The sequence below is a fragment of the Stenotrophomonas sp. genome, assembly GCF_059505245.1.
Window position 1 is genome coordinate 54,471 of the sequence record NZ_JCACKF010000018.1, and the last position, 55,632, is coordinate 110,102.

Genomic DNA, 55,632 nt, shown 5'->3' on the forward strand with positions numbered 1-55,632 from the left:
CAACGGGCTGCGCCGAGGTTTGCCGGCCAGCGGCCGGCACTACCCGACCAAAGCCGCATCGAACCCGGGCCGCCTGCGCGCCTACCATGGGCGTCTGTTCCCGATCCTGCCAGGTGCGTGCCGATGACCGCCGACCCCAGCATCCACACCATCGATACCGGCTTCCAGCGCCCGGACTTCGACGCGGCTTACCTGATCGTTGAAAACGGCCGCGCCGCGTTTGTCGACTGCGGCACCGGCCTGTCGGTGCCGGCGATGCTGCAGGCGCTGGCGGATGCCGGCCTGGGCGTGGAAGCGGTGGACTGGTTGCTGCTCACGCACGTGCACCTGGACCACGCCGGCGGCGCCGGCCTGCTGATGCAGCAGCTGCCCAACGCAAAGGCGGTGCTGCACCCGCGCGGTGCGCCGCACATGATCGACCCGACCCGGCTGATCGCCGGTGCCACGGCGGTGTATGGCGCCGACGAGATCGCGCGCAGCTATGGCCGCATCGAGGCGATTCCGGAGTCGCGCGTGGTGGTGGCCGAAGACGGCCACCGCATCCATCTGGCCGGCCGCGAGCTGGTGCTGCTGCACACGCCGGGTCACGCGCTGCACCATTATTGCGTGTGGGATGCGCGCAGCCGCAGCTGGTTCACCGGCGATACCTTCGGTATCTCCTACCGCGAGCTGGACAGCGCGCAGGGCGCTTTCATCTTCCCGACCTCCTCGCCGGTGCAGTTCGACCCGGAGGCGATGAAGGCCTCGATCCAGCGCATGCTGGGCTACGGCCCGCAGGCGATGTACCTGACCCACTACGGTCGTGTGGAACAGGTGGAGAAACTGGCCGGCGACCTGTTCGAGCAGATCGATGCGATGGCTGCCATTGGCCGCCAGTGCGACGGTCGACCGGACCGCCATCGTTGCCTGTTGGCCGCGTTGCAGGCGCTGTATCTGGAACGTGCACAGCTGCATGGCTGTGCGCTGGACGATGCGGCAGTGACCACCGTGCTGGCGATGGATATCGAGCTCAATGCACAGGGCCTGGCCTGCTGGCTGGATCGCATCAGCAGGTAGATCCACGCCCTGCGTGGATGACGCGGGCCCAAGCCGCGCCGTGATGTCACGACCACGTTACACTCTGGTGACTTCCAAGCTAGCCGTGGTACTGCCGTGAATCCGATGCGCGTGTTGCTGCTGTCGTCCTGCCTGTTCGTCGGTGGCCTTGCCCATGCGGCCAACGACCTGCCGGGTGGCGGCATCGATCCGCAGGCGCTGTCGCGCCATGTGCGCGTTCTGGCGTCGGATGAATTCGAGGGCCGCGCGCCGGCCACCGAGGGTGAAGAGCGCACGGTGCAGTACCTGATCGAGCAGTTCCGCAGCTACGGCCTGCAGCCCGGCGGCGTGGATGGCAGCTGGGTGCAGCCGGTCCCGTTGGTGCGCGCGCAGCTGGACGGCCCGGCCAAGGCCAGCCTGTCGCTGAAGCAGGGCAAGCGTGCGCTGGCCAATGGCGTGGACGTGACCCTGCAGAGCCTGCAGCCGCGCAAGCGCGTGCAGATCAGGAATGCGCCGCTGGTGTTCGTCGGCTATGGCATCGATGCGCCGGAACGCCAGTGGAACGACTACAAGGACGTGGACCTGCACGGCAAGATCGCCGTGGTGCTGATCAACGATGCTGATTTCGAGGCCGATGCGCCGGGCGCATTCGACGGCAAGGCGGTGACCTACTACGGCCGCTGGACCTACAAGTTCGAGGAAGCCGCACGCCGTGGCGCCGAAGGCGTGCTGATCGTGCACGAGACCGCGCCGGCCGCCTACGGCTGGGCCACGGTGAAGAGCTCGGGCACATCGCCGCTGTTCGACATCGAGCGCGGCCAGGACGAGGCGATGGCGCAGCACACGCCGCTGCGTGGCTGGATGCAGCGCGAGCTGGCCGAGGCGATCTTCGCCGACGCCGGCCTGGACTTTGATGCGGAGAAGCGCAAGGCGATGCGCGCCGACTTCCGCCCGGTGGCACTGGACAACGCCAAGCTGAGCGTGGACTTCGCGCTGAAGCGCGAGCAGGTGGTGACCCGCAACGTGGTGGCCAAGCTGCCCGGTGGCGAGCATGGCGACGAGGCGGTGATCTTCTCTGCGCACTGGGATGCCTTCGGTATCGGCCAGCCCGACGCCAAGGGCGACCGCATCCGCCGCGGTGCGATCGACAACGCCACCGGCGTGGCCACGGTGCTGGAACTGGGCCGGGTGTTCGCCGCCGGCCCGCAGCCGCAGCGCACGCTGTACTTCGTGGCGCTGACCGCCGAAGAGAAGGGCCTGCTGGGCGCCAGCTACTACGCCGCGCACCCGCTGGCGCCGCTGGACAAGACCGCCGCGGTGCTGAACATCGAGATGTTCAGCCCGGATGGCCCGACCCGCGACATCGCGTCGTGGGGCAAAGGCCGGGTCTCGCTGGAAGGCGACCTGGAACGCGTGGCCAAGGCCCGTGGCCGCAGCTACAGCCCGGACCCGAACCTGGAAGCGGGCTTCTTCTACCGCGCTGACCACTTCGCCTTCGCCCGCCTGGGCGTGCCGGCAATCACCATCGGCCCGGGCCTGGACAAGCTGGACGGTGGGGTTGAAGCCGGCCGCGCGCTGCGCGAGAAGTACTTCGCCGATTGCTACCACCAGGCCTGCGATGCCTGGACGCCGCGCTGGGACCCGAGCGGCCACGCTGCCGATACCCTGCTGGTCTACGATCTGGGCGCGGAGCTGGCCAACAGCCGCCGCTGGCCGACGTGGGAAAAGGAATCGGAGTTCCGCGGCGCGCGCGACAAGAGCGAAGCGGCCCGCCGCTGAGGTAGTGCCGGCCGCTGGCCGGCAACTGCCTGCTCTTTCAGGAGGTTCATGAGGTTGCCGGCCAGCGGCCGGCACTACCGAAAGAAGGTGGCGTTGCCGGCCAGCGGCCGGCATTACCGAAAGAAGGTGGCGTTGCCGGCCAGCGGCCGGCACGACCGAAAGAATGTGGAGGTGTCGGCCAGCGGGCGGCACGACCGGGTGTTCGTCAGCGCCGGCGCAGCAGCTTCCAGGCGCCCCAGCCGCTGGCGGCTAGCGCTGCCAGATAGCACGCCACCATCGTGCGCAGGCCGACCAGCGATCCGCCGTTGACGCCGCGATGCAGGCGCAGTTGCAGCGAGCTGTGGCCGCTGCCCAGGTCCACTGCCAGCTGCAGCGCCAGTGCGGCGCAGAACAGCAGCAGGGCGATCCCGAAGCCGATGCGTGGCCATGCGGCCTGTGCGCTGGGGCGGCGCAGCAGCCAGGCCAGTGCCGTGGCTGCGGCCAGCGTCACCGCGATCCACATCAGTGGAGGAGCGGGAGACGCAGCGGCCACCGGCATTGCACCGGTGGCCGCGATCAGGGCAACGCGCTTACTTGCGGGTGCCGTCGAGCCAGTTCGGGCCCTTGTTGGTGAGGAAGAACACATAGACCACCAACGATACCGCGATCGTGGCAGTCACGTAGAGGGCGAACCAATCGACGTGGCCGGTCTTCAGCGCGCCCTGGTACAGCAGCGGGGCGGTGCCGCCGAACAGCGAGTTGGCCAGCGCATAGCCCAGGCCCACGCCCAGTGCACGCACATGGGTGGGGAACAGTTCGGCCTTTACCACCGCATTGATGGAGGTGTAGCCGGTGAGGATGACGAAGGCCAGTGCCAGGGTCAGGAAGGCCAGAGTGGCGTCGTGCTGGTGCGGCAGCTGGGTGATCAGGTACCAGCTGTACAGCACGCCGCCGACGCCGAAGAACACCAGCAGGGTCTTGCGGCCGATGATGTCCGACAGCCAGCCACCGACCGGCTGCAGCACCATCAGGAAGGCCAGCACGCCCAGGTTGATCAGGGTGCCGGTCATCGGGTCGTTGCCGGCGAAGGCGCTCTGGATCATCTTCGGGCCGTTCACCGAGTAGGTGTAGAAGGCCACGGTGCCGCCGGCGGTGATCAGGAAGCACAGCAGCAGCGGTCGCCACTGGTGCACGAACAGCTCGTACATCGAACCGGACTTCTGCGCCTTGCCCTCGCGCGCGGCCTCGATGGACGACTCCGACAGCGACTCGTCCATGCCACGGCGCAGCCAGAACACCACCACCGCGGCGATGCCGCCGATGCCGAAGGCGATGCGCCAGCCCCACTCGGAGATTTCCGGCTTGCCCCAGAAGGTCAGCATCAGCAGCAGGGTCAGCTGGGCCAGCACGTGGCCGCCAACCAGGGTGACGTAGTGGAAGGACGACAGGAAGCCGCGGCGGCCGGGAATGGCGGCTTCGGACATGTAGGTGGCGCTGGCGCCGTACTCGCCACCGGTGGCGAAGCCCTGCAGCAGCCGTGCGAACAGCAGGATGACCGCGGCCCAGATGCCGATGCTGGCGGCGGTGGGGGTGATGGCGATCAGGAACGAGCACAGCGCCATCAACGTGACCGAGACGGTCAGCGCCAGGCGGCGGCCATGGCGGTCGGCGAAGCGGCCGAAGAACCAGGCGCCGATCGGGCGCATCAGGAAGGTCGCGGCGAAGATCGCCCACACGTACATCGTGGAGTTCTTGTCGTCGGGCGAGAAGAACTGCGATTCGAAGTACACGGCGAACACCGAGTACACGTAGACGTCGTACCACTCCACCAGGTTGCCGGCGGAGCCTTTGAGGGTGTTGGAGATCGACCGCCGCAGGGCGGCGCGGTCGTTCGCGGGGACAGCAGGTTGGGGCGTGGTGCTCATCTGGGTGGGAATCCTCGATGCGGCGCGTCCGTGCGCAGGGAAAACGGCGCCCGGCCTTGGGGCGGCGCGGCCGGGCAGCCCTCTTGGTACTGCATCGACCGTCAACACGGGGTAGCAGACCAGAGCAGGGTGCATGGATGGATGACAGCGTGCCACCGCATGGGGTCCCGGACCATACTCAAAACGTCCTAGAATCCGCCTTCCCCCGGCTCCCTGGTGTGTCATGTCGGCTCCCCCCTCTTCGTCTGCGGCTGCCCCCCGGGGTGGCCTTGTCGCGCTGGCACTGCTGCTGGTCTATGTGGTCTGGGGCTCGACCTACCTGGGCATCGCCAAGGCCCTGCACGGCGGCGCACTGCCGCTGACGATGGTCTCCGGCAGCCGCTTCATCATTGCCGGCGGCCTGATGTTCCTGGCGCTGCGCCTGTTCTGGAAGCTGCCGAACCCAACCCTGCGGCAATGGCGCAACCTGGTCATCATGGGCGTGACCATGCTGGTGCTGGGCAACGGCATGGTGGTGCTGGCCGAGCGCGAGGTCTCCTCGGGCCTGGCCGCCACCGCGGTGGCCTCGGTGCCGCTGTGGATGGCGCTGTTCTCGGCGCTGCGCGGGCAGCATGCCAGCCGCGGTGAGTGGCTGGGCATCGCCATCGGCTTCCTCGGTGTGGTCTGGCTCAATGCCGGCAGCAGCCTGACCGCCTCGCCGACCGGGCTGGTGCTGCTGCTGATCGCGCCGATCGGCTGGGCCTTCGGTTCGGTGTGGGCACGCGGGCTGGACCTGCCGGGCCCGTTCATGACCGCGGCCGGGCAGATGATCTGCGGTGGCGTGCTGCTGGTGCTGATCGGCCTGGCGGTCGGCGAGCGCCCGAGCACGCTGCCCGATACCGGTGGCCTGCTGGCGATGGCGTACCTGTGCGTGTTCGGCTCCATCGTCGCGTTCACTGCCTACGTGTGGCTGCTGCAGAACGTGCGTCCGGCGCTGGCCGGCAGCTATGCGTACGTCAACCCGGTGATCGCGGTGCTGCTCGGCGCGCTGCTCAACGGTGAACGCTTCGGCTGGCGCGACCTGCTGGCGATGGCGGTGATTCTCCTGGGTGTGGTGGTACTGACGATGGCAAGGACGCGAAAGAGATGAGCATGGACGAGAAAGAACAGCGCCGGGGCCTGCTGGTCACCGCGTCCACCTTCGTGATCTGGGGCCTGGTGCCGGTGTACTGGCACCTGCTCAACGAGGTGCCTTCGTTCCAGATCATCGCCCACCGCATCATCTGGAGCACCGTGCTGGTGCTGGGCTGGCTGCTGATCAGCTCGCGCCTGGGCTGGTGGCAGAAGATCGCCGCGCAGCCGCGCGCGCTGCCGATCCTGCTGGTGTCGAGCCTGACCATCGCCTTCAACTGGGGCCTGTACATCTGGGCGGTCAACGCCGGCCATGTCATCGAGACCAGCCTGGGCTACTTCATCAACCCGCTGGTGAACGTGCTGCTGGGCGTGCTGGTGCTGAAGGAACGCCTGCGCCGCCTGCAATGGGTGGCGGTGGCGATGGCGGCGGTGGGCGTGGCCTGGCTGACCATCGACGCCGGCACACCGCCGTGGATCGCGCTCGGCCTGGCTTGTTCGTTCGGCCTGTATGGGCTGTTGCGCAAGCTGGTCTCGGTCGACCCGGTGGCCGGCCTGGGCGTGGAAAGCATGTACCTGTTCCTGCCGGCGCTGGCCTTCGCGATCTGGGCGGAAAACGGCCATGGCGGTGCGTTCTTCCATGGCTGGGGCTGGCGCAACGACCTGCTGCTGATCTTCGGTGGCGCAGTCACCGCCGTACCGCTGATCGGCTTTGCCTACGGAGTGAAGCGCATTCCGCTGTCGCTGGTCGGCATCCTGCAGTACATCGCACCGAGCCTGCAGCTGCTGCTGGGCGTGTTCTTCTTCCACGAAGCGTTCGATACCGCCAAGGCGATCGGCTTTGCCGCGATCTGGGCCGGCCTGATCCTGTTCGTCGGCGACAACATCCGCACGATGCGCGCCAAGCGCTAGCGCCGGCGGGGCTGCGGGGTCGGATCCCTCCGCAACGCGGAGGGCTCTGACCCTGTTCTATCCGTCGCGGGGGGGGGGCAGAGCCCTTCGCAGGGCGAAGGGATCCGACCCGCTTCCACCCAAAAAAGAACGGCGCCCCGAGGGGCGCCGTTCTGCTTCCGTCCACGGCCAGGAGAGAGGGATGGCCGTGGCGGGAAGGCGGTTGCAGGCTTAGAAGCGCTGCTGGTACTTCATGTACATGAAGCGGCCGATGTCGAAGCCACCGTAGTAGGTGAAGCTGCTGTTCGGCTGGCTGTACATGATCGGACCCTGGTGGTTGAACACGTTGTTCACGCCCAGCGACACGGTGCCATCCCACGGCAGGCTGTAACGCACCTGCAGGTCGTGGAAGGTGTTGGAGCCCACCTTGTTGGTCGGCGACGCGCTGGTGTACGACGAGTTGAAGCCCGGCAGGTTGCACTCATCCATGTACGAGCACTTCTCCTTCATGCTGGAGTAGTAGCGCGCGGTCCAGCCGATGCCGAGGTCGCCATACTGCCAATCCAGGTTGAAGGTGGAGCGCACGCGGAAGTCGCCGGCCCAACCGGTACGCTGTTCCACCGGGGTGGTCGCGGCGCTGTCGTTGCGCTGCTCCAGGTAGTCGGTGTACGTGGTGTTCCAGTTGACGGCGAACTTGCCGAACGCGGTTTCCGGCAGGCGGTAGCGCACGTTGATGTCATAGCCGGCGGTTTCGCGGTAGCCCGCGTTGACCAGCGAGCGGTCCAGCGAGTTGACCTGGCCGTTGCTGCCACGGGTGAAGCGGCCGCAGGCGGCATCCGAACCCTGCACGTAGCACTGTTCCAGGATGTTGGTGGCCGACTCACCGACGATGGCGTTGTCGATGCGGATCTTCCACCAGTCCAGGCTGACGTCCAGGCCCTGCACGAAGTCCGGGCTGTAGACCAGGCCGACGGTCCAGGTCTTGGCGGTTTCCGGCTTCAGGCCTGGGTTGGAACCCGAACTGAAATCGGTGGTGGCCTGCTGGCCGGGCTTGGTGGCCACGCTGCCATCGCTGTTGAGCTGGCGGAAGTTGGCCGGCACCTTCAGCGCCTGGCAGCGGGCAGCGACGGTCGGGCTGGTGGCGGCGGTACCGAAGGAGGTATCGCACGGATCGGTGAACGAGTCGCGGCTGCTGACGGTGCCGCCGTACAGGTCATCCACGGTCGGCGCACGGAAGCCGGTGCCGTAGGTGGCGCGCACCAGCAGGCTGTCGATCGGCTTCCACTTCAGGCCGAACTTGCTGTTGGTGGTCGAACCGAAGTTGTTGTAGTCCGAGTAGCGGCCGGCCATGTCCAGCGACAGTTCGCGGGCGAACGGCAGGTCGGCCAGCAGCGGCACCTGCAGCTCCAGGTAGACCTCGTTGAGCGAGTAGTTGCCGCGGGTCGGCTGGCCGCTGGTGCCGGCGATCTCGCCCTTCTGCACCATCGTGTCTGGAGTGTAGCTGGCTTCTTCGCTGCGGTGCTCGAAGCCCATCGCGGCCAGGATGTCGCCGGCCGGCAGGGTGAACAGCGAGCCGGAGATGTTGCCGCTGGCGACCTTGGTGGTGCTCTGCATCTTGTCGACGAAGCGGGTGAACAGGTAGTCCTGCACGTCCTGGTTGCTCAGCGAGCCGGGGCCGGTGTAACCCATCGGGGCGGCCGGGTTCCACGGCACGCAGCCGGCGATCACCGCGCCCGGCGCACCGCAGCGGGCCACGTTGCCGTCCATGAAGGACGGGCCGACGGCCAGGTTGACGTGCGGCTGGTACATGCTGCCGGTACCGATGCGCTCGCCTTCGTTGCGGTTGTACATGTAGTTGACGTTCCAGTCCCAGTACCGCGAACCGGTTTCGAAGCTGCCTTCCAGACCAATGCTGGCGCGCTTGGTTTCCAGGTTGTTCTCGGTGCCGCGCGGCAGTTCCTCGGTACGGTGCGCGAACAGCGCATCCTGGCCCCACAGGTTGAACGCGCTGTCCTTGGACAGGGCGGCACGGCTGCCATTGCGGGCCTGCGCGGCGCTGACCGAGTACGGGTAACCGGCCAGGTGCTTGGTCGACTCGCGCTTGCTGTACAACGCGTCGGCGACGATGCGCAGGTTGTCGGTGATCGAGAAGCCACCGTTGGCGAACACCGAGGTGCGTTCCAGGCCTGTCAGCAGGCTCATGTTCGACTTGGTGTTGGCACCATCAGCCGGGTCCGGCGCATGGAAGTTGCCGGCCTTGCCCGGGTCGCCGCCCGGGCCCACCGTCAGGTTCTTGCCACCGACGGTGACGTAGCCCCACGGGGTGTTGCCATTGAGGCCATCGTTGGGGTGGCGCGGGCCGTTGGTGTAACGGCTGAACTCGCGGTCCTTGCCCAGCACCTCATCTTCCTTGGTGCGCTCGGCACCCACGCTGAACCAGCCGCGCTCGAAGGTCTTGCCGAAGGTCGCGCTGTAGGCGCGCTTCTGGCCGTCACCCTGGCCGTACTGGCCGACATAGACGCTGGCTTCGCCACCATCGAAATTCTTGCGGGTGATGATGTTGACCACGCCGGCGATGGCATCGGAGCCGTACAGCGCGGAGGCGCCGTCGGTCAGCACTTCCACGCGCTCGACGATGGACGACGGGATCGAGGCCAGGTCGGAGTAACCGCCGGCGCTGACGCCCATGCGGCGGCCGTCGATCAGCACCAGGCTGCGTTCCGGGCCCAGGTTGCGCAGGCTGACGTACATGCCGCCGAAGTCGCGCGAGGAGGTCAGCGACGAGGCGCGGCTCATGCTCGGCGCACCGGCGGCAGGAATGTCCTGCAGGATGTCAGCGACGTTGACGTAGCCCTTCTTCTCGATCTCGGCGCGGTTGAGCGCGACCACCGGCTGTGCGGTTTCGACACTGGCCTGGCGGATGCGCGAGCCGGTGATTTCGATGCGGTCGAGGTTGGTCGGGATATCGCCGGCGCTCTGTGCGAAGGCGGGGGTGGTGCAGCTGGCGGCCAGTGCGATGACGATCGCGTTGCGCAGCGGATTGGTTTTCAGGGACATCCGTGAAATCTCGTGTTTCAGTAAAAACAAGCGCCCGTTCTATGGGCGCGTGGGGTGCTGCAAACCAACGTGGGGGGCGCGATTCTAGAATGTTTCCATTCGTAACTGTTTGTCTCGGCGCCGCTGGACGTGCGCGAAAATGAATCGCAACCAACAATCCACAGATGCGCTGTGCGCAGCGTCACGCGCGCTGCGTTTGCGATAGGCAGAGGCATCGATAGCGGCACGAAGCTGGCACGCTTGAGTGGTTGCGACAACGCGTCGCAGTACGCGCTTGTATGCAGGCGCGCAGCCGTTGTGATGCACCTGCCCGCATGAAATGCTCTTCGCCTTGTCATCGAAGGCAGGAGACGAAGGAATGATCCAGCTTGAAGAAGCACGCCGTCGCGTGGAGGCTGCACTTGCCAGCGACGATGAGCCGGTTGCCATCACGCATGAGCACGAAGTGGTCGAAGGCTGGCTGTTCTGCTTCCAGTCGCTGCGCTACCTGCAATCCGGCGAAATCTCGGATGCATTGGCCGGCAATGGGCCGATCTTCGTCGACCGGCACACAGGCGAGCAGCACGCGCTGGGCACGGCGTATCCGCCCGAGGAGGTCCTTCGCCAGCATCTGGCCGCGCGCGGCCCCGCCGTCTGATGCTGCGGCGGCGGATTTCTGAGTTCGGCAACGTGAAAGGGACGGAGCCTTCGCTCCGTCCCCTTGCGTGATGCGCAGTCCACCGCTGCGCGATGCTCAGGTTTCGCGCAGCGCCGTGGTGATCGGCAAACGTGCCGCGCGCAGTGCCGGGAACAGGCCGCCGACCAGGCCGATGCCCAGTGCCCATTTCAGGCCGGTCCACAGCAGCTCCGGCGACACATGGAACTTGAACACCACTGCGCTGAAGTTGCTGCCGATGGTGGACACGCTGTAGCCATTGAACAGCAGCCACGCCACCGCACAGCCGAGCAGGCCACCGAGCAGCGCCAGCAGCATCGTCTCCAGCATCACCGCCGTCACCACCGGCAGGCCGCGGAAGCCGATCGCACGCATGGTGGCGATTTCGCGGGCGCGCGTGGCGACGGCCGCATACATGGTGTTGAGCGCGCCAAACACCGCACCGACCGCCATGATCGTGCCGATCACCTTGCCAAGGATGTCGATCAACTTGGTCAGCCCGCCGCCCTGCTTGCTGTAGTACACGCGGGTGGTTTCCACGTCCAGTTTCAGGCGCGGGTCGGCGGCGACGGCGGCCTTGAACTGATCGAAGCCTGCCTTGCCCTCGGTGCGCACGCTGATCGACTGCCAGGCGCTGCGCTGGTAGGTGGTGGCCAGCGTATCGGCGTCGGTCCACAGTTCCGAATCATGCGCATCGCCGGTGGCGAACACACCCACCACGGTCCAGGTCTGGTTGCCCAGGGTCAGTGTCCTGCCCACCTCCATGTCGCGGAACTGGCCCTTGGCGCCCTGGCCGACCACGATCTCGCGCAGGCCAGTGGCGAACTTGCGCCCCTCGACGATCCTGACCTTGTCATGCACCGCCCATGCCTGCGGGCCCACGCCGCGGAACTGCGCGTTGACGTCGGTGCCATCGGACTTCGACACCAGGTTGACCACCTGCGACAGCTCCGGCGACAGCAGCGGCCGGCCCTGCGCATCGCGGCTGATGCCGGGCAGGGTGGACAGCATCGGTACCTGCTCGCGGGTGATCACCGAGTTGGTCTCGGCCTGCGAGCCACCGCGCAGCACGATGGCAGTGGTGTCATCGCCGGTGTTGTTGAGCGTGGCCTGGAAGCCTTCGCCCATCGCCAGCATTGCCACCAGCACGCCGACCACGCCGGCGATGCCGACCACGATCACCGAGGACGCGCCCCAGCGCTGCGGCAGGCTGGCCACGCCGATACGGGTGGCGGCCAGCGCCAGTCGCCCCCCGCGGGTCAGCAGAAGCCACAGGGCCACCAGCACGGTCACGGCCAGCACGCCGGTCCACGGCAGGCTGATCCACAGCACCAGGCCGACCGCCAGCAGCAGCACCGTCACGCCGTTGCCCAGCCACTTCTTGAGTTTGCTCTTGAACATGTCTGTGTTCTCCTCAGCGACCGGCCAGTGCGTCGACGATCTTCAGGCGCTTGGCACGCAGCGCCGGCAACAGGCCGACGATGATGCCGATCACCACGATCAGGCCCAGCCCCATCAGCCAGGTTGGCGTCGGCACGTGCGGCGGCAGCATGCCCATGCTCTTCGGGCCGATGGCCGGCAGGATCAGGGCGGCCAGGCCCATGCCGATCAGGCCGCCCAGGCCGATCAGCAGCACCGATTCCACCATCACCAGGGTCAGCACGGTGCTGTCCTTGAAGCCCAGCGTCTTCAGCGTGGCCAGCTCCGGCACGCGCTCGCGCACGGCCTGCGCCATGGTGTTGCCGGTCAACAGCAGCAGGGTGAAGAACACCGCGCCCATGATCGAGGTGACGATCATGCCGATATCCGCGAACTGCTTGACGAAGGCCTGCTGGAACGCCGATTCGGTCTGGGTCTTGGTCTCGTGGTCGGAGTTGGCCGAGATCGCGTCGATCGCCTGCGCCACCCGCGAAGAGTGGTCCGGGTTGTCCAGCGTTACCGTGTACCAGCTCACCTGGTTCTTGATGTAGTCGTTGGATTCATCGAAGTACTTCCAGTTCATCATCAACTGGCGTTCTTCGTTGGCGGCCAGCGCACGGTCCTTGGAACGGTAGATGCCCTTGAGCACCAGCGGCCAGTCGTTGCTGCCGCCACGCGGGAAGATCGTGGCCTGCAGCGGGATGGTGTCGCCGATCTTCCAGCCGAACTGCTTGGCCAGGGTTTCGCCGACGATGGCGCCGGTACGGGTCTGCTTCCAGTCTTCCAGCTGTGCCGGGTCGATCTGCAGCTCGCGGTAGACATCGAAGTAGTTGGGGGACACCGAGAAGTTCGGGAAGAAGTTCTTCGGGTCCTGGTAGATGCCGCCGAACCACATGCCATAGGCCACGTCGCGCACGCCGGCCACCTGCCGCACCTGGGCTTCCAGGCGGATCGGCAGCGACTGGGTGATCGACAGCCGCGATGCGACCACCAGGCGGTTGGCGCCTTCCACGCTGCCGCCGGAGGTGAATGCCACGCGCACCGAATCGAGCATGCCGAACAGCAGGAACGCGGCCACCACGGAGAGCAGGGTCAGCAACGTGCGGGTACGGCTGCGGAACAGCTGCGCCCACACCAACGAGAAGTATTTCATCGCCGTGGCCTCCGTCAGTGGGCCAGCGGCGCGTCGGCCAGCTCGCCCTTGTCCAGGTGCACCGTGTGCGTGGCGTACTCGGCGGCCTTCGGGTCATGGGTGACCATGATGATGGTCTTGCCATGCTCCCGGTTGAGCTGCTGCAGCAGGCCGAGGATCTCCTCGGCGGACTGGCGGTCGAGGTCGCCGGTCGGTTCGTCGCAGATCAGGAAGGTCGGGTCGGAGACGATCGCCCGGGCGATTGCCACGCGCTGCTGCTGGCCGCCGGACAGTTCATTCGGGCGGTGGCTGCGGCGGTCGGCCAGGCCGACCAGGGTCAGCGCGATCTCGGCGTTGCGGCGGCGCTGCGCCGCATTGAGGTGGGTCAGCAGCAGCGGCAGTTCCACGTTCTTCTGCGCGGTCAGCATCGGCATCAGGTTGTAGAACTGGAACACGAAGCCGACGTGGTGGCTGCGCCAGGTCGACAGCTGGCCGCCGCTCATCTGGTCGATGCGCTCGCCCTCGATGCTGATCTCGCCGCCGCTGGGGTTGTCCAGGCCGCCGATCAGGTTGAGCAGGGTGGTCTTGCCCGAGCCGGACGGGCCCATCAGCGCGACGAAGTCGCCGCTGGCGATGTCCAGGTCGATGCCGTGCAGCACCTGCACTTTCTCGGGGCCACGCTGGTAGGTCTTGGTGATGTTGCGCAGTGAAACCAGGGTCGACATGGGTGGTTCTCCACGGAAGGCGGGAAACGGGGAAGCGCCACGGCAGGGGCCGCAGGCGTGCGTCGAGCGGTGCTGCCGGCGGCGCCCGTGGGCGCCAGGCCGCTACTGCGCTTGTTTCTGTTGCACCTTGGCGCCATCGCGCAGGCTGTCCGGCGGGTTCAGCACCACCGATTCACCTGCGCTCACGCCCTTGAGGATCTGGCGGTCCTTGCCCATCGCCTGGCCGGCCTCGACCGTGCGCTGCTGCACGCGGCTTTCGTCACCCAGCACGAAGGCAACCGAGGCGCCCTCGCGCTGGACCACGGCGCCCGCCGGCACGCGCACGCCCTGCGGTTTGGCGGCCGCCTGCGGCTGCGCCTGCTCCAGGAAGCTGACGCGCACGCCCATCTCCGGCACGATGCGCGGGTCCTTCACCTTCAGCGCCACGCGCACCTTCACCGTGGCCTTGCCGCGGTCGGCGGTGGGGATGATGGCGATCACCTCGCCCGGAATCTTCCACTCCGGATAGGCGTTGAGCGTGGCTTCGACCGGCATCTTCGGCTGCACGCGGCCGATGAAGGCCTCGCCGACCTCGACTTCGATCTCCAGCGAGTCCATGTCGACGATGGTGCCGATGCCGGTACGGGTGAACCCACCGCCCGCCGACAGCGGCGAGACGATTTCGCCGGGCTGCGCGGCCTTGGCAGTGACCACGCCGGAGAACGGCGCGCGCACGATGTTGTTGTCCACGCCCAGATCGGCGATGGCCAGCTGGTCGTTGGCCACCTTGACGTTGCGCTGTGCGGTGTCCAGCTGTGCACGCAGGCTGTCACGCTGGGCCACCGCCTGGTCGTACTGCGAGCGCGACACCAGCTGCTGGCCGACCAGTGCCTGCAGGCGGCTGGCTTCAGCGGCCGCCTGCCTCTGCTGCGCTTCCAGCCCGGCCACCTGGCTGCGTGCGGCCTGCAGCTGCGAGGCATACAGGCTGCGCTGCGCGTCGGCATCGATCGGGTCCAGCGTGGCCATGATCTGGCCCTGTTCCACGCGCATGCCTTCCTCGATCATCACCTCGCGCACCTTGCCGGTGATCTTGGCCGATACCGTGGCCATGCGCCGGGCGACCACGTAGCCACTGGCATCGAGCACCGAACTGCTGGCGCTGCCCTGCTGGATGGCCACGGCGGGGGCGGTTTCCACGTCCACTGCCGGCGTACGCCCGAACAGGGCGAAGCCGACAGCGGCCAGCAACAACACGACCACGATGATCGCGATCCACAGCCAGCGGCGGCCACCGCCACTGCCGCCGGAGGCGGGCGGCGGCGATTTGCGGTCGATACGGAGTTCCTTCAACAGCTCGGCAGAAGCGTTCATTCGTTCCATCACAGGCGTTTGGGCGGGTGTGGCCGGAAGGGCGGACGGCGGCGGTTCCGGCGGTGGAGCGTGCGGCACAGCATGCAGGCAGGCACAGCGATGACGGCAGTGACAGCTGTCACCCGATGACACTGACGGCGGCAACTGCGAAACGTGACCACGGCGGCACAGGATGGCAACGTCCCCGCTACCGGTACCGCCCATGGATCCGATCACCCCGTCGCTGGCCCGCCACAGCCGCGCCGCCAAGCGTACCGTGATCCGCGCTCGGTTGCGCCGGTGCCGCCCGGCCGGTGGTGGCGCCTGCGCGCAGGCGGCTGAACTGGCATGATCGGCGGCGATCGTCCCCGCCTGGAACCGCCCGTGCCGTCGACATGGCTTGCCTCGCTGCTGCGCCCCGCGCCGGACTCGGCGGTGGCCGATACGCTGCGCCGGGGAAAATCGCCCTGGAGCGAGGCAGTCCACCTGCTGTGGTCGGTGTGGATCTTCCTGACGCCCTTGCTTGGCCACGGCTTCACCCTGCGCTGGCTGCTGCTGACGCTGGCCAGCTATCCGGTGTTCCTGCTGCTGTACGCCAAGGTGATGGTGGCGCCGCGCCATCACGCTCCGCGCTATGCGCTGGGCCTGATCGCGATGTCGCTGGTGCTGCTGCCCTGGTATCCGTCCGGGCTGACCTACTTCGTGTTCGGCTGCGTGCTGCTGCGGGTGAGCGGACGCGGTGGCTGGTGGCAGTATCTGCTGCAGCTCACTGGCCTGAACCTTCTGTTCTGCAGCCTCGCGCTGCTGTTCCAGTACCCGTGGCAGAGCCTGGTCTGGATCCCGGCCGTGTCCTACATCGTGGGGCTGGTCGTGAACGTGGAAGCGCTCAACCAGCAGAAGGATGCGGCACTGCAGCTGTCGCAGGACGAGGTGCGGCGGCTGGCGGCCACTGCCGAGCGCGAACGCATCGGCCGCGACCTGCATGATCTGCTCGGCCACACCCTGTCGCTGATCACATTGAAGCTGGAGCTGGCGCGCAAGCTGCACGACCGCGGCGACGCGCGCGCGCGGCTGGAGATCGGCGAGGCCGAGGCCATCGCCCGCGAAGCGCTGGCACAGGTGCGCAGCGCGGTTACCGGCATCCGCGCCAGCGACCTGGCCGGTGAGCTGGCATCGGCGCGGCTGCTGCTGGAATGCCAGCAGGTCCACCTTCAATACGCACCACCACCGGCGATGCCGGTGGATGTCGAACGCGGGCTGGCGCTGGTGCTGCGCGAGGCCGCAACCAATATCGTGCGCCATGCACAGGCGACACAGGCACGGGTGGAGTTCATGCTGGAGGGACGCATGCTGGCGATGCAGATCCGCGACGATGGCCGTGGCGGCGTGCAGGCCGAGGGCAACGGGCTGAGCGGCATGCGCGAACGCGTGGCCGCCCTGGGGGGCAGCCTGCAGGTACAGTCCGCAAAGGGCGAGGGCACGCGACTGACCGTGCGCGTGCCACTGGCTGCCGCGACCACACCGTTGCCGCCGGGAGCGCCGCCGTCGCTGGCACAGGACGGTGCCGCATGATCCGCATCCTGCTGGCCGAGGATCAGGCGATGGTGCGCGGTGCACTGTCGGCGTTGCTGGGCCTGGAGCCGGATATCGAGGTGCTGGGCAGCGCCGCCGATGGCGAAACCGCGTGGCGGATGCTGCAGCAGCTGCAACCGGACATCCTGGTCACCGACATCGAGATGCCCGGCCTGTCCGGGCTCGAGCTTGCCCAGCGCATCGCGCGCCACGAGCTGCCGATCAAGGTGGTGATCGTGACCACCTTCGCCCGCGCCGGTTTCCTGCGCCGCGCGCTGGAAGCCGGCGTGCTGGGCTACCTGCTGAAGGATGCACCGGCCGAGAACCTGGCCGATGCCCTGCGCAAGGTGAAACAGGGCATCCGCGCGATCGACCCGCAGCTGGCACTGGATGCGTGGTCGCAGGCCGATCCGCTGACCGACCGCGAGCGCCGCGTACTGCGGCTGGCGGGCGAGGGCCGCACCGCCAGCGAGATCGCCGAGCAGCTGGGGTTGTCGCATGGTACGGTGCGCAATTACCTGTCCGAGTGCATCGGCAAGCTGGGCGTGGCCAACCGGATCGAGGCGTACCGGCTGGCGCGGCAGAAGGGGTGGTTGTAGCGGATCATTTCCGCGCCTGCGGAGAGGTGTCACTTTCTTTGCTCGTGCAAAGAAAGTAACCAAAGAAACACGCCGCCAGAGCGCGAGCCGTCGCTACGCGACGGTTCCCTGCGCTTCTCGGCGAATCAGGGGACGGCGCCGAACTCGCTGCGCTCAGACACCGGCGCCTCTGCGCCCCTGATTCCCCTGCGATGCTCGGCTCGCTCAAGGCGGACCCAAGGTCAAGAACCACAGCTGCACGACGATATTTGGTAGCGCCGGGCCGTGTCCGACGAGTGAAGCGGCCGCTTTCGCCTTTGATCTTGAGTCCGCCTTCAAGCGAGCCGAGCACCGGAGGTCCGGCGAGGGCGAAGAGGTGCGGGTGTCTGAGCGCAGCGAGTTCCCGCGCCGTCCCTCGACGGACCGAGGAGCGCAGGGCACCGGCGTGCGAAGCACGCCGGCTCGCGGCCGGCGGAGCGTTTCTTTGGTTACTTTCTTTGCGCGCAAAGAAAGTGACACCCCCCGCGGTCGCGGAAACAATCCGCCGGGAACGCCCGGCGAATCCTTTCAATTCTTCCCGCGCGCCATCGCCTGGAACACCCCGTCACGCCGCACCCACAGGTGGAACAGCGCCGCACCCACATGCATCAGCACCGTGGCAAACAACACATAGGCCAGCAGGCTGTGCGCATTGCGCAACGCGGCATACAGCGCCGGGGTATGCGGCACGATCGGCGGCAGGTGCAGGCCGCCCCACAGCACGATCGGGTAACCGCCGGCCGACAGCATCGCCCAGCCGATCAGCGGCATCGCCAGCATCAGCGCGTACAGCATCCAGTGCGAGGCCTTGGCCGCCATCACCTGCCACACAGGAAGATCCGCCGGCAGCGGCGGTGGGCGATGACGCAGCCGGTTGTACAGGCGCAGCAGCACCAGTACGCCGATAGTGATGCCCAATGGGCGGTGCAGGTCGATCAGCATCGGCCGCAGGTGCAGCGAGGCGACCATGGTCACGCCAATGAACAGCATGGCGACGATCATCAGCGCCATGGACCAGTGCAGCACCCGCGCGAGCAGGTTGAAGTGGCCGTTGCCGGTGCTCATCGTGCGGCCTCCTTCCGTTGCTCGACGTTGCCGGTGGCGCGCTCGCGTTCGCGGCGGTTGAAGGACTGCGAATACACGGCCGAGCGGGCCGCCAGGATCGGATCGTCACTGCCACGCACGCCGCTGGGCAGGATCAGCGGATCGAAATTGATCTGCCCACAGGCGCCCTGTTCCTGCGACTGCATGCGGTCCAGGCTGAGTACGCCGGCCACTACCTGGTCACGCGATTCGGGCCACGGTACCGACGGATCATCGATGGCATCGCCAGGCTCGGCGGTGGTCACGACCAGGTTCCAGCGCACCGGGCCGCTGGCCAGGCGCTGCTGCAGTTCCTGGCTGAGGAAATCGACGCTGGCCTGCTTGCGGGTTTCCGCATCCATCTCCACCACCGGCGCCTGCGGCTGCCAGCGCCAGCGCACCGCGCGCTTCTGGCCCTGCGCATTGGTGAACCAGAAGCTGTTGACGCTGTTGAAGGTGGTGTCGGCCCAGCTGCTGGTCCACGGCGCGGTCTTGGCCCACTGCTGGAAAGCCTGCGCACTGGGGTATTTGGCCAGCACCGCGGCCATCTTCTGCGGATCGGGCTTGCCGGTGGCCGGGTCGGGAATGGAGGCGCGGGTCTGCTCGTAGAACGCCTCGGCGCTGGGCACGGCGAAGAACGGGAAGCTGTTCATCGCCATGCGCCATTCCTGGCCATCATCGCTGACCATCTGCACCGCGAGGCTGCGCACGCGTGCAGTGTTGTCGGCACCGTAGGGGTCGCCGCCGCCGATCGACAACCGGCCCATCACCGGCACGCGGCGCTGCGAGAACACCCGTGCGCTGGACAGGGTGGGGGCCTGCGCGCTTGGTTCGAACCAGCCGCTCACGCAGATGCCCTTGCTGTGCGCGCGGCGGAAGCCCGGGTGGGCCGGGCCGGTGGCCTCGATGGTGTCGGTGAAGCGCTGCGCGGTCAGGCGGTTTCCAATCCAGCCGGCCAACCAGGCGAAGGCCAGCGCGACCGCACCCAGAATGAGTGCGATCAGTGCGATCCAGAGCAGGGGTGAATGCTTGCGTGGCGCGCCCGGCGTCTGGCCAGCGCGGGTGTAGCGGAAGAGCGACATGGTCGGAGTCCTGCCTTCACGGAGCGTGTGGGTGGTCGACCCACACATCCTCGCAGAACCCGGCCGGGGCCGAAATTCAATTTTTCGTCAGATTTTCCGGGGACGGGGTGCCGACCAACGGTCGGCACCCACCCGATCAGCTGTAGCGCTGCTTCAGCATCGCCCACGCCGAGCGCAGCGCCAGCGCTTCGCCACCGGCCGGACGGCCCGGGCGCTCGCCGTCGTTCCAGGCATACACATCCAGGTGCGCCCAGCGCTGGCCGTCTTCCAGGAAGCGTTCCAGGTACAGCGCGGCGGTCACCGAGCCGGCCATGCGCGAACCGGCGTTGGCCAGGTCGGCGATGCCGCTGCTCAGGTAGCGCAGGTAGGGGCGCCACAGCGGCATGCGCCAGACCGGGTCGCGGGTCGCGTCGCCGGCCTGCAGCCACTGCTGGGCCACGCTGTCGTCGTTGCTAAAGAGCGCCGGTAGATCCGGGCCCAGTGCGATACGTGCGGCACCGGTAAGGGTGGCGAAGTCCAGCACCAGGTCCGGCTTCTGCTCACCGGCGAAGGTCAGCGCATCGCACAGGATCACGCGGCCTTCGGCATCGGTGTTGTCGATCTCCACGCTCAGGCCCTTGCGGGTGGCGATCACTTCGCCCGGGCGGAAGGCATCCGGACCGATCGCGTTTTCCACCGCCGGCACCAGCAGGGTCAGCCGCACCGGCAGCCCGCGCGCCATCACCAAGCCGGCCAGGGCCAGTGCGTGCGCGGCGCCGCCCATGTCCTTCTTCATGTTGCGCATGCCGTCGGCTGGCTTGATGTCCAGCCCGCCGGTATCGAAGCACACGCCCTTGCCCACCAGCACCAATGCCGGATCGGTGTCCTTGCCCCAGCGCAGCACGACCAGGCGCGGCGCACGATGCGAAGCGCGGCCCACGGCGTGGATGGCCGGGAAATTCTGCTTCAGCAGTTCGTCGCCGGTAATCGCCTCGACCTGCGCACCATGTGCATCGGCCAGCGCGCGCGCGGCGTCTTCCAGCTGCTGCGGGCCCATGTCTTCGGTCGGGGTGTTGACCCAGTCGCGCACGCGCAGGCTGGCGGCGATCAGGTCGGCCACTTCGCCGGTCGGCGAGGCCACCAGCTGCGCCGGTGCGCGATTGCGCTTGCGATAGCGGTCAAAGCGGTAGCTGCCCAGGCCCCAGCCCAGCTGCAGCAGCGCCAGTTCGGCGGCCGGCAGTTCATTGGCCAGCTGCCAGACGCTGCCTTCCGGCAGCGCGTGCGGCGCATGCGCATAGCTGTAGGCATCGGCACGATCACCCACGCCCATCACGGCACCGGCCAGGCCATCGGCGCCCGGCAGCAGTGCCACGCTGTGGGCGCCGGCGTTGAAGCCCTGCGATGCCAGCCACGCCTGCGTGGCAGCCGGCTGGCTGTCCTTCCAGGCGGCGAACTGCTCGCGGTCCAGCACGTACAACGGCAGCGCCGCAGCGGTGTCGGCGGTGAAACCAGTGATCTCGCTCATGCGTCAGGTACTCCGGGGTGCGGCGGCGTCGAGGTTGGCATCCAACCAGTCGGCCAGGCCGGTAAGGGTGCCGAACTGCAGGTCCGGCTGCAGCTGCGGATGGGTCCAGGTGGCTGCGTCGCGGTTGATCCAGCAGCCGCGCAGGCCGGCGGCAATCGCCCCGGCCACGTCCATGTCGGCATGGTCGCCGACGTGCAGCACCTGTGCCGGTGCCACACCCAGGCGGGTGCACGCGGCATGGAAGATGCTGGCTTCGGGCTTGGCCGCGCCGTGTTCGCGCGAACCCAGCTGGAAGGCGAAATGATGGGCCAGGCCGATCCGCTCCAGGTCGGCGTTGCCGTTGCTCAGCGCCGCCACCGGTACCCGTGCGGCAATGCGCGCCAGCGCGTCGATCGCATCGGGATAGCACTCCACCTGGTTGCGCGCGGCGTAGAACACTTCATACGCAGGCTCCAGCAGATCGAGGCTGGCACCGCTGGTGTGCAGTGCTTCGTGCAGGGTCAGCCGGCGCAGCGCACTCAGGTCGTGGTGGAGGTGCGGATGGGCGTGGTACAGCCGCTCGCGCAGTTCGCGCATCGCCTCCACCGGATACATCGCGGCGGTAGCGGGGCTGTGTTCGCACATCCAGGCGTGCAGGACCTGTTCGATGCGGGCGCCGATCGGAGCGAACGGCCACAGCGTGTCGTCAAGGTCGAGGGTGATGGCTTGGACGGGGAAATTCACCTCGCCATTCTACCCCTGCCCGCGCGGGCTTTCATGCGGCGCGGCGGGCGGGTGGGCACTGTGGCTGGGCCGGGTCAGCGCAGGTTGTACGAGCAGGCGATGGTGGTCTGGCCGTCGAACTGCTGCACGTCCAGGTTGTGCCGCCCAACTTCCTTCGTGTAGGTGCCTGCCACCGGGTCGGACATCTTCGCCAGTGCCGCGACCTGTTCCACACTGGCCGAACTGAAGTACGCGGTGAAACTGTCGATGCCATCCTCGCCGCTGTCGCCGTCATAGGACTGCAGCCGGTTCACGGGCTGGCCCAGCACCATCAAGGGCGTGGTCAGCCGGAACTCGCCGCTGGATTCGCCGTCCTGCGCCCTTGCCGGGGCCGGTGCCAGCATCCGGCCCATGGCGTCGAACTGCATGGGCGTGAGGTGCCGCTTGCAGGTAACCGCCTCAGCAAGCTGGGTGCGCGCCTGATCGGCAGTCGGCGGTGTCGCGGCGAACGCGGGAGCGGCAATGCAGGCCAAGGCAAGGCAACGCGTGGCGAGAGAGTTCATACGAGCGGATCCATCCGGGTAGGGCGCCATAGTCTGCCACTTCGTCCCTGTTTCTGGTTCCGCCACCTGCGTCCATCCGTTGTTGATGCCGTCACTCCAGCAGGCGTGCCCAGCCCTGCATGCCATCCAGGCGTGCCAGCACCAGCTTGATGCACACCAGCAGCGGCACTGCCAGCAGCAGCCCGATCATGCCCCAGGCCCAGCCGAACACCATCAGCGCCAGGATCAGCACCAGCGGCGACAGCTTCATCCGACGGCCCAGCACGATCGGGGTCACCATCTGCCCTTCCAGGGTGTGCAGGCCCAGGTAGGCGGCGGCCGGCAGCAGGGCCTGCAGCGGGTCGCGGAACTCGACGAAGCCCATCAACAGCATCAGCGCCACGCCGATCAGCGGACCCACATACGGGGCGAAGTTCAGTAGTGCAGCCACCGTGCCCCACAGCAGTGCTTCCTGCAGGCCGATGCCGAGCAGCATCAGCACGCCGGCGAACACCAGCCCGACCAGGGTGTTGATGACGCTGATGGTCAGCACGTAACGCGAGACCTCCCGTTCGATCGAACGCAGGATGTCGGTGGTGAACCGCTGCTGCTGGCGGTTCGGGAACAGGGCGATCGCTGCGCGCTGCAGGCTCTGCCCGTAGATCATGAAGAACAGGGTCAGCAGCACCACCGCCAGCACCGACGCGGCCAGGCGCGGTGCACGGGTCAGCATGCGGTATGGATCGTCCAGCTGGGTGCGGATCACCTGCACCTTGTGGTTGCTGTCACCGCCGGCCACGCGGGCGAAGTTTTCCGCCGCCTGGTTGGCCTGCTGCACCGGCTTGGTCAGGTCCTGCACCTGCCGGGCCACCTTGCGCAGCTGCTGCGGTGCTTCCTGCGCCCATTCCATCGCCGGACCGATCAACTGCACCGCCAGCGAACCGGTCACGCCCAGCCCGGCGCCGAGGATCAGCAGTGCGCCCAGCGCGCGCGGAATCCACAGCTTCTGCAGCAGGCGCAGGATCGGGTTGCCGACCAGTGCGAAGAACATCGCCAGCAGCACCGGCAGGATGATGTCCTGCGCGGCCCACAGCGTGTAGCCCACCGCCAGGGTGGCCAGGACCACCAGCGACATCGGCCCGCGTGGACGCGACGGGGGCGGCAGCGGCGCCTCCGCACCCTGCGGATCGGCTGGTGACGGGGACAGGAGGGACTCGCTCATCGACGCACCAACCGGGAAGGGGAGCGCATTATCCGCCGGCCGCGATCGGCGCGGCGGAGTGCGTGGATCAACGTTCGGACAGCTCGGTGGCGGCTTCGGCCGGGCGCGGTTCGCGCGGTTCCGGTTCGGGTTCCGGGCGGCGGGCAGGTGCCGGCCGTGCGTTGGCGGCGGAGGCCGCCGCCTGTGCCTGTTCGCTGGCATCGTCGGCTTCTTCGGCCGCGTCATCGGCGGTCGCTGCAGCCTGTGCCGCCATCGCCGTGGCGAACGCCGCCTGGGCACTGGCGAACAGGTTCGAGACCGAACCGACCATCTGCAGCCAGCGCGCACCGTTGACCTTGCCGGGCACTTCCAGCTTGCCGGCGATGAAGCCACCGGCCAGGCCGACCACCACGATGCGCAACGGCGACCAGCCCTTTCGCCAGACGTCGCTGAGCGTGGACCAGTGGTCCTGGGTCTCGCCCAGGCGCACGGTCACCACCTGTTCGCAGCGTTTCACCCGCCGCTGCAGCGCGCCGAACTTCATGGCTTGCCCTCGGGCAGCTGCACGCCGGCATCGGGGTCGTCTTCGCTGGGCTCGTCGAACAGGCCCAGGCGTGACAGCTGGCGCCGGGTGGCATGCATGCCGGTGTGGTGGAAGAAGTAGGACACCCGCCAGATCGCGTAGCCGGTGACGGCCAGGCTCAGCAGCGAGGTGATCAGCAGCGCCTGCAGCCAGCTAAGGCCCCAGCTCTGCAGCAGGGCGATGAGGGTGGCCGCCATCAGCAGCCAGGCCGAGGCACCAAATACGATCGCCACGCCGGCCCAGGCCAGCGCACGGCCGAAGGCGCTGCGGGCCAGGGCGAAGTCGGCCGAGGCCAGCCGGCGCAGCGAGCGCACGGTGTGCTTGGCCGAATCGGCGGCGGCACGACCGGCCGCGCCGACCTGGCGGATGCTCTCATCCAGCGGCGGGGTGGCCGCCGGATCAGGGGCTTGCGCGTTGTCTTCGCTCACGCCGCGGCTTACTTGTCGCTGCTGCCGCGGGCCAGCTTGGCGATGATCCAGCCGGCAGCGAAGGCGACGCCGAACGACGCCAGCGGACGCTCACGGATCAACTCGGCGGCGCTGTCGATCAGGTCCTTGCCTTTGTCCATCAACGCGTCAACCTGTTCCTTGGCAGCGGCACCACCGAATTCGGCGGCGGCCAGACCAGACAGTGCGCTGTCGGACAGTTCGGCCTTGACGTTGGCCTTGCCGATGCGCAGCTCGTCGGTCGCGGCACCGGTTGCGCCCTTGATCGCACCGCCGGCGGCCGTGGCGGCCTGCTTCAGGTGGGAACCGGCTTCACCCAGGTGTTCCTTCAGGTTCTCGGTATTGGTGGGGCTCATCGAATCACTCCTGTTGCGATGGGGGAACGGGTGTCGGCGGTGCCGACCTGGACTGACAGCAATAGCATTGCCGGGGTATAGGGGGTGTTACGGCAGGGCGATCAGCGCATCACGAGCTGGCCCTGCTGCTGGCCATTGTTGCGCAGCACGCGCACCACCAGGGTCGGCGGGCGCTGCTGGAAGTTGGCGCGCCAGCTGGCCAGGTCGGCGAATTCACCCACGGTGGCGTCGGTGATGATGTCGCCCTGCTGCAGGCCGTTGCTGGCCGCGCGGCTGCCACGCTTGACCTCGCTGACCAGCACGCCGCCGACACCCGACTGTCGCAGCGACTCGGGCAGGTCGACGAAGGTGGCACCGGTCAACCGCGGGTCCAGGCTCTCGCCGGTGACCGCACGCGCCTGTTCCTTCAGCGTGGCCTTGATCTGCACGGGCTTGCCTTCGCGGCGTACGTCCAGCGTCATCGGGCTGCCGACCGCAGCCAGGCCTTCCACGTTGTGCAGGGCTTCGGCGCTGTCCACGCGTTGGCCGTTGGCCGAGACCACCACGTCGCCCGGCTTCAACCCGGCCGCGGCGGCCGCCGAACCGGCCAGCACGCGGGTGATCAGCGCACCGCGCGTTTCGCCCAGGCCCAGCCCCTGCGCGATCTGCGCGGTCAGGTTCTGGCTCTCCACGCCCAGCGTGCCGCGTACCACCACGCCGTGCTTGACCAGCTGGTCGACCACGCTGCGCGCCAGGTTGGACGGAATCGCCAGGCCCAGGCCGATGTTGCCGGCCATGCTGCCCTGCGGGTTGAAGCTGGCGGTATTGATGCCGACCAGCTGGCCCTGCAGGTCGACCAGGGCGCCACCGGAATTGCCGGGGTTGATCGACGCATCGGTCTGGATGAAGTTCTGGTAGCCCAGGCCACGGATGCCGCTGCGGCCCACCGCCGAGACGATGCCCGAGGTGACCGTCTGGCTGAAGCCGAACGGGTTGCCGATGGCCACCACGAAGTCACCGACCCGCAGCTGGTCGCTGTTGCCGAGCTTGATGTCGGTCAGGTTCTGCGCCGGGATGCGGATCAGCGCGATGTCGGTATCGCGGTCCGAACCGAGGAACTCGGCCTTCACCGTGCGCCCGTCGGCCAGTGTCACCTGCACGTCATCGGCGTTGTCGATGACATGGTGGTTGGTCAGCACCAGGCCTTCCTTGGCGTCGATGATCACGCCCGAGCCCAGCGATTCGTTGATGCGCTCCTGCGGGATATCCGGGAACAGGCGGCGGAAGAACGGGTCGTTGAAGAACGGGTTGCGCACGCGCACCACCTGCTTGGTGTTGACGCTGACCACGGCCGGCATCGCCTTTTCCAGCATCGGCGCCAGCGAAGGCACCGCCTGTCCGGCCACCGCGGCCGGCAACGCGGCGGTGGTCGGCAGCACCGCTGGCAGCGGTGCTGCATCGGCACGGTTGTCCAGGTGGGCATTGATGCCGGTGGCAACGAAGCCACCGAAGGCGGCGGCGATTGCGAGCGTAAGCAGGGTGGGAAGCGGTCGCATGGTTGTCGGTTCGCTGGCGTGGGTGGGGGCGGTTCGGCCCTACGGTAAAACAAGCTGAATGAGTGTGTCGCGATCTGGATAAATGCGCCATGAAAACCGCAGGCCGCGAAAGGCGAGTGAGGAGGCTGACAGCATGGCTGTGGCGACACCGCACAGGCGACGCCTGCACCACCGAAGACGATCGCCGGGGGCGCCGACACAGACCGATACCTGCGCAGTTCCGCGCAACCGGGTGCCGCAATGCGCCACAGCACGCATCGGATGCCGCGTCCGTGCAACGGCACGCAACGGCCATCTTCGACCACGCGCTTGCTGTGGCGTAGTCCTTAAAAAAAGGGGTTTCCTGTCAACCCGCCGCTTCTGCGGCAGTGGTGGGCTACACCATGGCCGTCGCATCAGATGCGATTGCGGGCGCGTGCCCCGTTCCACGATCGTCAATGTCGGTATAGCATCGCCCCGTTTTGATACTTAAGGCCCCCAGGAGGGCAACATGAGCAACGGTAATGGTGTGTCGGTCGTGACCGACGCCGTCGAGAACGTCAAAGAAGCCGCCACCAACGTTGGCGAGACCATCGCCCACGCCGCCGAAGACGCCGTGAAGTCGGTCAAGAAGACCGTCAAGCGCGCCACCAAGGCGGCCGGTACCCGCGTTGCCAAGGCCAAGAAGGCCGTGGCCAAGGTCGAGAAGACCGTTGCCAAGAAGGCCGACAAGGCCGCCAAGTCGGTCGGCAAGACCGTTGCCAATGCCAAGAAGAAGCTGGAAGCGGCCAAGAAGAACGCCAAGGCCGAAGCCGCTGCCCTGAAGAAGGAAGTGGCCAAGAAGAAGGCCGCTGCAGGCAAGGCTGTGACCAAGAAGGCCGCTGCCGCCAAGAAGGCCACCAAGGCTGCCGGCAAGAAGGTCGCCACCGTGAAGAAGGCCGCCACCAAGAAGGCCGCCGTCGCGAAGAAGACCGTTGCCAAGAAGACCGCGGCCGCCAAGAAGGTGGTCGGCAAGAAGGTCGCCACCGCCAAGAAGGCTGTGGCCAAGAAGACCGTCGCCGCCAAGAAGGCCGTGGCTGCGAAGAAGGTTGTCGGCAAGAAGGTTGCCGCCACCAAGAAGGTCGCCACCAAGAAGACCGCGGCCGCCAAGAAGGTTGTCGGCAAGAAGGCTGCCGTCGCCAAGAAGGCTGTTGGCAAGAAGGCCGCCGTCGCCAAGAAGGCTGTTGGCAAGAAGGCCGCCGTCGCCAAGAAGGCTGTCGGCAAGAAGACCGCCGTCGCCAAGAAGGCGGTGGGCAAGAAGGTTGCCGCCACCCGCAAGACGGTCGCCAGGAAGGCTGCGCCGCTGAAGAAGGTCGCCGCCAAGAAGGCTCCGGCCAAGAAGGCCGTGCGCAAGGTCGCCAAGCGCAAGTAATCGCGCCGTGACCTAAGGCCCTGCCACCCACCGGGTGGTAGGGCCTTTCGCGTTTCTGGGGCGCTACCTGGGGCAAGATGCAGGTTCTTCCCGCCGGAGCCCCGACCATGCGCGGTATCGACTTCAGTTCCTGGCAGGGCGTGCTGTCCACGTTGGCCGGCCTGGTCCTGATCACCCTGCTCGGCGTCGGCATCCGCCTGCTGGTGATGCAGACCCTGCAGCAGCGCCGCGAGCGCGAGAACCGGCAGATCAACGAACGGCTGCGCACGCTGATGGCCGCCTACAAGACCCTGGGCGGTTCGTTCACCGGCGAGCTGGGCGTGGATCCCAGCCATCGTCGCGACCTGCGCCAGCGCGAAGATGCCGACGGCATCGCCGAGCCGCGCTCGGACCGTGCGCGGCGCATCCGCGATGCGGTCGAGGCCGCGCTGTCGGACATCCTGCTGCTGGGCACCGACGAACAGGTGCGGCTGGCCACGCGTGCCGCCAACGAACTGGCACAGGGGCGGCCGGTGCATACCCACGAACTGGTGGTCTCGCTGCGCGACTTCGTGCGCGAAGCGCTGGATCTGGCCCCGATTCCGGCCGATCTGCAGATTCCACCGCAGGGGCCGACCCGGCCCGTTGCCAGTGGTGGCGGCAAGGGCCGTAACGACGGCGATGCCAAGGGCGGCCGTGCAGGCGGTGGCGGTGGTGGTGGAATGGGCGCCGGCATGGGCGGCATGGGCCTCGGTGCCGGCGCCGCACTGGGCGCCGGCCATGCTGCTGCCAGCGATGAAACGGACGCGCGCTGAGCACGTCCGCCGGGTTCAGCGCGTCAGCTCGTAGAGCGGCACGAAGCCGCCGTAGATCATCCGCGCGCCGTCGAACGGCATCGGATTCTTCGTTGGATCAAACCGCGGGTCCTCCATCATCTTCTTCATGCCGGCGTCGCGGGTCGGCTTGTCCGGCCATTCGATCCAGGAAAACACCACCGTCTCATCCGGCGTGGCTTTCACCGCGCCGAAGAAGTCGGTGGTCTTGCCGTGCGGCACGTCATCGCCCCAGCACTCGACCACGCGCAGCGCGCCGTACTCGATGAAAACGGGATCCCCTGTGCGTGCATGGGCGAGGAACTTCTCCTTGTTGGCGGTGGGCACCGCCAGGACGAAACCGTCGATGTAGCTCATTGCCTGCCTCCGGATGGACCGTGCCACATGCACGGCCTTCAGGTACACGACGAACCAGCGCGTAGGGAATCGACATCCCGCGTGCGCCTGTTCAGCCCGGGGCACCCGGGAGCGGGGCCAGCACCGTATCCGGTGGCTGCTGGCCGGCCAGGTGGCGCACGAAGTAGTCCCACATGCGGTGCGTGTAGGTGGCGTCGTTGCGGAACAGTTCGTGGTCCTGCCGGGCCAGGTACAGCAGGTCGTAACTACGCTGGGCCTTGTTCAGGGCCGCGGCCAGCTGCAGGGTCAGCGCCGGTGGCGCGTTCTCGTCCAGTTCGCCATAGACCAGCAGCAGATGCCCGCGCAGGTTGCCGGCCAGTGCCGCATTGTCGAGCCCGGCAAAGGGGGCCGGCACGCCATCGGCCATGGCTGTAGCTGGCACCACGCCACCGAACAGCCGGTCCATGCCGTGCAGGGCGCCGCCGTACATGCCCTGGAAATTGTGGCTGCCGGCCGAGGCCACAGCCACCTTGTAGAACGCCGGGTGGCGCAGCAGTGCACGCGCCGCGCTGTAACCACCGAACGAATGCCCGTAGATGCCGACCCGCTGCAGGTCGATGCCCCGGTAGCGTTCGCCCAGCTGGCGCAGCGCGGCCACATGGTCATCGAGCTGCACATCGGCGCCGTGCAGGAAGCTGCTGTCATGGAATGCCTTGTCGCGGCCGCCGGTGCCGCGGGCATCGATGCTGACCACCACGAAGCCGAGCTCGGCCAGGCTGGCGCGCGATACCGGGTTCTGCGCCGAAACCGCTTCGGCATAGGTCACCGGCGCATTGCTGATGAAGGCACCGCCGTACATCGCGTCGATCACCGGGAAGCTGCCGTCATCGCGATAGTCGCGGGGCAGGTAGACGGTGGCGAAGATCGGCGTGCGCCCGTCGGCGGCCAGCAGCCGTTCGCGCCGCGGCGGCCGCCAGCCAGCAGCGATGATCGCCTGCGCATCCGCAGCCTCCAGCACCATCACTTCGCTGCCATCGTCGCTGGCGCGCAGCACCGTGCGCGGCGGCTGCGCGAGGCTGGACACGGTATCCACCAGATAGCTGCCGCCGGGCGACAGCGCCTGCGGCGCGCGTCCGCCGAACAGCATGCCGGTGCCCGCATCGGCCAGGTGGTCGCTGCCCTCGGCGGCCAGGCGCTGCACCGGCCCACCGTGCAGTGCTACCCGGTACAGGCCACGTACGTAGGGATCGCCGCCCTCGACACCGCCAGCACTGAAGTATGCCCAAGCGCCTGCGCTGTCCACCCCGAGCAGGTCACGCACCGCCCACCGGCCGCGGGTGAGCTGGCGCATCACCTTGCCGTCGGACAGGCGCACCCGGTACAGATGGCCCCAGCCATCACGCTGCGAGAACCACACGGCGGTGTCCTGGCCGGGCAGGATCGCAACCGAGGCACGGTTGTAGGAATACAGGCTGAGCTGCAGGCGCGCGTCGCCGGCTTCTTCCAGCACGGCGCGCAGCGCACCGCTGCCGGCATCGATCTCCACCAGGCGCAGTCGTCGCGGCGCGCCGAAGTGCGCGATCGCGGCATACAGCCGGTGGCCGTCCCAGCCCAGCACGCCGGCCTCGCTGAGGGTGTTCCAGCCCTCGGGCAGGGTGATGTCCTGCTGCCGGCCGCTGCGCACATCGACGATGTACAGGCTGTCACGCACCTGCTGTGCATCGCCCAGCAATCCCAGTTTCACCGTGTGCACGCGGGGCCGCGCGCCGCCGGCCGGGGTGCTTTCCAGATAGGGGTAGTCCCGCAGCGCACGTTCGTCGTAGCGGACGCCGGCAACATAGCGTCCATCGGGCGACCAGCCGACGGCGAACGGCCGCGCCGGCATCCGGCCCTGGCTGCGTGGAATACCGCGCAGGGTGAAATCGGGCAATACACCATAGCCATGGCCGGCGACACCGCCGGTGGTCAGCGCCCGCGGTGCCTGTCGGCGTTGCTGCAGCCATAGATTGTGGTCGCGCACCTGCAGCGAGGCCTCGCCGTCGGGTGCGGGCAGTGCATCGGCAGCAGGCATGGCGCCCTGCGTCCGCAGGCACTGCCAACGTGGCCACTGGCAGTCGATGCCGGCTTCACCGCTGAAGCGCAGGCGCAGGCCATCGGCCAGCACCTGCACATTGACCAACCGCAACCGTTGCCCGTTCACCCCCAGGGCCCCCGCAGCGCTGTCCAGCGCAGCGCGATCGAACAGGATCTGCCGGGAGGCCTGCGCCGGATCGACCAGCACGCCCTCGCGCCGGCCCTGGCCGTCTTCGCGTTCGTACCAGAAGCGGCCATCGGCCAGCCAGTTCGGCAGGAGCGAGGCATTGCGCAGCGCACCGCGCAGGTGGCTGTCGTGCACGCGCTCGGCGCGCTGGTAATCGGAGGGCTGCAACGGCCGAGCCGATGCTGTGGAAAGCACGCCGATGAAGGCGAGGACGGCGGCGCAGAACCGGAACCGCAGCGGGGCAGGTACGTGCAAGGCAACCTCCTGTTGCAAGGGTCAGCGGAATTCGAATGCACGCGCGCCGCGCGCGTATGCCAGACGCAGCCTGAATCAAGCCAAAAAATTCAGCAATGCGAAGACCGCTGTTTTCAGGGAGCGTTGTGGCGAATAACGGAGAATTTACATTCCCGATGCGATGGCGCCCTGGCGCTGCTGCACACCATAAGAAAGTAAAGGTGTACCCCCATGAAGAATTCGCTGATTGCTCTGGCCCTGGCCGCTGCCCTGCCGTTCACCGCTTCGGCTGCTGAGAACCTGTCCTACAACTACGCCGAAGCCGACTACGCCAAGACCGACGTTGAAGGCATCAAGGCCGACGGCTGGGGCGTGAAGGGTTCCTACGGCTTCCTGCCGAACTTCCACGCCTTCGGCGAATACAGCCGCCAGGAAATCGACCACACCAACCTGAAGGTTGACCAGTGGAAGGTCGGTGCCGGCTACAACGTTGAAATCGCTCCGAGCACCGACTTCGTTGCCCGCGTTGCCTACCAGAAGTTCGACCGCAAGCACGGTCTGGACTTCAACGGCTACAGCGCTGAAGCCGGTATCCGCACTGCCTTCGGCGCCCACGCCGAGGTCTACGGCATGGTCGGTTACGAAGACTACGCCAAGAAGCACGGCGTCAATCCGGATGGCCAGTGGTACGGCCGCCTGGGTGGTCAGGTCAAGCTGAACCAGAATTGGGGCCTGAACGGCGAGCTGAAGATGAACCGCCACGGCGACAAGGAATACACCGTCGGCCCGCGCTTCAGCTGGTAATTGCTGCCTCGGCGCGATTGCGCGCTGGAGACGCCCCAACAGGCCCGGCATTTGCCGGGCCTGTTGCGTTTGCGCCGTGGCAAACCGGAATGCTGTCTGACTGGCGGAATGCGCGGGCCAGCCATTGCAAGGAATTGGATTCCGCCGCTGCGGGCACCGACCTACGTTGGATGTCCCATGTTGCCTGGACATGCCGCAATGCCGCTGACCCTTCCGCCTCTGCTGCCTGATCGGCCACGACGCCTGGCGCTGCTGGACCCGCACCCGGTACTGCGGTTGGGCGTGGAAGTGCTGCTGCGCCAGCACGCGGGTGTGCAGGTACGGGTGAGCCTGTCCAGCGAGGCGCACCTGCTGCACCTGCTGGAGCGCAGCCCGACGTGTGTCGACCTGCTGCTGATCGATGCGTTGCCCATGGGCGACCTGGGCGATGGGTTGGCCCTGTTGCACGTGCTGTCGCAGCGCTGGCCGGCACTGCCGGTGCTGGTGCTCTCGGCACACTGCAATGCCAGCACGGTGGCCACCGCGATGCGTGCCGGTGCGCGCGGCTTCCTGTCCAAGTCGACGCCACCGGACGTGCTGCTGCGTGCCATTGATGTGGTCGCCCGGGGAGGGCGCTTCGTGCCACCGGAGCTGCGCGCGGAACTGAACCTGCCGGGCACGCGTGCACGCAGAATGCCGGCCCCGGCACTGGTGCCGTTGAGCCAGCGCGAACGGGAAGTGCTCGGGCTGGTGCTGAAAGGGGTCAGCACCAGCGAAATGGCCCTGCGATCGGGGCGTTCAGCCAGCACGATCAGCTCGCAGAAAACCTCGGCCTACCGCAAGCTCGGCATCCGCGGGGACGGTGACCTGTTCCGCTTCCGCCACCTGCTGGAATGCGGATGAGCGGCGTTACTCGCCCTGGTACTGCTTCTCTTCCACCAGTGCCGAACCGGCCACGCGGTTGATCTCGTTCTTCACCTGCACGCGCTCGCCATTGGTGCCATAGACGCCGCGTGCCAGCTGGATGAATGCATCATCGAACACCTGGGCCGCTTCCTTGTCGCGCAGCTGGTCCTGGATGTCCCACATACGCTCGTTGATCGCCTTCAACTGCTGCTGCAGCGCGGCCAGGGCCGGCTGTGCCTGCAGCTGCTGCTGCAACAGGGGCAGCAGGCCGTCCAGCTCGGTGCGCACGTTGGCCAGCTTGGCGGCATCGTCGATGCGCTCGGCCTTGATCTGGAGAATGGTGATCTTGTCGATCAGCTCGCCGATCGATACCGGGGTCAGGATGGCGTCCACGCGGTTGGTTCCTGGAAACAGGGCGCCATGATACCGCGCCGCTGGCGCATGGCCCCGATCCACGGGATTTACGCCGAATTTGCGCCGCGGGCCGGGCCGCACCCTCGATCCGTTACGGCCACGCGCTGGACACTGCCGTCCCGGCGGCGTGACCGCCTTCGACGAGGAACACAGTGCAGTGAACAGCAAGGGGATGATGGCGGCGGTGGTGGCCGCCCTGGCAGGGCTGCTTGGCATGGGCAGCGCGCAGGCACAGGTGCAGGTCAGTGGCAGTGCGGCCTTGACCAGTGACTACGTGTGGCGCGGCAGCTCGCAGAGCGATGGTGACCCGGCGGTGCAGGCCGGCGCGAAGATCTCGATCCCATCGGGCTGGTACGCCAGCGTGTGGGGGTCCAACGTCTCGTTCAAGCCGGACAATGGCGCGCGCAGCGAGTTCGACCTGGTGGCGGGCTGGTCCGGCGCGCTGGCACCGGGCTGGACGCTGGATGCGAACTTGACCCGCTATGTGTATCCGGGTACCGCTCGTGCGCTGGACTGGACCGAACTCAACACGACCGTGACCTGGAAGCAGCGCGCCTGGCTGCAGGTCGCGCATTCCAACGATGCGTTGGCCGGTGGCCATCGCGGAACCTATGCCCAGCTGGGCGTGCGTGTGCCGCTGCACGAACGCGTCCGCCTGGAAGCAGCGGTGGGCCAGTACTGGCTGGCCACCGCGCAGGGCCCGGATTACCTGCATGGCCAGCTCAGTGCCATTGCCACGCTGACTCCGGCATGGGAGCTGCGCGCCACCGTGCATGACACCGACAGCGCGGCCAAGCGACTGTTCCCGGGCAATGCCGGTGGACGCTGGGAGCTGGCGCTGCAGGGCAGCTTCTAGTTCGACGATGCCGCCTGGCGCGCGCGCAGCGCGCCGGGCAGCCACAGCAGCAGGGCCAGCACGGCCACGGCGGCACCGGCCACGCAGACGCCGGTCCAACCGTAGCGCTGGTAGACCTGCGCCGACAGCAGCGAACCCAGCGAGCCGCCGATGAAGTAGCCGGTCATGTAGCCGGCATTGAGGCGGTTGCGCGCCGCGGGCTGCAGCGCATAGATCAGGTTCTGGTTGCTGACGTGCAGCAGCTGTGCGGCCAGGTCCAGCACCACCACGCCGATCAGCAGCGCCAGCAGCGAGTGGGCCGACAGCCCCAGTGGCAGCCACGACAGCAGCAACAGCACCAGCGCGATGGCAGTGGCGCGTCCGGTCTGGCCGCGGTCGGACATGCGCCCGGCCAGGCCGGCCGCCAGCGTGCCGGCTGCACCGACCAGCCCGAACAGGCCGATGGTGGCATCGCTGTAGGCGTAAGGTGGCCGTGCCAGCAGGAACGCGAGCGGGGTCCAGAAAATCGCGAACATGGCAAAGCTGCAGGCACCCAGCAGGGTGCGCTGGCGCAGCACCGGCTCCTGCACGAACAGCACGCCGATCGAGCGCAGCAAGGCGAAATAGCCCAGGCCGGCGCTGTGGTGGAATCGCGGCAGGCCGCGCTGCAATGCCAGTGCGGTCAGCACCAGGGTGCCGGCAGCGATGGCATACACCAGGCGCCAGTCACCCAGGCTGGAAAGCAGGCCGGCCACGGTACGCGCCAGCAGGATGCCCAGCAGCAGGCCACTCATCAGCGTGCCGACCACGCGGCCACGATGTTCCGGCGCGGCCAGCGTGGCCGCGAACGGCACCAGCACCTGTGCCACCACCGAAAACAGTCCGGTGATCGCGGTCCCGACCAGCAGCCAGGCCAGCGACGGCGCGCAGGCACTGATCACCAGGCCACCGGCCGACAGCAGGCTCATCACCACGATCAAGCGGCGGCGCTCGAACAGGTCACCCAGTGGCACCAGCAGGATCAGTCCGGCGGCATAGCTCAGCTGTGCTGCGGTAACCACCATGCCGACCTGGCCGAACGGCACGCCGAAGGCATCTGCGATGGTGTGCAGCAGCGGTTGCGCATAGTAGTTGCTGGCCACGGCCACGCCGGTGGCGACCGACATCAGCAGCACCTGCCAGCGGTGCAGAGGGGGAAGGGACGGGCTCACGCGGTGTTCCAGGAAGCGGGGTGCACAGTGTCCGCCTGCTGCGGTCATGATGGAAATGAATCATCATCATCCTTGTCATCTGAAAACAAGATAGCTGGATGAACCTCAAGCAGCTCGAGTTTGCCGTCGCCCTGGCCGAGGAGGGCAATTTCACCCGTGCCGCCGAGCGCTGCCACGTGGTGCAGTCCGCGCTCAGCCACCAGATCGCCCACCTGGAACAGGAACTGGGTGCCACGCTGTTCGAGCGCCTGCCACGCCAGGTGCGGGCTACCGCCGCCGGCGAGGCGTTGCTGGTGCACGCACGCCAGGTGCTGGCCAGCCTGCGCCACCTGCGCGCCGACGTGGCTGCCGTCAGTGGCGAAGTGCGTGGCCTGCTGGCCATCGGGCAGATTTCTTCGCTGACCGACATCGACGTCGTGGCGATGCTGGCGGCCTTCCAGCGGGTGCACCCACAGGTGGAGTTCCAGCTGCGCGTGGACAAGAGCGAAGACCTGATCGCACAGGTGCAGTCGCGCGCGCTGGATGTGGCACTGGTCGGCCTGGCGCCGTCGGCAGCGCTGGACGGCGTCTGCCACCAGGTGCTGCAGGAGGAGGATCTGGTAGCGGTACTGGCGCCGTCGCACCGGCTCGCCGGGCGCACGCGGTTGCCATTGACCGCACTGCAGGATGAAGCGCTGGTCGACTTCCCGCGCGGTACCGGTGCGCGCCGGCAGACCGACGATGCCTTCGCCGCCGCTGGCCTGCCGCACACGGTGCGTTTCGAGGTCAACCTGATGGAACTGGTCGAGCGCTTCGTCCGCCACGGATTGGCGGTCGGCATCGTGCCGGCGTTGATCGCCGAAGGTTTCCAGGGCGTGGTTCAGATTCCACTGCAGCCGACCCCGACCCGGCGCGTACACCTGGTCTGGCAGCGGCTGCCGACGCCAGCCGCGCGCGCCTTCGTCGAGGCCGTGCTCAGCCGCGCAGGCGCAGGCTCAGGCCCTTGAGGAAGTTGCGCAGCATCTGGTCCAGGCAGCGCCGGTAGTTGGTGTGCCCGGGCTGGCGGAACAACGCACCGACTTCCGACTTGGACACGTTGAAGCCGGCGCTGGCGAAGATCTCCATCAGGTCCACGTCGCGCAGCTGGAAGGCCACGCGCAGCTTCTTCAGCACCAGGTTGTTGTCGATGCGGGTTTCCACCGCACGCTGCGGCTGGCTCTCGTCGCGACCGCGCAGGTGCACGATCAGGCCATCGAGGAAGTGCGCCAGTGCGCTGTCGTTCATCGCCTCGAAACCGGCTTCGTCCTCGCGGCGCAGCCAAGCCTTCACCTGCTCGGTATCCACGGCGAAGGCCGGGTCGGCCATCTGGCACAGGGTGACCACGTGCTGGTCACCCAGGTCCAGGGAGTAGCGCACGCTGCGCAGGACATCATTGTTGATCATGGCGCAATTGTACCGGTCACCCCGACAAGTGGGGTCGCCGCCGGGGTCAGACCCCTTTGCTCCGCAAAGGGATCTGACCCCGGATCCGGCCGATCCGGCAACACGGCTGCTGCCGGACGGTGCCAGAATGGGGATCTGGTTTTCCCCCTGGAGTTGCCTGATGACCCGCACTGTCCTGATTACCGGCGCCACATCCGGCTTCGGCGCCGCCGCCGTCCACCGCTTCGCCCAGGCCGGCTGGAAAGTGATCGCCACCGGCCGCCGCGGCGAACGCCTGCAACCGCTGGTCGAGCGCTATGGCAAGGACGTGGTGCACGCCGCCGCCTTCGACATCCGCGATCCGGTGGCGATGGAGGCGGCCCTGCTGGCGCTGCCGCCGGCCTTCGGCGAGATCGACCTGCTGGTCAACAACGCCGGTCTGGCGCAGGGCACCGCACCGGCACAGAGCGCCAGGCTGTCGGACTGGACCACGATGATCGACACCAACATCACCGCGCTGGTGACCCTGACCCACCGCCTGCTGCCGCAGCTGGTGGAGCGCAAGGGCGCGATCATCAACATCTCGTCGGTGGCCGGCGTCTACCCGTACCCGGGTGGCAACGCCTACGGTGGCACCAAGGCCTTCGTCAGCCAGTTCTCGCTGGGCCTGCGTTCGGACCTGCACGGCACCGGCGTGCGCGTGACCACGATCGAGCCGGGCATGGCCGAGACCGAGTTCACCGTGGTCCGCACCCATGGCGACCAGAATGCATCGGACAAGCTGTACAGCGGTGCCAATCCGATGACCGCCGAAGACATCGCCGAACAGATCTTCTGGGTGGCCACGCTGCCACCGCACCTGAACATCAATCGCCTGGAGCTGATGCCGGTCAGCCAGTCCTTCGCCGGGTTCCAGGTCGCCCGCGAGGGCTGACGCCGTGTGTAGAGTCGAGCCATGCTCGACTCGGCAGAAACAAAAAAAGCCGGGCAATGCCCGGCTTTCTTCATGCAGTCCCGCAGAACGTCACTGCGCCTTGATGGCCATCGCCTGCAGGCCGGTGCCATCCAGCTTCTGCTTCGCTTCAGACAGTTCGCCGGCGCTGCCGTACGGCCCCATGCGCACGCGATACACGGTCTTGCCGTTGATCTGCGCCGACTCCACGCGTGCCGCCAGGCCCATCATGGCCAGCTTGGCCTTGGTGGCTTCGGCGTCGCCGGACGCACCGAAGGCACCTGCCTGCAGGATGTAGCGCGCGTTGTCGGCGGGCGCCGGTGCGGCAGTGGTCGCCGGCGCGGTGGGCGCGGCTTCCGCGCGCGGCGCGGGGGCGGCGGCCGTGCTGGTCGACGCCGGTGCGGTGCTGGCCGGCGGCGTTGCCGCGGCCGGGCGCTCGCTCAGCGGTGCCGGCAGCGGACGGTTGCTCGCGGTCACCGGTGCGGTGCTGACGACGCTGGCCGTTGCGGTCGGTGCCGGCGTGGCCGTGCTCGCCGGCGGCACCGGCTTGCCCTCCAGCGCGGCCTGCGCGCGCGACGCTTCGGCCTTGGCCCGGCGCTGGTCCTCGGCACGCGCGCTGGCGGCCAGTTCGGCGTCGGACATTTCCACTTCCTTGCCCGGCAGCAGGGTGTAGAAGTCGTACTGTGTCGCCGCGGGCTTCTCCGGTTCGGCCGGCTTCGGCGTGGCCGGCTGCGCGGCTGGCTGGCTGCCGACATCGCTGTCTGCATCAGCAACCGGGGCCGGCTGCGCGTTCGGGTTCGGCTGCGGACCGGCGCGCAGGAAGCCGTCGCCTTCGCCCTTGAACAGGTTCGGCGCCGCCAGGAACACCACGGCGGCGATCGCCACACCGGCCACCAGCCACACCCATCCGGGTGTGCCCTGGCTGCTGCTGTTGCGTCGTGCCTGGGTTTTGCCGCGTCGTGCTGCCATGTGTACTGCGTCTCCTGATGCTTACATTTTTTCCGGGGCGCTCACGCCCAGGAGTTCGAGGCCGTTGGCCAGCACCTGGCGCGCCGCGCAGGCCAGGGTCAGCTTGGCGTTGCGATCGGCGGCGTCTTCCACCAGCACCGGCGTCCCGTGATACCACGTGTGGAAGGCATGCGCCAATTCACGCAGGTACTGCGCCACCAGGTGCGGCTCCAGCGCCACGCCGGCCGCTTCCACCACTTCCGGATAGCGCGAGATCTCGTTCATCAACAGCAGCGAGGCATCGTCGGCCAGGTGGCCAAGGTTGGCCAGGCCATTGCCCTGCTCGTACACCAGGCCCTTTTCCTGCGCCTGGCGCAGCAGGCTGCAGACACGGGCGTGCGCGTACTGCACGTAGAACACCGGATTGTCGTTGCTCTGCTGGCGCGCCAGGTCGATGTCGAAGGTCAGCTGCGAATCGGGCTTGCGCGCGATCAGGAACCAGCGGGTCGCATCGCGGCCGGCTTCTTCGATCAGGTCGCGCAGGGTGAAGTAGCTGCCGGCACGCTTGGACAGCTTCACTTCCTCGCCGCCGCGCATGACCGTGACCATCTGGTGCAGCACGTATTCCGGCCAGCCCTGCGGGATGCCCACTTCCATCGCCTGCAGGCCGGCGCGCACGCGCGCCAGCGAGCCGTGATGGTCGGCGCCCAGTTCGGTGATCGCGCGCTCGTAGCCGCGCTGCCACTTGGACAGGTGGTAGGCCACGTCCGGCACGAAGTAGGTGAAGGTGCCGTCGGACTTGCGCATCACGCGGTCCTTGTCGTCACCGAAGTCGGTGCTGCGCAGCCACAGCGCGCCGCCTTCCTCATAGGTGTGGCCGGACGCCTGCAGCTTGGCCACCGCTTCGGCAACCTTGCCGTCGGCGTACAGCGAGCTTTCCAGGAAGTAGATGTCGAAGTCGACACCGAACGCGGCCAGGTCCAGGTTCTGCTCGTTGCGCAGGTAGGCCACGGCGAAGCGGCGGATTGCCTGCATGTCGTCCGGATCCTTGGCGCCGACCACGGTGCTGCCTTCCAGGTCGACGCTGGCACCGGCCATGTAGGCGCGGGCGACATCGGCGATGTACTCACCGCGGTAGCCGCCTTCCGGCCAGCCGTCCTGATCGGGTGCGATGCCCTTGATCCGCGCCTGGGTGGACAGCGCCAGGTTCTCGATCTGCACGCCAGCGTCGTTGTAGTAGAACTCGCGCTTGGCGTTCCAGCCGTTGGCATCGAGCACGCGGGCCACGCAGTCGCCGATCGCCGCTGCGCGGCCATGGCCGACATGCAGCGGGCCGGTCGGGTTGGCCGACACATACTCCACGCCCACCGTGCGGCCATTGCCGGACAGGTTGCGGCCGTAGTCGTGGGCTTCCTTGATGACCGAGGCGGTTTCGCGCTGGTACGCGGCCGGGGCCAGATGGAAGTTGATGAAGCCGGGGCCGGCGATCTCGACCTTGCTGACGTCCTCGCTGCGCGGCAGCGCCTCGACCAGCGCCTGTGCCAGTGCGCGCGGATTGCTGCGCGCGGCCTTGGCCAGCAGCATCGCGGCGTTGGTGGCGAAGTCGCCGTGGTCACGGGTCTTCGGGCGCTCGACCACGAAGTCCGGCGGCAGGGAGTCGGCGGGCAGGGTGCCATTGGCGCGCAAGGCTTCGATGCCTTGGCTGATCAGGGCGCGGAGGAGATTTTTCACGAGGCCTGCTGTGAGAATGAGCGGCGGAATCGCCCATTTTAGCGCAGATGCCCGCGCCCACGCTGACCAGGACATGCCTGCGGGGCGCCCGCCCGGCCCTGACCAGGGCCGTTCAGCCGAACAGGCGCGGCTGGGGCGGGGACAGCAGGCCCCGTTCAGCAAATGAAACGGGGCGGCCCTCGCCGACGACGAAGTGGTCGAGCAGGCGCACGTCCACCAGTGCCAGCGCCTGCTGCAGTTCATCGGTGATGCGGGTGTCGGCGCCGGAGGGCTCGGGGTCGCCGGAAGGATGATTGTGGCTGAGGATCACCGCTGCCGCATTGTGCAGCAGGGCTCGACGCACCACCTCGCGGGGATAGACCGGGGCGGCATTGATGGTGCCCTGGAACAGTTCTTCGCAGGCGATCAGGCGGTGGCGGTTGTCCAGGAACAGCGCCATGAAGATCTCGCGGGCCTGGCCGCGCAGGCGGTGCTGCAGATAGCGGCCGACCGCAGCCGGGTTGTTGCCGACGGCCTCGCCCTGCTGAAGTTCGGCCGCCAGATAGCGGTGGGCCAGTTCCAGCCCGGCGGCCAGTGCACAGCTTCGAGCAGGGCCCAGCCCCGGCAACCGGGCCAGCTCGCGGGCCGGGCGGTCCAGCAGCACACGCAGGGGACCGTGCGCCTGCAGCAGGTCGCGCGCGGTCTGCACCGCATCGCGTCCACCGAAGCCGGAGCCGAGGAACAGTGCCAGCAGTTCTGCGTCGGACAGCGTGGCGGGGCCGCGTGCGATCAGCTTCTCGCGGGGACGTTCCTGTTCGGGCCAGTCGTGGATGGGCATGCCTGCATCATCGCCAGTGGGGGCGATGCGGCCCATCAGGGCAGGACGCATGCCCGGGTCGGCCGTTGCCTCAGTCGCGTCGCGACTGCAGGTAGGCGAACAGCTCCTGGTTGTTCTGCAGCCCCAGCTTGCGCTTGGCCTCGGCCTTCTGCCGGCTGATCGTCTTGGGGCTGCGGCCGCAGTGGACGGCGATGGCGTTCACTTTCAGCCCGGCGGCCAACAGGTCCAGCACTTCCTGTTCGCGGGCGGACAGCGCCGCCGGTTCGCGCGCGAACATCAGGTCGCGCGCCTGCAGGTGGTGGCGCAGCTGCTGCGAGACGAACACCTGCCCTGCCATGGCCGCGTTCAGGGCCTGCGGCAACTCGCCGAAATCGGCGCACTTGTCGACCAGGCCGCTGACACCCTCACGCAGCAGGCCATCGAGCAGGCCGGGGTGGCGGGCGCCGGTAAGCACCACCACGGGCATGTGCGGGTGGCGTGCGCGCAGTTCAGCGATCAGTTCCGGGCCATCCGGGCCGGTGCCCGGCATGGAGAGGTCGGTCAGCACCGCGTCGCAGCCGTGGTGCTCGACCAGCTGCAGCAGCTCGGCGCCGTCACGCGCGCTGCCGACGACCTCCATCAGGTGGGTCTGCAGCACGATGCGGATGCCGTGCAGGACGACGGGATGGTCGTCGGCGATGATGATGCGCGGGTGCACGCGGAATCCTCGAAAAGCGAAGCGGCACACCTGCGGCGGCCACTGACGATTCTGCAAACGTGGCCGGCCTACAGGTATAGGAAAGTTCCGAATCGCAGTGTCTTGAACCCCGGAAGCGCTGTGGTGCAAGTCCCATCTGCTGATAGCTGCCCGCTATGTGCGCTGTGCACCGGGACATTACCGACCATCGGGTAAGCTAATGCCCTCGTTTGCACAGGAATTCCAGGTGGCTGACTCCCCCAACGCTTCCCCCGCGCCCGGCCGCGCGCTGGAAGGCCAGAAACTGCTGTTGTGCGTCGGAGGCGGGATCGCGGCCTACAAGGCCCTGGAACTGGTGCGACGCCTGCGTGATGCGGGCGCCCAGGTGCAGGTGGCGATGACCGCCGGCGCCCAGCAGTTCGTCACCCCCCTCAGTTTCCAGGCCCTGTCCGGGCAGCCGACCCGCACCACGCTGTGGGACAGCGCCGCCGAACAGGCCATGGGCCACATCGAGCTGGCCCGCTGGGCGGACCGCATCGTGGTCGCGCCGGGAACCGCCGATCTGCTGGCCCGGCTGGCCCAGGGCCATGCCGATGACCTGGTCAGCACCCTGTGCCTGGCCAGCACCGCACCGCTGACGATCTGCCCGGCGATGAACCATCGCATGTGGCTGCATCCGGCCACCCAGGCCAACATCGCCCTGCTGCGCCAGCGTGGTGCGCAGGTGATCGGCCCGGTCGATGGCCCGCTGGCCGAAGGTGAATCCGGTCCCGGCCGGCTGGCCGAACCCGGCGACATCGTGGCCGCGCTGGCCGCCAATGGCGGCGCCGCTGCGACGGTTGCCGCGCCGGAAACCCGTGCCCTGCAGGGGCTGCGCCTGCTGATCAGTGCCGGCCCGACCTACGAAGACATCGATCCGGTGCGTTACGTCGGCAACCGCAGCAGCGGCAAGATGGGCTTTGCCCTGGCCGCCGCTGCTGCCGCGCTGGGCGCGCAGGTGGTGCTGGTCAGCGGTCCGGTACAGCTGCCGACGCCGCCGGGCGTGCAGCGTATCGACGTGCGCTCGGCCGCGCAGATGCGCGATGCCGTACTGAAGTCGCTGCCCGCCGACATCTATATCGGTGCCGCCGCGGTGTCCGACTACACGCCGCGCCAGGTCGCCGCGCAGAAGCTGAAGAAGACCGCCGACAGCCAGTCGCTGGTGATCGAACTGGTGCGTACGCCGGACATCCTCGCCGAAGTCGCTGCACAGACGCAGTCGCTGAAGCTGGTGGTCGGCTTCGCCGCCGAGACCCACGACGTGGAGAAATACGCGCGCGGCAAACTGGTCGACAAGCGCCTGGACCTGGTGATCGCCAACCAGGTCGGCATCAGTGGCGGCGGTTTCGAGAGCGACAACAATGCCGCCACGGCCTTCTGGCAGGACGGCGAACAGGTATTCCCGGCCACTTCCAAGCGCGAGCTGGCCGAACAACTGCTGGCGCTGATCGCGCGGAGACTCCAGGCATGACCCAGGCATCCACTTCCCACCCGCTGCAGGTCAAGCTGCTCGATCCGCGCTTCGGCGACAGCTGGCCGCTGCCGGCCTATGCCACCGAGGCCAGTGCCGGCATGGACCTGCGCGCGGCGCTGGATACCGCGCTGACCCTGCAGCCGGGCGACACCGCGCTGGTGCCCAGCGGCCTGGCCATCCATATTGCCGACCCGAACCTGTGCGCGGTGATCCTGCCGCGTTCCGGGCTGGGCCATCGGCATGGCATCGTGCTGGGCAACGGCACCGGCCTGATCGATGCCGACTACCAGGGGCCGCTGCTGATCAGCGTCTGGAACCGTGGCCGCGAGGCCTTCACCATCGAGCCGGGCGATCGCATCGCGCAGCTGGTGGTGGTTCCGATCGCCCGCGTCAGCCTGCAGGTAGTGGATACTTTCACCGACAGCGTGCGGGGCGCGGGTGGATTCGGCCATACCGGGGTGCGTTGACAGGGGACATCGATGAGCGGCATCGGGGAAGGACAGCGGGGACGGTCGTTGGGTCGCAGTGCACCTCTACTGGGGGTGCTGTTGATCCTGTTGGCCGGCTGGTTCGGATGGAGCGCGGTGCAGCAATGGCGGCAGGAGGCCAACGGGCAGGCGCTGGAAGAGGCGCGTGACCAGGCCGTGCAGGGCCTGCAGCAGGCTGCTGCAGGCCAGTTGCAGCAGCTGCAGCAGCAGTTGAAGAACGATCGCGTGCAGCAGGCGCTGCAGGCCGGCGACGCCGCTGCGGCGGCGCTGGCCGTTCGCGAGAGCTGGACCGGAGTCGAGCAGGTCGAGGTGCTGGCGGCCGATCTGGCCAACGCCTATGCCGATCCGACCACCTTCGGGTATTCCCGCCTGGCGCTGCTGGAAGCGGCGCTGGCCGAGGCCAGGCCAAGCCTGCGCGTGGTCCGCGACGGCGGCGGCAACCGCCTGGGCCTGGCCGCGCCGGTGCAGCTGGGCAGCCTGGGGCCGGCCGTCATCTATGTCCGCCAACCGCTGCTGCGGCTGACGTCGCCGCTCGACCAGGTCAGCGCGCCGTCCGCCGGCTTCCTCGGCCTGCGCCAGGGAGCATTCGATCTGGTCACCCAGGGCGACCCGAGCCTGGCCGAAAGCGCGGAAGCGCTGGCGCGCCCGGTTGCAGGCACGCCGTTGCGGCTGGTCGCGTCGGTGCCAAATGTCGAGGCCGGTCCGCTCGGCCTGGGCGCGCTGGCCAGCGCCATTGTGGCGTTGCTGCTGGCGTTCATTGCCGTGTTGCTGGTGGTGGGGCGCGACCGGCTGCCGAAGTCGCTGCCGTTGCCGCGCCGCGCCGCCGCGTCCGAGGCCGACCATGGCCCGACCCTGAGCGAGAGCCTGCAGCAGGCGCCGCCACCGGTGGCCGCCGCGACCGGCAGTGGCGATGCCACGCCACCGCCGCCACCGCCGGTGCCTGCCGAAGAGCTGGCCGCCGGCATCTTCCGCGCCTATGACATCCGCGGCGTGGTGGGCAGCGAACTGACACCCAAGACCGCGGCGCTGATCGGCCAGGCCATCGGCACCGTGGCACTGGAGCAGGGCCTGCGCGAGGTGGTGATCGGGCGCGATGGCCGCCTGTCCGGACCCGAGCTGACGGCCGGGCTGGCCGAGGGCCTGCGCCGTGCCGGCTGCGCGGTGATCGATATCGGCCTGGCGCCGACCCCGCTCGTGTACTACGCCGCCTTCCATCTGCGTACCGGCACCTGCGTGGCGGTCACCGGCAGCCACAACCCGCCCGAGTACAACGGCTTCAAGGTGGTGATCGGCGGCGAGACGCTGTCCGGCGATGCGATCACCGACCTCTACCAGCGCATCGTCGAGGGCCGCCTGGTGCAGGCCGCCGAGCCGGGTGACTACCAGCAGCGCGATGTCAGTGCCGACTACATCCAGCGCATCGCCGATGACGTGCAGCTGGACCGTCCGCTGAAGGTCGTGGCCGATGCCGGCAATGGCGTGGCCGGCGCACTGGCCCCGCAGCTGCTGGAAGCAATCGGCGCCGACGTCATTCCGCTGTACTGCGATGTCGATGGCACCTTCCCCAACCATCATCCCGACCCGAGCGAGCCGGCCAACCTGGAAGACCTGGTGCAGACGGTCAAGCGCTTCGGCGCCGACCTCGGCGTAGCCTTCGATGGCGACGGCGACCGGTTGGGCGTGGTCACCGGCGAAGGCAGGATCATCTATGCCGACCGCCTGCTGATGCTGTTCGCTGCCGACGTGCTGATGCGCAATCCGGGCGCGATGGTGATCTACGACGTCAAGTGCACCGGCAAGCTGTCCGACCATGTGCTGCGCAACGGTGGCAGCCCGCTGATGTGGAAGACCGGGCATTCGCTGATGAAGGCGAAGATGCGCGAGACCGATGCCGAGCTGGCCGGTGAGATGAGCGGCCACTTCTTCTTCAAGGAACGCTGGTTCGGCTTCGACGACGGCCTGTACGCCGCTGCGCGCCTGCTGGAGATCCTGGCCCAGCGCGAGGAAACCCCGGACGAAGTACTGGGCGAACTGCCGGAGATGGTCGCCACGCCGGAGCTGAAGGTAGCGGTGGCCGACGGGACGCCGCATGCGCTGGTGGCGATGCTGGTGGCGGCGGCGCAGTCGCCGGACAACCCGTATGTGGGGGGCCGCCTGTCGACCATCGATGGCCTGCGCGTGGACTTCGCCGATGGCTGGGGCCTGGTGCGCGCCTCCAACACCACGCCGGTGCTGGTGCTGCGCTTCGAAGGCAACGACGAGGCCGCACTGGAGCGCATCAAGGCCTTGTTCCGCAGCCAGCTGCAGCCGGTGCTGGGCGACACCCCGCTGGGGTTCTGAGGTGGGGCCGGGCGGCGCCCGGCACCCGCCGAATCAACGTCAACGTCAAAGGCCGGCTATCCGTAGGATGCGGGGTGGGTCCGGTTGCGCGGGACGCTGCAAGTCCCCCTCCGGGGCCCGGCCCAGCCGCTGGCAGCTGGGCGTTCGGGCGCTTGCGAAGCAGTGCTTCGCAAGCAAAGCGCCCTCACCCATGTGAGCTCGGTCGCCGCATCCATGCGGCTCACGCCCCCGCAACCGGACCCACCCCGCCTTCGACAGATTTCCGCGATCTGTCCGAACCGCATGAACTGCTCTTGGTAGGTGTCGACCTTGGTCGACACAGCAGAGATCCACGCCATGCGTGGATGCTCTTCCGAATTTGCTTTGGTGGGTGCCGACCGTTGTTCGGCACACCCTCACCCCTTGAATCGCAAGCCCACGCCCGGTTCGGTGAACAGGTAGCGTGAATCCAGCGCCGAATCGCCCAGCTTGTGCCGCAGCTTGCCGACCAGGATGCGCAGGTAATGGGTATCGTGCTGGTGGGTCGGCCCCCAGATCTCCTGCAGGATCTGCGGCTGTGTCACTACCCGCCCGGCATTGCGCAGCAGCAGCGACAGCAACGCGTATTCCTTGCGGGTCAACGCCACCGGTTCACCCTGCAGGGCGACTTCGCGGCGCACCAGGTCCACGCGCAGGTGGCCGTCGTCGAATACCGGCGGCGTGCCATCACTGGGTACGCTGCGCGTGCGCAGCAGCGCCCGCACCCGCGCCATCAGTTCCTGCGTGCCGAACGGCTTGGTCACGTAGTCGTTGGCGCCGGTATCCAGTGCGCGCACCTTCTCGGCTTCGCCGGCGCGCACGGTCAGCATGATCACCGGCACTTGGCTCCACTGCCGCAGCTGTTCAAGTACCTCGTGGCCTTCCATGTCCGGCAGGCCGATATCCAGGATCACCAGGTCCATGTCCTCGCTGGCGGCCAGCTGCAGGCCTTCCTGGCCGGTGGCGGCCTGCCGCACCTGGTAGCCCTGCGCGCGCAGGCTGATGTCCAGGAACCGGCGGATCTGGGTTTCATCATCGATCACCAGCACGCGCGCGGCCGGCACGCTGGCATCAATCGGGGTCGGGCTCATCGTGGGAGGCTGGCTTGAGCAGGGGCAGGGTGATGCGGATCAGGGTACCGCGACCGTCGCGTCCGGGCAGCGCCTGCACGCTGCCGCCATGTGCGCCGATCATGCCCTGGCAGATGGTCAGGCCCAGGCCGGTGCCGTGGCGGCCGCGGTCGCCGCGCTCGACGCTGTAGAACATGTCGAAGATGCGCGCGCGCTCGTCGTCGGGAATGCCGGGGCCGGCATCGATCACGTCGATGCGCAGCTGGCCGTCCAGTTCGCGCGCCTGCACCTGCACGGCGGCGTCGGGCGGCGAGAACTTGGCCGCGTTCTCCATCACGTTGAACACGGCCTGTTCGACCAGCGCCGGGTGTACCCAGATCGGCGCCAGCGTGGACGGAATGTCCAGCTCCAGCCGCACCTTGGGCTGGTAGCGCTGCAGGCGCCGTGCGGCCGAGCCGATCAGTTCGTCCACGCCGATCCAGTCACGGTTGATCTTCAGTCCTTCGTGGCCCAGGCGGGTCATGTCCAGCAGGTTCTGGATGTAGCGGTCCAGCCGCTCGCCTTCGACCAGGATGGTATCCAGCAGGGCGCGGCGATCGGCCGTGTCCATCGCCGCGCCGTAACTGGCCAGGCTGTCGGCCGAACCGATCATCGCCGCCAGTGGCGAGCGCAGGTCGTGCGACACCGAAGAGAGCAGGGCCGAGCGCAACCGCTCGGTCTCGTTGCTGACATGTGCTTGTTCGAGTTCGGCCACCAGCCGGGTACGCAGTGCGGCCTGCGCGATGTCATCGACCATCGCTTCGGCAAGCTGCCGCTGTTCGGGCAGCAGGCGCGCCTGTGCGCCGGGCAGGTACAGGCCGGCCACGCCGATCGCGCGATCTTCGCCATCCAGCAATGGCAGGAACCACCACTGCGCACCGGCCAGGGTGTCGGTGAAGCGGCCGCTGGGCTGGCCGTGGCGCAGCGCCCAGTCGGCGGCAGCCAGGTCGGTATCGCCGGGTTGGCTGCGGCCACCGGCGGCAGTGTCCGCGCCGATCCGCAGCCACGCCGGCACATCCATCGCCTGCTCCAAGGCATGCCGACCTGCCTGTGCCACCTCGCCGTTGCCAGCGGCGCTGGCCAGCTGACGGCCCAGCTGCTGGCGTGCACGTGCATGGCGGTTGGCCGCACGCAGCGCAATGACCTGCATGCGCAGGCGCGAGGCCAGCCGTCCGGCCACCAAGGCGGCGGCCAGGAACAGGAACACGGTGATCACGCCCTGGCGCGCACCGATGGCGAAGGTGAAGCGGGGCGCGATGAACAGGAAGTTGTAGGCCAGGAAGCACAGGATCGCCGCCATCACCGCCACGCTGGCACGCGTGCGCGCCGCCACCAGCACCACTGCCACGATGAACACCATCGACAGGTCGGCCATGCCGACCCAGCGTTCGGCCAGCCAAGCCACCGCACAGGCCAGCGCGGTGGCGATCAGTGCCTGTACCGGCTCGTAGCTGATGCCGCGCATCGGTGGCAGCAGACCTTCGCGGCGCGAGCGCGCCCGGGCCTGCGGCGTGCTGATGATGGTGATCTCGTAGTGCGCGCCGCGCTGGATCAGCTGCTGGGTCAGGGTTCGGTTGAACATCCGCGCCAGCGGGCGCTCACGGGTCCGCCCCAGCACCAGGGTCGATACACCGTTGTGCGCTGCATGGTCCAGCAGGGCATCGGCGATGCTCGATCCGTGCAGCAGTTCGGCGTCGCCACCCAGCCGCCGTGCCAGGGCGAAGGCCGCATCGATCTCGCGCCGCGTGGCCTCGTCCTGGCGCCGGCCCTGCACGGTCACCACCGTCCACGGTGCGTCGCGGCGCTCGGCGATGCGGCGCGCCACCCGCACCAGGTACTCGCTCTGGCCGCCGCCATCGATGGCCACCAGCACGCCGCGCCGCAGCGGCAGGTTGCCTTCGCCCCGTGCGGCGCGGGTTTCACGCAGGCTGCTGTCGACGCGGTCGGCGGCTTCCTGCATCGCCAGCTCACGCAGGGCGGTCAGGTTGGCCGGCGAGAAGAACGCCTGCAGCGCCTGCGCGGCCTGTTCGGGCACATAGACCTTGCCCTGCTGCAGTCGCGCGATCAGTTCGCGCGGCGGCAGATCGACCAGCACGATGTCGTGCAGGCGATCGAGCACGCCATCGGGCACGGTCTCGCTGACCCGCACGCCGGTGATGCGCATCACCACGTCGTTGAGGCTTTCCAGATGCTGGATGTTGACCGTGGTCCAGACGTCGATGCCGGCGTCGAGCAGCTCCATCACATCCTGCCAGCGCCGCTCATGGCGGCTGCCGGGCGCATTGCGATGGGCCAGTTCGTCCACCAGCACCAGCGCTGGATGCCGTGCCAGCACGGCATCCAGGTCCATCTCCTGCAGGGCGTGGCCGTGATAGGCCACGTCCTTCAACGGCAGCTGCGGCAGACCTTCCAGCAGGGCCTGGGTTTCGGCGCGGCCATGGGTTTCCACCAGCCCGACCACCAGGTCCACGCCGCGGCGCAGCTGCTCCTGGGCACGGGTCAGCATGGTGTAGGTCTTGCCCACACCCGGCGCAGCGCCGAGGAACACGGTCAGCTTGCCACCGGCTTCGCGTTGCAGGCCTTCCACCAGGGCATCGGCCTGGCGGGTACGCGCATCAGTCATGGGGGCCGCTGTCATGGCCGCCATTGTGCGCGCAGCCGATGCAGGCCGGCATCACGGCGCCTTGGCCGCATGGTCCAGCGCGAAGTTCAGCGTCACCACGTTCACCCGCGGCTGGCCGAACACGCCCCACTGGCGCCCTTCAGTATGTGCCTGCACCAAGGCCTGCACGCGCTCGACCGGCAGGCCGCGGGCACGTGCCACGCGTGCCACCTGCAGCTGCGCCGCCGCCGGCGACAGCTGCGGATCCAGCCCGCCGCCGGACTGGGTGACCAGGTCGGCCGGCACCTGCGCCGGGGCGACACCTTCGCGCGCGGCCACCGCCGCCGTGCTGGCGGCAACACGCTCGGCCAGCGCCGGGTTGCTGCGCGCCAGGTTGGAACCGGCCGCGGCCATCGGGTCGTAGTTGGCCGCCGACGGCCGTGCCTGGAAGTAGCCATCACCGGTGAACGGCTGCGACAGCCAGGCCGAGCCGCGCACCTGGCCGTTGCCGTCGCGCAGCAGGCTGCCCTCGGCCTGGGTGGGGTAGGCCAGGCCGGCGAAACCGGTGGCGATGCCGGCGTAGACCGCGCCGGCCAGCAGCAGGGTGGCCAGGCCCAGGCCGATCGCCGGGCGCCAGCCGGCGCCGTCCTGCAGGCTGGCCACGCGGGCTTCGGCCTTCGGTTCGCGGGGCAGGGTGGTGGAGGTGGAAGCAGAACGGTTCATGCGCCGAATACCAGGACAAGGAAGAGGTCGATCAGCTTGATCGCCGCGAACGGCAACAGCACGCCGCCGAGGCCGTACACCAGCATGTTCCGCCGCAGCAGCGCGGTGGCCGTGGCCGGGCGGAAGCGCACGCCACGCAGGGCGAGCGGGATCAGCGCGGGAATCACCAGCGCGTTGAAGATCAGCGCCGCCAGCACCGCGTTGCGTGGGCTCGACAGCTGCATCACGTTCAGTGCGGCCATGGCCGGAACCGCAGCGGCAAACAGCGCCGGCAGGATCGCGAAGTACTTGGACACGTCGTTGGCCAGCGAGAAGGTGGTCAGCGCACCGCGGGTGATCAGCTGCTGCTTGCCCACTTCCACGACCGCCAGCAGCTTGGCCGGGTCTGAATCGAGGTCGACCATGTTGCCGGCCTCCTTCGCCGCCTGCGTGCCGGAGTTCATCGCCAGGCCGATGTCGGCCTGGGCCAGCGCGGGAGCATCGTTGGTGCCATCGCCCACCATCGCCACCAGGCGGCCACCGGCCTGTTCCTGGCGGATGCGTGCCAGCTTGTCTTCCGGACGCGCCTCGGCGATGTAGTCATCGACACCGGCTTCGGCGGCGATGGCGGCAGCGGTCAGCGGATTGTCACCGGTGATCATCACCGTGCGGATGCCCATCGCCCGCAGCTGTGCGAACTTCTCGCGCATGCCGTGCTTGACCACGTCCGACAGCTCGATCACGCCCAGCACGTGGCGGCCCTCGGCCACCACCAGCGGGGTGGCGCCATTGCGCGCGACCTGCTCGACGCGGCCGGCCAGTTCAGCCGGCACGTTGCCGCCCAGTGCCTGCACGTGGGCGCGGATCGCATCGGCAGCGCCCTTGCGGATCTGCCGCCCGTGTTCCAGATCGACGCCGGACATCCGGGTCTGGGCACTGAACGCCAGGTAGTCGGCACGGTCCGGCTCGGCGGTGGCGCAGCCCTGTTCGCGCGCCAGGCGCACGATCGACTTGCCTTCCGGGGTCGGGTCGGCCAGCGAGGACAGCAGTGCGGCCTCGCGCAGCTGGCTGGCGTCGATGCCGGCCAGCGGATGGAAGTGGCTGGCCTGGCGGTCGCCGTAGGTGATGGTGCCGGTCTTGTCCAGCAGCAGCACGTCGACGTCGCCGGCCACTTCCACCGCCTTGCCCGACTTGGCCAGCACGTTGGCAGCCAGCGCACGGTTCATGCCGGCGATGCCGATGGCCGGCAGCAGGCCGCCGATGGTGGTCGGGATCAGGCACACCAGCAGTGCGATCAGCAGCAGTGGATCGACCTGCACGCCCACGGCCGCGCCGATCGCCGGCAACGTGGCCACCACCACCAGGAAGGTCAGCGTCATCGCCGCCAGCAGCAGGGTCAGCGCGATCTCGTTGGGGGTCTTCTGGCGATTGGCACCTTCCACCAGCGCGATCATGCGGTCCAGGAAGCTGTGGCCCGGCTCGGCGGTCACCCGCACGATGATCTGGTCGGACAGCACCTTGGTGCCACCGATCACACCGGAACGGTCGGTACCGGCCTCGCGCAGCACCGGTGCCGATTCGCCGGTCACTGCCGCTTCGTTGATGGTGGCCAGGCCCTGCACGATCTCGCCATCGGCCGGCACCAGCTCACCGGCACTGACGATCACATGGTCGCCCGGGCACAGCTCGGCGGCAGGCACCTGGGCTTCGGCTGCGCCCGGCTGCGGCGCCGCCAGCCGGCGCGCCACCAGGTCCTGGCGGGCACGGCGCAGCGAGGCGGCCTGGCCACGGCCACGCGCTTCGGCCACTGCCTCGGCGAAATTGCCGAACAGCACGGTCACCAGCAGGATGGCGGTCACTGCCAGGCCGAAGCCCAGCGGTGCATTGCCGGTCAGGGTGACGATCGCGGCGACGATCGTGCCGGCCATCACCACCGCCATCACCGGGCTGCGCACCAGATGCATCGGCGCCAGCTTGCGCACCGCTTCGACCAGCGCACGGCGCAGGCCGGCGCCATCAAGCAGGGCAGGGCGCGGTGCATGGGTACTACGGGTTGAACTTGCTTGGGTACTCATCAGGGTGTCCTCAGCGCAGTCCCAGGCTCAGGTGATCGGCGATCGGGCCGAGTACCAGCGCCGGCATGAACTGCAGCACGGTCAGGATGACGATCACCGAGACCAGGGTCAGGGCGAAGGTCGGGGTTTCGATCTGCAGGCTGCCGGCAGACTCCGGCGCCTGGCGCTTGGCGGCCAGCTGTGCGGCCACCACCAGCGGAATGATCAGCAGCGGGAAGCGGCCCAGCAGCAGTACCAGCGAGCAGCTCAGGTTCCACCACAGCGTGGCGTCACCCAGTCCTTCGAAGCCCGAACCGTTGTTGGCGTAGGCCGAGACATACTCGTAGAACACCTGGCTGATGCCATGGAAGCCGGGGTTGGAGGTGCCGGCCAGGCCGGGCACGGCCAGGGTGATCGCAGTGAACACCAGCAGGGTGATCGGCTGCAGCAGCACCAGCAGGGCCAGCAGGCGCACCTGGGGCGTCTCCAGCTTGCGGCCGAACAGTTCCGGCGTGCGCCCGGTCATCAACCCGGCCAGGAACACACCCAGCAGCAGATAGACGATGAACTGCTGCAGGCCACAGCCGATGCCGCCCCAGATCGCGCTGACCAGCATGTTGACCATCGCGATGCCACCGCTCAGCGGCGCCAGCGAATCGTGCATGCCGTTCACCGAGCCATTGGAGACCTGGGTAGTCACCGCCGCCCACAGCGCCGTGCCGTCGGCGCCGAAGCGCACCTCCTTGCCTTCCATCAGCAGCGGGGTGGCGGCGCTGGCGCTATGCCCTTCGCTCCACATCATCGCGCCGGTGGAAAGCAGCGACATGCCCAGCATGCAGCTGAACACCAGGGCGCCGAAGCGACGCCGGCCGGTGAACGCGCCGATCATGAAGATCACCGCCATCGGCACCAGCAGGATGCCGACGATTTCCAGCGCGTTCGACAGCGGGGTCGGGTTCTCCAGCGGGAAGCTGCTGTTCGGGCCGTACCAGCCGCCACCGTTGGCGCCAAGCTGCTTGGCCGCGACCATCGCCGCCACCGGGCCCAGCGGCAGCTTCTGTCCGGTCATGCCGGCGCTGGCATCGATCGGCGTGGCCTGCGGGCCACCGGCCATCGTCGACGGCACACCCTGGCTGGTCAGCAGCAGGGTCCACACCAGGCACAGCGGCAACAGGAAACGCACGCACAGGCGCACCACGTCCACGTAGTAGTTGCCTACCGCCACCTGGCGGTCATCGCCGGCACCGGTGGCCGCCGCAGCCTGCGGCGCACGCGAGAACAACGCGCGCAGCGTCGCCACCGCCAGCGCCAGGCCCATCATCGGCGTCACCACCTGCAGGCCGGTGATGCCGGTCATCTGCGAGAGGTAGGACAGCTGCGCCTGGCCCGAATAGTGCTGCTGGTTGGTGTTGGTCAGGAACGAGATCATCGTGTGCAGCGCGGTGTCCCACCGCATGTTTGGGATCTGGTCCGGGTTCAGTGGCAACCAGGCCTGGGTCATGAACACCGCCTGGGTCAACACAGCGACCACCACGTTGCTCAGCACGAAGGCCAGCACGTAGCCGCGCCAGGACATCGCGCGCGAGGGATCGACGCCGAACACCTTGTACAACGGCTTTTCGATCCAGTTGAACAGCACGTCGACCTTCATCGGCGTGCCGCGCATCACGCGGGCCAGGTACAGGCCCAGCGGCCACGCCAGCAGCAGGCTGGCGGCAAGAATGACAAGCATCTCAGTCATGGCCGGCTCCGTTAGAACGATTCGGGCCGCAGCACGACATAGAGAAGATAGGCGGCGGCGACCAGCACCAGCACGCCACACAACAAAGACAGCCAGGGGGACATTTCAATAGCGACCTGGTGGAACCCCTCCACCTCAGGCCGTCATCGTCGTCCTGCCGCCCATAAACGCACTACGCGCCGGACCGGGCCGACGCGTAAAGAGTGCATAAATTCCGTGGGCCAACCCGTAACCAGGCGCCGCCTGCTGTAGAGCCGAGCCCATGCTTGGCTGTCCTTTCCCAAGGTCACGCGGAGTCGAGCGTGGCCCGACGCTACAGGCGAATCACGGCGCCTGGCTCGCCTGCGCCACGCCCTTCAGCTCGCGATAGCGCTGCAGCGTGCTGTCGATCTCGGCCTTCAGCGCCTGCTGCTGCTGCAGGAATCCGGCCTGCAGGCGTTGCTGCGACTGCAGTTGCACGTGCCGCTGACGGATCGCCTCGGCCTGCTTGTCGGCCACCTTGCCACCGGCCAGTTCGCGGTCACCGGCGGCCGCCAGCAGCGCCACCAGCGATTCGCGCAGGCTGGTGACGTTGTACTCGGCGGTCTTCAGGTTGTTGTCCAGCACTTCCTGGCGTTCGGCGAACACCCGGCGCAGGTCGTCCTCGCTGCCATAGGTGGACAGCATCGCCTGCTCGGTGCGCTGGCGGGTCTGCTCGGCCATCAGGTCCAGCTGCTGCTGCTGTGCCACGGTGCTGGCTGCGGCGCGCTCCTCGTCGGTCAACGCGCGCTGGACCTGCGCATTGCGCAGGCCGCTCTTCGCGTTGAACTCCTCGCGGGCGTGATTTACCGCATCGGCCGGCAGCGAATCACTGCAGATCCGCTCCTTGCCCTCGTTCCAGCAGTACAGCTTCTTTTCCACCTTGCCGCCGTCGCGCGACTGCGCCGGCACGGTGAACGGCACGGCCAGCAGCAGGCCGGCAAAGAGAACAGCAGGAACTCGGGACATGACCTTTCCCCTGGTCGGTCAGCGGATCGAACGGACGCCGTACTGGGCCCGGTAGGCTTCCAGCGGCTGCCGGTAACCGACAAGTTCCGGGTTGCCGGAGGCGAAATCAAGCA

At 68.1% G+C, this 55,632-nt stretch carries 52 protein-coding genes (1 of these 52 cut by a window edge); 18 read left to right on the forward strand and 34 right to left on the reverse strand.

Annotated elements, in window-relative coordinates; all coding sequences use genetic code 11:
* Window positions 1–123: 123 nt before the first annotated feature.
* Entirely contained in the window at window positions 124–1,056 is a 933-nt protein-coding gene (locus tag AC5JLE_RS07905) for an MBL fold metallo-hydrolase (protein WP_197562204.1), read from the forward strand.
* Between the two features lie 105 nt (window positions 1,057–1,161).
* Complete coding sequence (locus AC5JLE_RS07910) at window positions 1,162–2,814, forward strand: M28 family metallopeptidase (protein ID WP_014645634.1); 1,653 nt, start codon at window positions 1,162–1,164, stop codon at window positions 2,812–2,814.
* Between the two features lie 205 nt (window positions 2,815–3,019).
* Here AC5JLE_RS07910 and AC5JLE_RS07915 read toward each other — a convergent pair whose 3' ends face one another.
* Together AC5JLE_RS07915 and AC5JLE_RS07920 are read right to left on the reverse strand one after the other, a co-directional pair.
* Window positions 3,020–3,316, reverse strand: a complete 297-nt coding sequence (locus tag AC5JLE_RS07915; protein ID WP_014645635.1) for a hypothetical protein — start codon at window positions 3,314–3,316, stop codon at window positions 3,020–3,022.
* Between the two features lie 67 nt (window positions 3,317–3,383).
* Entirely contained in the window at window positions 3,384–4,718 is a 1,335-nt protein-coding gene (locus AC5JLE_RS07920; RefSeq protein WP_014645636.1) for an MFS transporter, read from the reverse strand.
* A gap of 223 nt (window positions 4,719–4,941) precedes the next feature.
* On the opposite strand from AC5JLE_RS07920, the gene yedA reads away from it, so the two are divergent.
* Entirely contained in the window at window positions 4,942–5,847 is a 906-nt protein-coding gene (gene yedA / locus AC5JLE_RS07925; protein WP_049404006.1) for a drug/metabolite exporter YedA, read from the forward strand.
* Window positions 5,844–6,740, forward strand: a complete 897-nt coding sequence (gene rarD / locus AC5JLE_RS07930) for an EamA family transporter RarD (RefSeq protein WP_014645638.1) — start codon at window positions 5,844–5,846, stop codon at window positions 6,738–6,740. The genes yedA and rarD overlap by 4 nt, the downstream gene beginning before the upstream one ends.
* A 210-nt stretch (window positions 6,741–6,950) precedes the next feature.
* Here the strand turns inward: rarD and AC5JLE_RS07935 are convergent, their stop codons facing one another.
* Entirely contained in the window at window positions 6,951–9,776 is a 2,826-nt protein-coding gene (locus tag AC5JLE_RS07935) for a TonB-dependent receptor (RefSeq protein WP_496065183.1), read from the reverse strand.
* Window positions 9,777–10,134: 358 nt separating this feature from the next.
* On the opposite strand from AC5JLE_RS07935, the gene AC5JLE_RS07940 reads away from it, so the two are divergent.
* Window positions 10,135–10,413 (forward strand): YrhB domain-containing protein, encoded by a 279-nt coding sequence (locus AC5JLE_RS07940; protein WP_019661820.1) that lies wholly within the window; start codon window positions 10,135–10,137, stop codon window positions 10,411–10,413.
* A gap of 96 nt (window positions 10,414–10,509) precedes the next feature.
* On the opposite strand, the gene AC5JLE_RS07945 is transcribed toward AC5JLE_RS07940, so the two are convergent.
* From AC5JLE_RS07945 to AC5JLE_RS07960, 4 genes are all read right to left on the reverse strand, one after another.
* Complete coding sequence (locus tag AC5JLE_RS07945; RefSeq protein ID WP_032956233.1) at window positions 10,510–11,832, reverse strand: ABC transporter permease; 1,323 nt, start codon at window positions 11,830–11,832, stop codon at window positions 10,510–10,512.
* 13 nt (window positions 11,833–11,845) lie between these two features.
* Window positions 11,846–13,003: an ABC transporter permease gene (locus AC5JLE_RS07950; RefSeq protein ID WP_014035671.1), complete on the reverse strand. Its 1,158-nt coding sequence runs from the start codon at window positions 13,001–13,003 to the stop codon at window positions 11,846–11,848.
* 14 nt (window positions 13,004–13,017) lie between these two features.
* Window positions 13,018–13,707, reverse strand: coding sequence for an ABC transporter ATP-binding protein (locus AC5JLE_RS07955; RefSeq protein ID WP_004137569.1), 690 nt, complete (start codon window positions 13,705–13,707; stop codon window positions 13,018–13,020).
* Window positions 13,708–13,809: 102 nt separating this feature from the next.
* On the reverse strand, window positions 13,810–15,057 hold the full coding sequence (locus AC5JLE_RS07960) for an efflux RND transporter periplasmic adaptor subunit (protein WP_053495704.1): 1,248 nt from the start codon (window positions 15,055–15,057) through the stop codon (window positions 13,810–13,812).
* A 202-nt stretch (window positions 15,058–15,259) separates the two neighbouring features.
* On the opposite strand from AC5JLE_RS07960, the gene AC5JLE_RS07965 reads away from it, so the two are divergent.
* From AC5JLE_RS07965 to AC5JLE_RS07975, 3 genes are read left to right on the forward strand one after another with little or no spacing between them, the layout of a single operon-like run.
* The gene (locus AC5JLE_RS07965) at window positions 15,260–15,388 is read left to right on the forward strand and encodes a hypothetical protein (protein WP_257473236.1); all 129 of its coding nucleotides are present in this window, start codon (window positions 15,260–15,262) and stop codon (window positions 15,386–15,388) included.
* Entirely contained in the window at window positions 15,385–16,608 is a 1,224-nt protein-coding gene (locus AC5JLE_RS07970) for a sensor histidine kinase (RefSeq protein WP_032956229.1), read from the forward strand. Before AC5JLE_RS07965 ends, AC5JLE_RS07970 begins: the two co-directional genes overlap by 4 nt.
* A complete protein-coding gene (locus AC5JLE_RS07975; RefSeq protein ID WP_014645643.1) occupies window positions 16,605–17,207 on the forward strand; it encodes a response regulator transcription factor in 603 nt (200 codons plus the stop codon). The genes AC5JLE_RS07970 and AC5JLE_RS07975 overlap by 4 nt, the downstream gene beginning before the upstream one ends.
* A 546-nt stretch (window positions 17,208–17,753) precedes the next feature.
* Here AC5JLE_RS07975 and AC5JLE_RS07980 read toward each other — a convergent pair.
* The 10 genes from AC5JLE_RS07980 to AC5JLE_RS08025 all read right to left on the reverse strand — a co-directional run bounded on the left by AC5JLE_RS07980 (window position 17,754) and on the right by AC5JLE_RS08025 (window position 26,259).
* The gene (locus AC5JLE_RS07980; protein WP_049441850.1) at window positions 17,754–18,290 is read right to left on the reverse strand and encodes a cytochrome b; all 537 of its coding nucleotides are present in this window, start codon (window positions 18,288–18,290) and stop codon (window positions 17,754–17,756) included.
* Entirely contained in the window at window positions 18,287–19,390 is a 1,104-nt protein-coding gene (locus AC5JLE_RS07985; RefSeq protein WP_032961465.1) for a catalase family peroxidase, read from the reverse strand. The genes AC5JLE_RS07980 and AC5JLE_RS07985 overlap by 4 nt, the downstream gene beginning before the upstream one ends.
* A 136-nt stretch (window positions 19,391–19,526) precedes the next feature.
* Window positions 19,527–20,894, reverse strand: coding sequence for a leucyl aminopeptidase family protein (locus AC5JLE_RS07990; RefSeq protein ID WP_032961462.1), 1,368 nt, complete (start codon window positions 20,892–20,894; stop codon window positions 19,527–19,529).
* 3 nt (window positions 20,895–20,897) lie between these two features.
* Entirely contained in the window at window positions 20,898–21,617 is a 720-nt protein-coding gene (locus AC5JLE_RS07995) for an HAD family hydrolase (protein ID WP_496065184.1), read from the reverse strand.
* Window positions 21,618–21,691: 74 nt separating this feature from the next.
* Window positions 21,692–22,159 (reverse strand): hypothetical protein, encoded by a 468-nt coding sequence (locus AC5JLE_RS08000; RefSeq protein WP_049441852.1) that lies wholly within the window; start codon window positions 22,157–22,159, stop codon window positions 21,692–21,694.
* A 91-nt stretch (window positions 22,160–22,250) separates the two neighbouring features.
* On the reverse strand, window positions 22,251–23,360 hold the full coding sequence (locus tag AC5JLE_RS08005) for an AI-2E family transporter (protein WP_032961455.1): 1,110 nt from the start codon (window positions 23,358–23,360) through the stop codon (window positions 22,251–22,253).
* A 67-nt stretch (window positions 23,361–23,427) separates the two neighbouring features.
* A complete protein-coding gene (locus AC5JLE_RS08010) occupies window positions 23,428–23,883 on the reverse strand; it encodes a protein sip-5 (RefSeq protein ID WP_164110690.1) in 456 nt (151 codons plus the stop codon).
* Window positions 23,880–24,350 (reverse strand): phage holin family protein, encoded by a 471-nt coding sequence (locus AC5JLE_RS08015; protein ID WP_014645651.1) that lies wholly within the window; start codon window positions 24,348–24,350, stop codon window positions 23,880–23,882. Before AC5JLE_RS08015 ends, AC5JLE_RS08010 begins: the two co-directional genes overlap by 4 nt.
* A gap of 8 nt (window positions 24,351–24,358) precedes the next feature.
* Window positions 24,359–24,724 (reverse strand): hypothetical protein, encoded by a 366-nt coding sequence (locus AC5JLE_RS08020; protein ID WP_004153835.1) that lies wholly within the window; start codon window positions 24,722–24,724, stop codon window positions 24,359–24,361.
* A 101-nt stretch (window positions 24,725–24,825) separates the two neighbouring features.
* Entirely contained in the window at window positions 24,826–26,259 is a 1,434-nt protein-coding gene (locus AC5JLE_RS08025) for a Do family serine endopeptidase (RefSeq protein ID WP_014645652.1), read from the reverse strand.
* Between the two features lie 490 nt (window positions 26,260–26,749).
* Between AC5JLE_RS08025 and AC5JLE_RS08030 the strand changes: the two genes are divergently transcribed.
* Entirely contained in the window at window positions 26,750–27,649 is a 900-nt protein-coding gene (locus tag AC5JLE_RS08030) for a histone (protein ID WP_478439996.1), read from the forward strand.
* A gap of 107 nt (window positions 27,650–27,756) precedes the next feature.
* A complete protein-coding gene (locus AC5JLE_RS08035; protein WP_014645654.1) occupies window positions 27,757–28,443 on the forward strand; it encodes a hypothetical protein in 687 nt (228 codons plus the stop codon).
* Window positions 28,444–28,458: 15 nt separating this feature from the next.
* On the opposite strand, the gene AC5JLE_RS08040 is transcribed toward AC5JLE_RS08035, so the two are convergent.
* Both AC5JLE_RS08040 and AC5JLE_RS08045 read right to left on the reverse strand, forming a co-directional pair.
* Entirely contained in the window at window positions 28,459–28,818 is a 360-nt protein-coding gene (locus AC5JLE_RS08040) for a DUF1428 domain-containing protein (RefSeq protein WP_014645655.1), read from the reverse strand.
* Between the two features lie 91 nt (window positions 28,819–28,909).
* Window positions 28,910–31,312, reverse strand: a complete 2,403-nt coding sequence (locus tag AC5JLE_RS08045; protein ID WP_496065185.1) for a S9 family peptidase — start codon at window positions 31,310–31,312, stop codon at window positions 28,910–28,912.
* A 210-nt stretch (window positions 31,313–31,522) separates the two neighbouring features.
* Between AC5JLE_RS08045 and AC5JLE_RS08050 the strand changes: the two genes are divergently transcribed.
* Window positions 31,523–32,095 carry an OmpO family porin gene (locus AC5JLE_RS08050; RefSeq protein WP_014645657.1) on the forward strand — a complete coding sequence of 191 codons (573 nt, stop codon included), beginning with the start codon at window positions 31,523–31,525 and terminating at the stop codon, window positions 32,093–32,095.
* 198 nt (window positions 32,096–32,293) lie between these two features.
* Window positions 32,294–32,977, forward strand: a complete 684-nt coding sequence (locus AC5JLE_RS08055; protein WP_032961444.1) for a response regulator transcription factor — start codon at window positions 32,294–32,296, stop codon at window positions 32,975–32,977.
* A gap of 6 nt (window positions 32,978–32,983) precedes the next feature.
* On the opposite strand, the gene AC5JLE_RS08060 is transcribed toward AC5JLE_RS08055, so the two are convergent.
* Window positions 32,984–33,373, reverse strand: a complete 390-nt coding sequence (locus tag AC5JLE_RS08060) for a DUF6165 family protein (protein ID WP_010486915.1) — start codon at window positions 33,371–33,373, stop codon at window positions 32,984–32,986.
* 178 nt (window positions 33,374–33,551) lie between these two features.
* Between AC5JLE_RS08060 and AC5JLE_RS08065 the strand changes: the two genes are divergently transcribed.
* Entirely contained in the window at window positions 33,552–34,250 is a 699-nt protein-coding gene (locus tag AC5JLE_RS08065) for a TorF family putative porin (protein ID WP_032961475.1), read from the forward strand.
* Here AC5JLE_RS08065 and AC5JLE_RS08070 read toward each other — a convergent pair.
* Complete coding sequence (locus AC5JLE_RS08070; protein WP_343238362.1) at window positions 34,247–35,395, reverse strand: MFS transporter; 1,149 nt, start codon at window positions 35,393–35,395, stop codon at window positions 34,247–34,249. The genes AC5JLE_RS08065 and AC5JLE_RS08070 overlap by 4 nt on opposite strands.
* A 143-nt stretch (window positions 35,396–35,538) precedes the next feature.
* Here AC5JLE_RS08070 and AC5JLE_RS08075 point away from each other — a divergent pair, with 143 nt between their 5' ends.
* Window positions 35,539–36,426: a LysR family transcriptional regulator gene (locus AC5JLE_RS08075; protein ID WP_014645661.1), complete on the forward strand. Its 888-nt coding sequence runs from the start codon at window positions 35,539–35,541 to the stop codon at window positions 36,424–36,426.
* On the opposite strand, the gene AC5JLE_RS08080 is transcribed toward AC5JLE_RS08075, so the two are convergent.
* Window positions 36,395–36,862 carry a YehS family protein gene (locus AC5JLE_RS08080; protein ID WP_014645662.1) on the reverse strand — a complete coding sequence of 156 codons (468 nt, stop codon included), beginning with the start codon at window positions 36,860–36,862 and terminating at the stop codon, window positions 36,395–36,397. The genes AC5JLE_RS08075 and AC5JLE_RS08080 overlap by 32 nt on opposite strands.
* 160 nt (window positions 36,863–37,022) lie before the next feature.
* Between AC5JLE_RS08080 and AC5JLE_RS08085 the strand changes: the two genes are divergently transcribed.
* Window positions 37,023–37,775: an SDR family NAD(P)-dependent oxidoreductase gene (locus AC5JLE_RS08085; protein ID WP_014035694.1), complete on the forward strand. Its 753-nt coding sequence runs from the start codon at window positions 37,023–37,025 to the stop codon at window positions 37,773–37,775.
* A 90-nt stretch (window positions 37,776–37,865) separates the two neighbouring features.
* On the opposite strand, the gene AC5JLE_RS08090 is transcribed toward AC5JLE_RS08085, so the two are convergent.
* The 4 genes from AC5JLE_RS08090 to AC5JLE_RS08105 form a co-directional block, all read right to left on the reverse strand.
* A complete protein-coding gene (locus AC5JLE_RS08090) occupies window positions 37,866–38,762 on the reverse strand; it encodes an SPOR domain-containing protein (RefSeq protein ID WP_049408687.1) in 897 nt (298 codons plus the stop codon).
* 21 nt (window positions 38,763–38,783) lie between these two features.
* Window positions 38,784–40,472, reverse strand: a complete 1,689-nt coding sequence (gene argS, locus AC5JLE_RS08095) for an arginine--tRNA ligase (RefSeq protein ID WP_032961431.1) — start codon at window positions 40,470–40,472, stop codon at window positions 38,784–38,786.
* A 112-nt stretch (window positions 40,473–40,584) separates the two neighbouring features.
* Window positions 40,585–41,289, reverse strand: a complete 705-nt coding sequence (gene radC / locus AC5JLE_RS08100) for a RadC family protein (protein ID WP_014035697.1) — start codon at window positions 41,287–41,289, stop codon at window positions 40,585–40,587.
* Between the two features lie 70 nt (window positions 41,290–41,359).
* Window positions 41,360–41,986 (reverse strand): response regulator, encoded by a 627-nt coding sequence (locus AC5JLE_RS08105; RefSeq protein WP_049408686.1) that lies wholly within the window; start codon window positions 41,984–41,986, stop codon window positions 41,360–41,362.
* Window positions 41,987–42,185: 199 nt separating this feature from the next.
* On the opposite strand from AC5JLE_RS08105, the gene coaBC reads away from it, so the two are divergent.
* Genes coaBC through AC5JLE_RS08120 form a run of 3 tightly spaced genes read left to right on the forward strand, consistent with a single transcriptional unit; the run spans window position 42,186 to window position 46,306 of the window.
* Window positions 42,186–43,475 carry a bifunctional phosphopantothenoylcysteine decarboxylase/phosphopantothenate--cysteine ligase CoaBC gene (coaBC, locus tag AC5JLE_RS08110; RefSeq protein ID WP_014645667.1) on the forward strand — a complete coding sequence of 430 codons (1,290 nt, stop codon included), beginning with the start codon at window positions 42,186–42,188 and terminating at the stop codon, window positions 43,473–43,475.
* The gene (gene dut / locus AC5JLE_RS08115) at window positions 43,472–43,945 is read left to right on the forward strand and encodes a dUTP diphosphatase (protein WP_014035700.1); all 474 of its coding nucleotides are present in this window, start codon (window positions 43,472–43,474) and stop codon (window positions 43,943–43,945) included. The genes coaBC and dut overlap by 4 nt, the downstream gene beginning before the upstream one ends.
* Before the next feature lie 12 nt (window positions 43,946–43,957).
* Window positions 43,958–46,306, forward strand: a complete 2,349-nt coding sequence (locus AC5JLE_RS08120) for a phosphomannomutase/phosphoglucomutase (protein WP_197561266.1) — start codon at window positions 43,958–43,960, stop codon at window positions 46,304–46,306.
* Between the two features lie 395 nt (window positions 46,307–46,701).
* On the opposite strand, the gene AC5JLE_RS08125 is transcribed toward AC5JLE_RS08120, so the two are convergent.
* The 8 genes from AC5JLE_RS08125 to pyrE all read right to left on the reverse strand — a co-directional run.
* Window positions 46,702–47,415, reverse strand: a complete 714-nt coding sequence (locus AC5JLE_RS08125) for a response regulator transcription factor (protein WP_032961423.1) — start codon at window positions 47,413–47,415, stop codon at window positions 46,702–46,704.
* Window positions 47,396–50,056, reverse strand: coding sequence for an ATP-binding protein (locus AC5JLE_RS08130; protein ID WP_014645670.1), 2,661 nt, complete (start codon window positions 50,054–50,056; stop codon window positions 47,396–47,398). Before AC5JLE_RS08130 ends, AC5JLE_RS08125 begins: the two co-directional genes overlap by 20 nt.
* 51 nt (window positions 50,057–50,107) lie before the next feature.
* The gene (gene kdpC, locus AC5JLE_RS08135; protein ID WP_014645671.1) at window positions 50,108–50,758 is read right to left on the reverse strand and encodes a potassium-transporting ATPase subunit KdpC; all 651 of its coding nucleotides are present in this window, start codon (window positions 50,756–50,758) and stop codon (window positions 50,108–50,110) included.
* Entirely contained in the window at window positions 50,755–52,812 is a 2,058-nt protein-coding gene (gene kdpB / locus AC5JLE_RS08140; protein ID WP_049405790.1) for a potassium-transporting ATPase subunit KdpB, read from the reverse strand. Before kdpB ends, kdpC begins: the two co-directional genes overlap by 4 nt.
* A 10-nt stretch (window positions 52,813–52,822) precedes the next feature.
* Entirely contained in the window at window positions 52,823–54,532 is a 1,710-nt protein-coding gene (gene kdpA, locus AC5JLE_RS08145) for a potassium-transporting ATPase subunit KdpA (protein ID WP_014645673.1), read from the reverse strand.
* 11 nt (window positions 54,533–54,543) lie between these two features.
* A complete protein-coding gene (locus AC5JLE_RS08150; protein WP_005407770.1) occupies window positions 54,544–54,636 on the reverse strand; it encodes a potassium-transporting ATPase subunit F in 93 nt (30 codons plus the stop codon).
* 220 nt (window positions 54,637–54,856) lie between these two features.
* Complete coding sequence (locus AC5JLE_RS08155) at window positions 54,857–55,519, reverse strand: hypothetical protein (RefSeq protein ID WP_049405787.1); 663 nt, start codon at window positions 55,517–55,519, stop codon at window positions 54,857–54,859.
* A gap of 18 nt (window positions 55,520–55,537) precedes the next feature.
* A protein-coding gene (gene pyrE, locus AC5JLE_RS08160; protein WP_032961411.1) for an orotate phosphoribosyltransferase crosses the window boundary here: on the reverse strand, window positions 55,538–55,632 show its 3' portion. 565 nt of this gene lie beyond the right edge of the window; only the last 95 of its 660 coding nucleotides appear in the window; its start codon lies beyond the right edge, outside the window; the stop codon is at window positions 55,538–55,540.

Excerpts from the sequence above, each read along its gene's own strand:
- AC5JLE_RS07905 (WP_197562204.1), top strand. The coding sequence starts at position 124 with ATGACCGCCGACCCCAGCATCCACACCATCGATACCGGCTTCCAGCGC.
- AC5JLE_RS07910 (WP_014645634.1), top strand. The coding sequence starts at position 1,162 with ATGCGCGTGTTGCTGCTGTCGTCCTGCCTGTTCGTCGGTGGCCTTGCC.
- AC5JLE_RS07915 (WP_014645635.1), bottom strand. The coding sequence starts at position 3,316 with ATGTGGATCGCGGTGACGCTGGCCGCAGCCACGGCACTGGCCTGGCTG.
- AC5JLE_RS07920 (WP_014645636.1), bottom strand. The coding sequence starts at position 4,718 with ATGAGCACCACGCCCCAACCTGCTGTCCCCGCGAACGACCGCGCCGCC.
- yedA (WP_049404006.1), top strand. The coding sequence starts at position 4,942 with ATGTCGGCTCCCCCCTCTTCGTCTGCGGCTGCCCCCCGGGGTGGCCTT.
- rarD (WP_014645638.1), top strand. The coding sequence starts at position 5,844 with ATGAGCATGGACGAGAAAGAACAGCGCCGGGGCCTGCTGGTCACCGCG.
- AC5JLE_RS07935 (WP_496065183.1), bottom strand. The coding sequence starts at position 9,776 with ATGTCCCTGAAAACCAATCCGCTGCGCAACGCGATCGTCATCGCACTG.
- AC5JLE_RS07940 (WP_019661820.1), top strand. The coding sequence starts at position 10,135 with ATGATCCAGCTTGAAGAAGCACGCCGTCGCGTGGAGGCTGCACTTGCC.
- AC5JLE_RS07945 (WP_032956233.1), bottom strand. The coding sequence starts at position 11,832 with ATGTTCAAGAGCAAACTCAAGAAGTGGCTGGGCAACGGCGTGACGGTG.
- AC5JLE_RS07950 (WP_014035671.1), bottom strand. The coding sequence starts at position 13,003 with ATGAAATACTTCTCGTTGGTGTGGGCGCAGCTGTTCCGCAGCCGTACC.
- AC5JLE_RS07955 (WP_004137569.1), bottom strand. The coding sequence starts at position 13,707 with ATGTCGACCCTGGTTTCACTGCGCAACATCACCAAGACCTACCAGCGT.
- AC5JLE_RS07960 (WP_053495704.1), bottom strand. The coding sequence starts at position 15,057 with ATGAACGCTTCTGCCGAGCTGTTGAAGGAACTCCGTATCGACCGCAAA.
- AC5JLE_RS07965 (WP_257473236.1), top strand. The coding sequence starts at position 15,260 with ATGGATCCGATCACCCCGTCGCTGGCCCGCCACAGCCGCGCCGCCAAG.
- AC5JLE_RS07970 (WP_032956229.1), top strand. The coding sequence starts at position 15,385 with ATGATCGGCGGCGATCGTCCCCGCCTGGAACCGCCCGTGCCGTCGACA.
- AC5JLE_RS07975 (WP_014645643.1), top strand. The coding sequence starts at position 16,605 with ATGATCCGCATCCTGCTGGCCGAGGATCAGGCGATGGTGCGCGGTGCA.
- AC5JLE_RS07980 (WP_049441850.1), bottom strand. The coding sequence starts at position 18,290 with ATGAGCACCGGCAACGGCCACTTCAACCTGCTCGCGCGGGTGCTGCAC.
- AC5JLE_RS07985 (WP_032961465.1), bottom strand. The coding sequence starts at position 19,390 with ATGTCGCTCTTCCGCTACACCCGCGCTGGCCAGACGCCGGGCGCGCCA.
- AC5JLE_RS07990 (WP_032961462.1), bottom strand. The coding sequence starts at position 20,894 with ATGAGCGAGATCACTGGTTTCACCGCCGACACCGCTGCGGCGCTGCCG.
- AC5JLE_RS08000 (WP_049441852.1), bottom strand. The coding sequence starts at position 22,159 with ATGAACTCTCTCGCCACGCGTTGCCTTGCCTTGGCCTGCATTGCCGCT.
- AC5JLE_RS08005 (WP_032961455.1), bottom strand. The coding sequence starts at position 23,360 with ATGAGCGAGTCCCTCCTGTCCCCGTCACCAGCCGATCCGCAGGGTGCG.
- AC5JLE_RS08010 (WP_164110690.1), bottom strand. The coding sequence starts at position 23,883 with ATGAAGTTCGGCGCGCTGCAGCGGCGGGTGAAACGCTGCGAACAGGTG.
- AC5JLE_RS08020 (WP_004153835.1), bottom strand. The coding sequence starts at position 24,724 with ATGAGCCCCACCAATACCGAGAACCTGAAGGAACACCTGGGTGAAGCC.
- AC5JLE_RS08025 (WP_014645652.1), bottom strand. The coding sequence starts at position 26,259 with ATGCGACCGCTTCCCACCCTGCTTACGCTCGCAATCGCCGCCGCCTTC.
- AC5JLE_RS08030 (WP_478439996.1), top strand. The coding sequence starts at position 26,750 with ATGAGCAACGGTAATGGTGTGTCGGTCGTGACCGACGCCGTCGAGAAC.
- AC5JLE_RS08035 (WP_014645654.1), top strand. The coding sequence starts at position 27,757 with ATGCGCGGTATCGACTTCAGTTCCTGGCAGGGCGTGCTGTCCACGTTG.
- AC5JLE_RS08040 (WP_014645655.1), bottom strand. The coding sequence starts at position 28,818 with ATGAGCTACATCGACGGTTTCGTCCTGGCGGTGCCCACCGCCAACAAG.
- AC5JLE_RS08050 (WP_014645657.1), top strand. The coding sequence starts at position 31,523 with ATGAAGAATTCGCTGATTGCTCTGGCCCTGGCCGCTGCCCTGCCGTTC.
- AC5JLE_RS08055 (WP_032961444.1), top strand. The coding sequence starts at position 32,294 with ATGCCGCTGACCCTTCCGCCTCTGCTGCCTGATCGGCCACGACGCCTG.
- AC5JLE_RS08070 (WP_343238362.1), bottom strand. The coding sequence starts at position 35,395 with ATGTCGGTCGCCACCGGCGTGGCCGTGGCCAGCAACTACTATGCGCAA.
- AC5JLE_RS08075 (WP_014645661.1), top strand. The coding sequence starts at position 35,539 with ATGAACCTCAAGCAGCTCGAGTTTGCCGTCGCCCTGGCCGAGGAGGGC.
- AC5JLE_RS08080 (WP_014645662.1), bottom strand. The coding sequence starts at position 36,862 with ATGATCAACAATGATGTCCTGCGCAGCGTGCGCTACTCCCTGGACCTG.
- AC5JLE_RS08085 (WP_014035694.1), top strand. The coding sequence starts at position 37,023 with ATGACCCGCACTGTCCTGATTACCGGCGCCACATCCGGCTTCGGCGCC.
- AC5JLE_RS08090 (WP_049408687.1), bottom strand. The coding sequence starts at position 38,762 with ATGGCAGCACGACGCGGCAAAACCCAGGCACGACGCAACAGCAGCAGC.
- radC (WP_014035697.1), bottom strand. The coding sequence starts at position 41,289 with ATGCCCATCCACGACTGGCCCGAACAGGAACGTCCCCGCGAGAAGCTG.
- coaBC (WP_014645667.1), top strand. The coding sequence starts at position 42,186 with ATGCCCTCGTTTGCACAGGAATTCCAGGTGGCTGACTCCCCCAACGCT.
- dut (WP_014035700.1), top strand. The coding sequence starts at position 43,472 with ATGACCCAGGCATCCACTTCCCACCCGCTGCAGGTCAAGCTGCTCGAT.
- AC5JLE_RS08120 (WP_197561266.1), top strand. The coding sequence starts at position 43,958 with ATGAGCGGCATCGGGGAAGGACAGCGGGGACGGTCGTTGGGTCGCAGT.
- AC5JLE_RS08125 (WP_032961423.1), bottom strand. The coding sequence starts at position 47,415 with ATGAGCCCGACCCCGATTGATGCCAGCGTGCCGGCCGCGCGCGTGCTG.
- AC5JLE_RS08130 (WP_014645670.1), bottom strand. The coding sequence starts at position 50,056 with ATGACTGATGCGCGTACCCGCCAGGCCGATGCCCTGGTGGAAGGCCTG.
- kdpC (WP_014645671.1), bottom strand. The coding sequence starts at position 50,758 with ATGAACCGTTCTGCTTCCACCTCCACCACCCTGCCCCGCGAACCGAAG.
- kdpB (WP_049405790.1), bottom strand. The coding sequence starts at position 52,812 with ATGAGTACCCAAGCAAGTTCAACCCGTAGTACCCATGCACCGCGCCCT.
- kdpA (WP_014645673.1), bottom strand. The coding sequence starts at position 54,532 with ATGACTGAGATGCTTGTCATTCTTGCCGCCAGCCTGCTGCTGGCGTGG.
- AC5JLE_RS08150 (WP_005407770.1), bottom strand. The coding sequence starts at position 54,636 with ATGTCCCCCTGGCTGTCTTTGTTGTGTGGCGTGCTGGTGCTGGTCGCC.
- AC5JLE_RS08155 (WP_049405787.1), bottom strand. The coding sequence starts at position 55,519 with ATGTCCCGAGTTCCTGCTGTTCTCTTTGCCGGCCTGCTGCTGGCCGTG.